This is a genomic window from Gardnerella sp. KA00718 (assembly GCF_049244285.1).
Classification (GTDB): Bacteria; Actinomycetota; Actinomycetes; order Actinomycetales; family Bifidobacteriaceae; genus Bifidobacterium; species Bifidobacterium vaginale.
This window is the reverse complement of the sequence record NZ_CP058370.1, coordinates 1,153,427-1,211,097: the sequence shown is the minus strand read 5'-3', so window position 1 is coordinate 1,211,097 and position 57,671 is coordinate 1,153,427. Positions and strand designations below refer to the sequence as shown.

The 57,671-nt window shown below is 39.1% G+C and carries 42 protein-coding genes, 1 tRNA gene, 2 pseudogenes and 1 riboswitch (2 of these 46 running past the window's edge); of the genes and pseudogenes, 25 read left to right on the top strand and 20 right to left on the bottom strand.

All coding sequences use genetic code 11. The features are described from left to right. The 7 genes and pseudogenes from HXT55_RS04890 to HXT55_RS04860 all read left to right on the top strand — a co-directional run. Positions 1-1,337, top strand: the 3' portion of a protein-coding gene (locus HXT55_RS04890; RefSeq protein ID WP_174142765.1) for a DNA gyrase subunit B. It extends 1,024 nt beyond the left edge of the window; the window shows 1,337 of its 2,361 coding nt (coding positions 1,025-2,361); the start codon falls outside the window, past its left edge; it ends in the stop codon at positions 1,335-1,337. A 218-nt stretch (positions 1,338-1,555) separates the two neighbouring features. Continuing rightward, positions 1,556-3,764: pseudogene (locus HXT55_RS04885) on the top strand (InlB B-repeat-containing protein). 245 nt (positions 3,765-4,009) lie between these two features. Further along, complete coding sequence (locus tag HXT55_RS04880) at positions 4,010-4,189, top strand: primosome assembly protein PriA (protein WP_415681341.1); 180 nt, start codon at positions 4,010-4,012, stop codon at positions 4,187-4,189. A 35-nt stretch (positions 4,190-4,224) separates the two neighbouring features. Then, positions 4,225-6,750 carry an InlB B-repeat-containing protein gene (locus HXT55_RS04875; protein ID WP_421792596.1) on the top strand — a complete coding sequence of 842 codons (2,526 nt, stop codon included), beginning with the start codon at positions 4,225-4,227 and terminating at the stop codon, positions 6,748-6,750. A gap of 208 nt (positions 6,751-6,958) precedes the next feature. Next, positions 6,959-7,258 carry a DUF3791 domain-containing protein gene (locus tag HXT55_RS04870; protein ID WP_004115481.1) on the top strand — a complete coding sequence of 100 codons (300 nt, stop codon included), beginning with the start codon at positions 6,959-6,961 and terminating at the stop codon, positions 7,256-7,258. Further along, complete coding sequence (locus HXT55_RS04865; protein WP_004111475.1) at positions 7,218-7,445, top strand: DUF3791 domain-containing protein; 228 nt, start codon at positions 7,218-7,220, stop codon at positions 7,443-7,445. The genes HXT55_RS04870 and HXT55_RS04865 overlap by 41 nt, the downstream gene beginning before the upstream one ends. 120 nt (positions 7,446-7,565) lie before the next feature. After that, a complete protein-coding gene (locus tag HXT55_RS04860) occupies positions 7,566-9,935 on the top strand; it encodes a cell surface protein (RefSeq protein WP_421792594.1) in 2,370 nt (789 codons plus the stop codon). Positions 9,936-10,079: 144 nt separating this feature from the next. Here the strand turns inward: HXT55_RS04860 and HXT55_RS04855 are convergent, their stop codons facing one another. Together HXT55_RS04855 and HXT55_RS04850 are read right to left on the bottom strand one after the other, a co-directional pair. Further along, positions 10,080-11,189: a type II TA system antitoxin MqsA family protein gene (locus HXT55_RS04855; protein WP_004138546.1), complete on the bottom strand. Its 1,110-nt coding sequence runs from the start codon at positions 11,187-11,189 to the stop codon at positions 10,080-10,082. Between the two features lie 57 nt (positions 11,190-11,246). Next, positions 11,247-11,654, bottom strand: a complete 408-nt coding sequence (locus HXT55_RS04850) for a hypothetical protein (RefSeq protein ID WP_004112566.1) — start codon at positions 11,652-11,654, stop codon at positions 11,247-11,249. A gap of 309 nt (positions 11,655-11,963) precedes the next feature. Between HXT55_RS04850 and HXT55_RS04845 the strand changes: the two genes are divergently transcribed. From HXT55_RS04845 to HXT55_RS04830, 4 genes and pseudogenes are all read left to right on the top strand, one after another. Beyond that, positions 11,964-12,140, top strand: a complete 177-nt coding sequence (locus HXT55_RS04845; RefSeq protein WP_004112568.1) for a hypothetical protein — start codon at positions 11,964-11,966, stop codon at positions 12,138-12,140. Then, complete coding sequence (locus tag HXT55_RS04840; protein ID WP_004138548.1) at positions 12,133-13,311, top strand: MFS transporter; 1,179 nt, start codon at positions 12,133-12,135, stop codon at positions 13,309-13,311. Before HXT55_RS04845 ends, HXT55_RS04840 begins: the two co-directional genes overlap by 8 nt. Positions 13,312-13,529: 218 nt before the next feature. Continuing rightward, the gene (locus HXT55_RS04835; RefSeq protein WP_421792592.1) at positions 13,530-15,527 is read left to right on the top strand and encodes an InlB B-repeat-containing protein; all 1,998 of its coding nucleotides are present in this window, start codon (positions 13,530-13,532) and stop codon (positions 15,525-15,527) included. A 243-nt stretch (positions 15,528-15,770) separates the two neighbouring features. Then, positions 15,771-18,441 (top strand): annotated as a pseudogene (locus tag HXT55_RS04830) (InlB B-repeat-containing protein). A 265-nt stretch (positions 18,442-18,706) separates the two neighbouring features. Here HXT55_RS04830 and HXT55_RS04825 read toward each other — a convergent pair. Next, on the bottom strand, positions 18,707-21,376 hold the full coding sequence (locus HXT55_RS04825) for a DNA gyrase/topoisomerase IV subunit A (RefSeq protein WP_064622937.1): 2,670 nt from the start codon (positions 21,374-21,376) through the stop codon (positions 18,707-18,709). 145 nt (positions 21,377-21,521) lie between these two features. On the opposite strand from HXT55_RS04825, the gene HXT55_RS04820 reads away from it, so the two are divergent. Next, positions 21,522-22,715 (top strand): alkaline phosphatase family protein, encoded by a 1,194-nt coding sequence (locus HXT55_RS04820; protein WP_064622936.1) that lies wholly within the window; start codon positions 21,522-21,524, stop codon positions 22,713-22,715. An 11-nt stretch (positions 22,716-22,726) separates the two neighbouring features. Here the strand turns inward: HXT55_RS04820 and sepH are convergent, their stop codons facing one another. Then, entirely contained in the window at positions 22,727-24,058 is a 1,332-nt protein-coding gene (gene sepH / locus HXT55_RS04815) for a septation protein SepH (RefSeq protein WP_064622934.1), read from the bottom strand. A gap of 205 nt (positions 24,059-24,263) precedes the next feature. On the opposite strand from sepH, the gene HXT55_RS04810 reads away from it, so the two are divergent. The 3 genes from HXT55_RS04810 (at position 24,264) to HXT55_RS04800 (ending at position 27,554) form a co-directional block, all read left to right on the top strand. Continuing rightward, the gene (locus HXT55_RS04810; protein ID WP_004112589.1) at positions 24,264-24,557 is read left to right on the top strand and encodes a DUF4193 domain-containing protein; all 294 of its coding nucleotides are present in this window, start codon (positions 24,264-24,266) and stop codon (positions 24,555-24,557) included. Beyond that, positions 24,557-25,054, top strand: a complete 498-nt coding sequence (dut, locus tag HXT55_RS04805) for a dUTP diphosphatase (protein WP_009993670.1) — start codon at positions 24,557-24,559, stop codon at positions 25,052-25,054. The genes HXT55_RS04810 and dut overlap by 1 nt, the downstream gene beginning before the upstream one ends. A gap of 160 nt (positions 25,055-25,214) precedes the next feature. Then, positions 25,215-27,554, top strand: a complete 2,340-nt coding sequence (locus HXT55_RS04800) for a RelA/SpoT family protein (protein WP_004138463.1) — start codon at positions 25,215-25,217, stop codon at positions 27,552-27,554. 103 nt (positions 27,555-27,657) lie between these two features. On the opposite strand, the gene HXT55_RS04795 is transcribed toward HXT55_RS04800, so the two are convergent. The 5 genes from HXT55_RS04795 to HXT55_RS04775 form a co-directional block, all read right to left on the bottom strand. Further along, positions 27,658-28,197: a peptidylprolyl isomerase gene (locus tag HXT55_RS04795; protein WP_004112594.1), complete on the bottom strand. Its 540-nt coding sequence runs from the start codon at positions 28,195-28,197 to the stop codon at positions 27,658-27,660. A gap of 147 nt (positions 28,198-28,344) precedes the next feature. Beyond that, positions 28,345-30,990, bottom strand: coding sequence for a phosphomethylpyrimidine synthase ThiC (gene thiC / locus HXT55_RS04790; protein WP_032836415.1), 2,646 nt, complete (start codon positions 30,988-30,990; stop codon positions 28,345-28,347). Next, positions 30,987-31,093, bottom strand: a riboswitch (TPP riboswitch). Its footprint overlaps the gene before it by 4 nt. 171 nt (positions 31,094-31,264) lie before the next feature. Next, positions 31,265-31,948, bottom strand: coding sequence for a methionine ABC transporter permease (locus HXT55_RS04785; RefSeq protein WP_004112597.1), 684 nt, complete (start codon positions 31,946-31,948; stop codon positions 31,265-31,267). 2 nt (positions 31,949-31,950) lie between these two features. Then, positions 31,951-32,775, bottom strand: a complete 825-nt coding sequence (locus HXT55_RS04780) for a methionine ABC transporter ATP-binding protein (protein ID WP_004115441.1) — start codon at positions 32,773-32,775, stop codon at positions 31,951-31,953. A gap of 104 nt (positions 32,776-32,879) precedes the next feature. Continuing rightward, positions 32,880-33,728, bottom strand: a complete 849-nt coding sequence (locus HXT55_RS04775) for a MetQ/NlpA family ABC transporter substrate-binding protein (protein WP_004112601.1) — start codon at positions 33,726-33,728, stop codon at positions 32,880-32,882. Between the two features lie 308 nt (positions 33,729-34,036). On the opposite strand from HXT55_RS04775, the gene HXT55_RS04770 reads away from it, so the two are divergent. The 10 genes from HXT55_RS04770 (at position 34,037) to HXT55_RS04725 (ending at position 45,923) form a co-directional block, all read left to right on the top strand. Continuing rightward, complete coding sequence (locus HXT55_RS04770; RefSeq protein ID WP_032836417.1) at positions 34,037-35,734, top strand: NAD+ synthase; 1,698 nt, start codon at positions 34,037-34,039, stop codon at positions 35,732-35,734. A gap of 241 nt (positions 35,735-35,975) precedes the next feature. Beyond that, entirely contained in the window at positions 35,976-38,351 is a 2,376-nt protein-coding gene (gene pflB, locus HXT55_RS04765) for a formate C-acetyltransferase (protein ID WP_004112605.1), read from the top strand. A gap of 121 nt (positions 38,352-38,472) precedes the next feature. Continuing rightward, positions 38,473-39,354 (top strand): pyruvate formate-lyase-activating protein, encoded by an 882-nt coding sequence (gene pflA / locus HXT55_RS04760; protein ID WP_004112608.1) that lies wholly within the window; start codon positions 38,473-38,475, stop codon positions 39,352-39,354. Between the two features lie 98 nt (positions 39,355-39,452). Next, positions 39,453-39,824: a hypothetical protein gene (locus HXT55_RS04755; RefSeq protein WP_004115434.1), complete on the top strand. Its 372-nt coding sequence runs from the start codon at positions 39,453-39,455 to the stop codon at positions 39,822-39,824. A 193-nt stretch (positions 39,825-40,017) separates the two neighbouring features. Then, positions 40,018-41,391, top strand: a complete 1,374-nt coding sequence (locus tag HXT55_RS04750) for an HRDC domain-containing protein (RefSeq protein ID WP_032836416.1) — start codon at positions 40,018-40,020, stop codon at positions 41,389-41,391. 52 nt (positions 41,392-41,443) lie between these two features. Beyond that, on the top strand, positions 41,444-42,802 hold the full coding sequence (tig, locus tag HXT55_RS04745) for a trigger factor (protein WP_004112612.1): 1,359 nt from the start codon (positions 41,444-41,446) through the stop codon (positions 42,800-42,802). Between the two features lie 122 nt (positions 42,803-42,924). Further along, the gene (locus HXT55_RS04740) at positions 42,925-44,388 is read left to right on the top strand and encodes a chloride channel protein (protein ID WP_004112613.1); all 1,464 of its coding nucleotides are present in this window, start codon (positions 42,925-42,927) and stop codon (positions 44,386-44,388) included. A 35-nt stretch (positions 44,389-44,423) separates the two neighbouring features. Next, positions 44,424-45,035: an ATP-dependent Clp protease proteolytic subunit gene (locus HXT55_RS04735; protein WP_004112615.1), complete on the top strand. Its 612-nt coding sequence runs from the start codon at positions 44,424-44,426 to the stop codon at positions 45,033-45,035. A 6-nt stretch (positions 45,036-45,041) separates the two neighbouring features. Next, complete coding sequence (locus HXT55_RS04730) at positions 45,042-45,710, top strand: ATP-dependent Clp protease proteolytic subunit (protein ID WP_004112616.1); 669 nt, start codon at positions 45,042-45,044, stop codon at positions 45,708-45,710. A 139-nt stretch (positions 45,711-45,849) separates the two neighbouring features. After that, a tRNA-Arg gene (locus tag HXT55_RS04725) sits at positions 45,850-45,923 on the top strand. Positions 45,924-46,075: 152 nt separating this feature from the next. Here HXT55_RS04725 and HXT55_RS04720 read toward each other — a convergent pair. From HXT55_RS04720 to HXT55_RS04670, 11 genes are all read right to left on the bottom strand, one after another. Further along, positions 46,076-46,357 carry an HU family DNA-binding protein gene (locus HXT55_RS04720; protein WP_004112617.1) on the bottom strand — a complete coding sequence of 94 codons (282 nt, stop codon included), beginning with the start codon at positions 46,355-46,357 and terminating at the stop codon, positions 46,076-46,078. Between the two features lie 289 nt (positions 46,358-46,646). Further along, on the bottom strand, positions 46,647-49,082 hold the full coding sequence (locus HXT55_RS04715; protein WP_014554652.1) for a lysylphosphatidylglycerol synthase transmembrane domain-containing protein: 2,436 nt from the start codon (positions 49,080-49,082) through the stop codon (positions 46,647-46,649). A 29-nt stretch (positions 49,083-49,111) separates the two neighbouring features. Continuing rightward, entirely contained in the window at positions 49,112-50,554 is a 1,443-nt protein-coding gene (purB, locus tag HXT55_RS04710) for an adenylosuccinate lyase (protein WP_064623607.1), read from the bottom strand. A gap of 69 nt (positions 50,555-50,623) precedes the next feature. Further along, positions 50,624-52,294, bottom strand: coding sequence for an alpha/beta hydrolase (locus tag HXT55_RS04705; RefSeq protein ID WP_180947408.1), 1,671 nt, complete (start codon positions 52,292-52,294; stop codon positions 50,624-50,626). A gap of 5 nt (positions 52,295-52,299) precedes the next feature. Continuing rightward, positions 52,300-52,500, bottom strand: a complete 201-nt coding sequence (locus tag HXT55_RS04700) for a hypothetical protein (protein WP_004118052.1) — start codon at positions 52,498-52,500, stop codon at positions 52,300-52,302. Positions 52,501-52,618: 118 nt separating this feature from the next. Next, entirely contained in the window at positions 52,619-53,233 is a 615-nt protein-coding gene (locus tag HXT55_RS04695; RefSeq protein WP_048730310.1) for a DUF6466 family protein, read from the bottom strand. Beyond that, a complete protein-coding gene (locus HXT55_RS04690; protein WP_004115395.1) occupies positions 53,230-54,267 on the bottom strand; it encodes a vWA domain-containing protein in 1,038 nt (345 codons plus the stop codon). Before HXT55_RS04690 ends, HXT55_RS04695 begins: the two co-directional genes overlap by 4 nt. Then, positions 54,264-55,454: a vWA domain-containing protein gene (locus HXT55_RS04685; protein ID WP_004115392.1), complete on the bottom strand. Its 1,191-nt coding sequence runs from the start codon at positions 55,452-55,454 to the stop codon at positions 54,264-54,266. Before HXT55_RS04685 ends, HXT55_RS04690 begins: the two co-directional genes overlap by 4 nt. Further along, positions 55,451-55,984 carry a hypothetical protein gene (locus HXT55_RS04680; RefSeq protein WP_004115388.1) on the bottom strand — a complete coding sequence of 178 codons (534 nt, stop codon included), beginning with the start codon at positions 55,982-55,984 and terminating at the stop codon, positions 55,451-55,453. The genes HXT55_RS04685 and HXT55_RS04680 overlap by 4 nt, the downstream gene beginning before the upstream one ends. Positions 55,985-55,996: 12 nt before the next feature. Beyond that, positions 55,997-57,031, bottom strand: coding sequence for a DUF58 domain-containing protein (locus HXT55_RS04675; RefSeq protein WP_009994213.1), 1,035 nt, complete (start codon positions 57,029-57,031; stop codon positions 55,997-55,999). Further along, positions 57,028-57,671 carry the 3' portion of an AAA family ATPase gene (locus tag HXT55_RS04670; RefSeq protein ID WP_032812301.1) on the bottom strand. It continues 511 nt past the right edge of the window, so 644 of the gene's 1,155 nt are visible here — the last part of the coding sequence; its start codon lies off the right edge, out of view — the gene reads right to left on this strand; the stop codon is at positions 57,028-57,030. Before HXT55_RS04670 ends, HXT55_RS04675 begins: the two co-directional genes overlap by 4 nt.

Sequence of the window (57,671 nt, the reverse complement as noted above, 5' to 3'; positions counted from 1 at the left end):
ATTTTCTTTCAAAGGGTCAAGCAGTCTCAGATATTTGGCGTATTTCTGGCGAAGATACGTATGTAGAGGAGACACAAGCTGTTGATTCTGCTGGAGATTTACATGCTCAGCAAGTGACGCGTAAATGTGGCGTTGACATTGCAATGCGCTGGGTAAATGGCTACGATTCAACGATTATTAGTTTCGTAAACGTTGTTGAAACTCCTGGCGGAGGCATGCACGTAGACGGATTCTTGCAAGGATTGACTAAGCAAATTCGTAAAGCTGTTGAAGATAATGCTCGCAAGCTAAAAGTAAATCTTAAAGATTCAAACACTAAGATTGAGCGAGACGATATTCTAGCTGGAATGGTGGCTGTTGTAACAGTTCGCATTGCTGAACCTCAATTCCAAGGTCAAACTAAAGATGTTCTTGGAACTGCTCAAGTTAAGCCAATCGTTACAAAAATGACTGACGCTCAATTTGGGGAAATGATTAGCGGATCCAAGCGAGGATTCAAAGAACAGTCTGCCAGAGTTTTAGAAAAAATTGTTTCCGAAATGCATGCGCGTATTCAAGCGCGTAAAACTAAGGAAGTTACTCGTAGAAAGAATGCACTTGAGTCTGCTTCAATGCCACCAAAACTTTCTGATTGCCAGCCTGGAAACGATGATGTTGCAGAACTTTTCATCGTCGAGGGTGATTCTGCTCTAGGCACTGCAAAGGCTGCTCGAAATTCTGCTTTCCAAGCGCTTTTGCCAATACGCGGTAAGATTTTGAACGTTCAAAAAGCAAGTCTTGCGCAAATGTTATCCAACAAGGAGTGCGCTGCAATTATTCAAGTTGTTGGAGCAGGGTCGGGCGCAAGTTTTGATATTTCGCAAGCGCGTTATAACAAGATTGTTATGATGACCGATGCAGATGTTGATGGCGCGCATATTCGTATTTTGTTGCTAACGCTGTTCTACCGCTATATGCGTCCGCTTATTGAGAACGGGCATGTTTATGCTGCTGTGCCGCCTCTTCACAGAATTGCTCTCGCTGGAAAGCACAAAGGCGAGTATATTTACACGTATTCCGATGACGAATTGGCTGGAAAACTTGATGATTTGCAAGCTAAGGGCATTGATTTTAACAGCGATATTCAGCGCTACAAGGGATTGGGTGAGATGGATGCGGATCAGCTTGCAGACACCACTATGGACCCTAGAACGCGAATGCTAAGAAGGATTCGTATGGAAGATGCTCAGCAGGCGAGCGAAGTATTCGATTTGCTTATGGGTGATGATGTTCCTCCGCGCAAGCAGTTTATTGTTGATAACGCTGACGACTTCGATCGTTCCAAAATCGATACCTGATTTTGTTTTACTTGTGCGTTAAGTTACTTAATTTGTAATTTTCTTCGCATTATATAATGTGTATTACAAATTTTGAATTGTAATTACATTATGACATTTAGTTAAGTTATAATGATTTTATGATATAATTGCGAATGCAGGTTTGCTTCAATAGTGGAAGTGAATCTGGGATTTTGCATTTATTGATTTTCTTAGAATTTGTTTTATAAGAGGGAAAAATGAACAAGAAAACTGTGATTTTATTATCGACTACGATGATGAGTATTGCTACTGCTGCTTGCGCTTTTTGCATGGCTCAAACTGCAAATGCTGCTGATACTTACGTGGATTCTGGCACTTCAACTGCAAAAGTTACTACCCCCCCCCCCAATTGAAAATAGCTCTTCTCAAAAAACTGGTACTTTTGATAAGAGTGTAATAAAGTCTTCTGATTCTTCTGAAAAAAGTAATGCAAAATCTGAAGAGAATGTGAAACCAAAGTCTGGTACAAATATTGATACGAAGTCTGATATAAAGACTGAATCCAAGCTTGAGACTAAGAGTAATGTAAAGTCTAGTATCAAGCTTTCTGCAAATACTAATGTAAATTCTGTAGTTGAGACTACTACTAAATATAATGCAGATTCTGTTGTAAATACTGATACAAAGACTGAATTAAATATTGATTCAAAGTCTAAAGTTAATGATGACTCAGTTTCTCCAACAATTTTTAATCAAGCGCTTTTCGCTAGTGGTAAGCCAGATCCCAATCAATCACAGAAACCTCAAACACAAACAACTGAACTTAAGGTGAGTTTATGCTGGGAAACTATGAATGAGGAATATGCAGGCGGCAAAAACGCATTTGTTAAAAGTGATAGCGATTTTGGCCAATTAAATTTTGGTAGTTGGGATTTTGGTTCTACACTAGACTCATCAAGACAAGATGTAAAAAATGCTTTTAAGAATATAGAGTTTCAGATAAAAGATACAACTGATAATAAAATAGTAGCAACAACCGCTGGCACCTATGATCCTAACACTGCTACGAGCGCAACAAAAAGCTTGGGTAGTTATGATTCAACTCATACATATGAAGTATCCGTAGTAAATAGCACAATTCCAAGCCCGTATTATGTGACGTATAATAATGTTTCAGCCAATGAGGGAAACGAATTTAAAGGCGAGATATACCACTTTAAGTGGAATCCGTCTAAAGGGTCTAATAAAACGTATCAAAACAAATATTTCCGCCTGAATGTCCTGGAAATCGTCTATGCCAAAGATGAGTCTGTGGCAGACAAGTGCTTCTCGTATGAGCAGCCAAAAAAGGGTGATGGAAGCTATCGATCAGATGGTAACTGGAATTTCACGTATAATGATGACAATATTTTTGCGCGTCTGCGTGTAAAAGATAATAAAATTCAGTTCCCTTCAACGAATCCTGTGAAAGCGGGCTATAAGTTTGATGGTTGGCAGTTCTATGTTGCTCAAAAATCAAACGGTGGGCCATATACGTCATTTGATCGTATGAGCGACGACGATAAAAAGGTAATAAACAGTACAACGGTTGCATATTCGCCCTTTGGAACGAAACCATATATTGACTATCCGTATTTGTTTGCCCTCATACGAGACAACAAGGGCGTTAATACGTTTGGCAGTAAACTAGGAACTCAATATTGCTCTACTAACCATACGTTTGTTGTATTTCCAAAGTGGGTGGAATCGGGTTATAAAGTTACATTTATGAATGGCGACACCCAGCTTGCAGAAGTAAAAGTGCAAGAGAACAAGTCGATCGATGGAGACGAATGGACAAGTGAGTCCATGCCGGCTGATCCGACGCAAGCTAATAAAGACTTTGCAGGTTGGAACACTCAGAAAGATGGTAAAGGCGACGCCTTCACTAAAGACACGGTTGTAAAGAGCAATATGACAGTGTACGCGCAATTTAAGGATAAGGTTAAGCCTGCGCCTGCACCTACGCCATCTCCGTCTCCGACTCCTGCACCGACTCCTATTCCAGAGCCTAAGCCATCTCCTGTTCCAACGCCGACTCCTGAGCCAGAGCCGGAATCGAAGCCTACGCCTAAGCCTGAGCCAGATGTGACTCCTGAGCCTGAGCCAACACCAGTTCCTGACGTTCCTTATGTGCCTGATGATTCGTGGATTCCTGTTCCTGAGATTGTTCCTGAGAATCCAGAGTATTCTGTTGTTGAGCAGCCTGTGTTGAATCCTGTTCGTCCTGTAGATAAGCCAGTGGAGCATTCTGTTGAGCAGCGTTTTAAGGCTGTTGATGCTGGTGAAGCTTATAATGCTAAGGCTCCTGCTAAGCATTTGCCTGATACTGGTGTTTCAGCAACTTCAACATTTGCAATTTCAATCGTATCCCTTTTCGCTGGTTTTTCTAGTTTGCTTGCTGGAATAACTAAACGCAAAAATTAGTATTGTATTTATGAATGTTTTGAGCGAATGCTGATAATTTCCCTCTGATGTTTTATATATCAGGGGGAAATTCGTTGCTATCGTCTTATCTGATTTCAAACAAATATTGTGTGCATCTACTTATATTTAATGTTTATCTTTATTGTATAATTAAAAGTGTTTATAAGTTTTGTGGATTTAAGCTTTGCTTAATGGTTGTTTGTACAATTTATGTAATTTTATGAGTTTTTAGTGAAGAGGCGAAAATGAATAAAAAAACTGCAATCGTGTTGTCAACGACGATGATGAGTATTGCTACAGCTGCTTGCGCTTTTTGCATTGCTCAAACTGCGAATGCAGCTGAAAATAATTCTGCATCAGATGTGAAGCAGAATGTCACTAGTGCTGATTTTTCTAATGGGGGGGGGCTTTCCTTGGTGATTTAGCAAAGTCACAAAAATCTGTAAAATCACAAGAAAATGTGCAGAATGATATATCTGCAAAGTCGCGCGATTTGGCGCAGTCACATGCTTCTAAACAGTCACAAGAAATTATTAGAAAACAGAAGTCTGATTCTGAAGGTCATGAATCTAACTTTGATAATGCGGATCCTTCTAGTGGTGAAACTAGGTTGACATCTTCCTCTGACTATAGTGGTTCTGTTGCCGATAACAAAGCTAATAAAAGAAGTGATCTTACTGATGCGGATAAACCAAAAAACGATGAAGTAAGTACACAAAGATCAGTTAAAGCAGCAAAATATGATAGGGCGGTAGTAGAGTCGCCTGCTAATGTCGATAAGCAAAGCGAAGTTAAGCCTGATGGAAGTGGCGTATATGATTTTAGTAATGATAAGGATATAAAAAATCCGTTCCCTAATGTAATTACACCGGCCGAGGTTAAAGAGTTGCAGGACAAAACGAAATCTGTTAGACCTCTGCCTTCTATTCAAAAGATTTTTTATACGCCTTATGGCAAGAAATTTTCTGTAGAGAATGGTCAAGCATCTGGCGATACTAGAAGTATTAATGAGACTATCAATACATATAATGGCAGGCTTGGAAGAGTTGATACATTCATATTTTTCCCGCGGGTTGATAAAGATAGTGTATATACTGCCGATGGTCAATTTTATCCATACAGATCATCCCGCGAGCTAAAAAATCCAGATGGATCAGCAGATTTTGACTTTAATAAAGCTCCCGACAATAAGATCTCATACAGGCTCGAGGTAAATGGGAAGCTTGTTGGATCCAATTTGGCTGAAAAGACTAATATCAAAGTTTATATGAGAAAGAACCAAACGTTTATTCATGTTGTTATGGAGGGTGACAACACTCATGAAGCTATTTTTGGCTATGAAGGATTTAATCATGAAGACTCATCTGGAATTTTTGGATATGTTGCCTTTTTACCCGAATGTGGCGCGCAATTTCATTTTGTTGATGACTTGCAATATCGCAAGGCAGCAAACATTAAAGGGAATGATGAGCTTCCACAACGTAGTTCTAGTGAAACTGATAGGTTCTCTACTAAACCGTTTACCAAGTTGGATTTATCCGATTTGTCTGACATGAAAAATATTTCCGAAGTTAGGTTTGGTAATAATCAGGTTGTCAGAAATATGTATACGCCTCTTCTAAGCTACGAAGGCGATCCCAAGAAAGATTCTATTAAGCGCCCAACTATGGAAGAGCTTAAAAACACTAACATCCCTGGTTATCTTTATTACAGTAACGATATTGATACTCCTAATGGAGGCAAATTTACCAAGGATAATACTGAAAATTTTGGCAACTACGATTACGGTATCGCTCGCGATAAGGATGATAACCAGTTAACAGTCAAGCATTATTATGTGACTTTTAGACCGATTCCTACTCAGCTTGTTGTGCAATACAAAGATTTGCAAAACAAGATTGAGAGTGGTAAACCATTTGAACTTTACGTTGGCGATAAGCAAATTGCGGGTGATTTCAAGTCATCTGACTCTAGCGCAGCTCCAGAGTTAAACGCATTACAATCAATGATAACAAATAAAAATACGGCTTTGCTTAGTGAAGCTGCTGGTTATCTTTCCAATGGTTTTGCTTATTTGTCTCCTGGAAACTACATCGTAAAGTCTGCTGCTGAAGCGCCTACAAACTATGAGTGGGTTGTTGATTCATCAGATATTAATAGTGCTCCAACTAGTGCGAATGTTAATATTGCAGTGCACAAAGATGATAATGTTTCTACTCAAAAAGTTGTTACTTTTGTGTTGAGAAGAAAGATTGCTACCGTCAAATTTATAAATGATGGTGACAAGAAACCGTATGCTACTGTGAAAGTTCAGCAAGGTCTATCTATTAGTGGAGATGAATTAACTGATCAGTCTATGCCAGATAATCCTACTAAAGATGGTTTTACTTTTAAGGAGTGGAATACCGCATCTGATGGCAAAAATGGATCAGTGTTTACTGCGTCCACAATCGTAAACGTTGATACTACTGTTTACGCCATTTATAAGCAAAGGACTCCTGCACCTACGCCATCTCCAACTCCTGAACCTACTCCGATTCCGGAGCCTAAACCTGAGCCGAAACCAGAGCCAACACCAACGCCGATTCCTGAGCCAGAGCCGGAATCGAAGCCTAAGCCTACGCCTAAGCCAGAGCCAGATGTGACTCCTGAACCTGAGCCAATACCAGTTCCTGACGTTCCTGATGTTCCTTATGTGCCTGATGATTCGTGGATTCCTGTTCCTGAGATTGTTCCTGAGAATCCAGAGTATTCTGTTGTTGAGCAGCCTGTGTTGAATCCTGTTCGTCCTGTAGATAAGCCAGTGGAGCATTCTGTTGAGCAGCGTTTTAAGGCTGTTGATGCTGGTGAGGCTTATAATGCTAAGGCTCCTGCTAAGCATTTGCCTGATACTGGTGTTTCACTGGTTATGTCTATAAGTGCTTTGTTTGTGTCTTTGTTTGCTGGTTTTGGTTTGTCTATGTTCAAGTCTCGCCGCAAGCATTAAACGCAAATATCGCATATAATCGCGTATAAACGCGTATAAGAATTAAAAAATATTGGAATAAGGCTTCTGAGTAAATGTTTTATAACATAAAGTCAGAAGCCTTATTTTATATGCGATTTTTGATGTAAACTGTATTAAAGGTTTGTTTTAAGAATTATTACTTTGTAAGTCAGTGTTCTATTGTGCTTTATCTTAAAAAGGAGGGTTTATGATTGGTAATAAGCAAGAAGTCTTTGACAAAGATAAGCTTGATTTTGCAATATTTTGTATTGAAAATGTTGCAAATAAGCTTAATCAAAACCCTCGAGATACGTATGATGCTTCGACTAAGAAAAGTAATATTCTTATGTCTTATATTGTTCCATCTTATGATGTTTTGCATACTCAAGGCAAAGAGTATATTACAAATGACATTATTTCCTTTATGCGTGAAAAAGGTGTGGCAAGTTTTAGGGGAGTGATGGATTTTGAAGGCGAATCCTATTTTGTTGCAAAAGAAGTATGCTAGGGTTGTAAGTTTGCTAGCTGAGCGTGCTGGGTTGAGTTATGAGCAGGCGCTTGACGTGTTTTACCATTCTGTTACTTATGATTTGATGCGTAATGGTATTTCGGATATGCATTGTATGAGCGATGGATATTTAGTCCAAGATCTGCTTGATGAGATGCATAATTCTAAAATGTGTGTTAATGCATGACTTTTATAATAAATTAAACGATTGCGTGATATATCATGCTTGCATTAGTATTTCGACTATAAAGCGTACAATGTGTATACGTTTTTACATTATCTCGTTATCTATTTTTTAAGAGGGTAAATGAATAAGAGAACTGGTCTTATGCTGACTACCACTATGATGGGTATTGCTACGGCTGCTTGTGCTTTTTGCGTATCACAGGCTGCGAATGCTTCTGAATCTTCTACTGTTGATTCTGCCAATGTTACACAAAATTTAGGTGCTGTAAGTTTTAATTCCGCCGATGGGGGGGGGTATCTAAATAGCGCTTCTGTAAAATCTATAGAATCTACAGAACTTGAGAATCCATCGAAAACTTCAAAACCGACAAAATTTGCGAAAAATAGTAAGTATTCTGAAACTACTAGTGAAAATATTCATAACACTGTACTTACTGCGTCTACTGGCAGTATTCTTAAAAACAATTCACTTGATGGCAATGCAAAGACGCAAAATGTTTCTCAATCTATTGGTGAAGATAGAAGCGTTCATGAGGGAACGCCTGTTTTTGATACTGCTGCTAATTACAAAAAGACTGGTGAAGATGATGACCAAATTAAGTATACTTATGTGAATAATACTAAAAAAATCACAAATCCATTTCCAGATGTAATTTCAGATGACGAGATTGAAAAAGCGTTTAAGAATAAAGAAACTTCTGTAGAAAAAATTTATTTTAAGCCTGCTGCCACTTCAGATAATCCTAATCCCAAAAGTGAGATTGTTAAAAATAGATTCTTAAAGAATGTTGATGGAGAATATATTGTTTACAAAGTATATAAAAATGATTATGTTTCTGGCAAAAATGAGTCACAGATTACTTCATCTCAGGGTGTGTCTGTAAATGGTTCTATATCAAAAGATGGTAGTATTTATGCAGGCTCTGAACAAACAATTACAGCTTCTGCTGAACCAGTTGATTTTGAATTAAATGGTTATACTGTTGCAAAGAATTGTAAAAAGTCTATTGATATTCGCTCTGAGTATGCTTTCAAAAATTACTTATACCTAAAACTCACGTATAAGTATAAGTTTAATTTTGAAAGATTTAAATTTGTGTATGTTTATTGTCATCATGCTGGGTGCAATACAAGTTATAATCGTTATTTTTCTGCAGCAGATGCGCAGTTCCATTTTGTGGATGATTTGCAATATAGATCTAAGAATCCAAATGGGGTAGATAAAGATGGTAAGTTAAAGCAGCGAGGAAATTCTGACACTCATCCATCTTTAACTGATGCAGACAAGAAGAAGGGTACTCTAATATCGTCGGTTCCATTTTACGAAATTGCGGGATTGGCGGATATTTCTGGTACTTCTGCTGTAATAACTGATAAAGCAGCCTTCTATCGAACAGATAGTGGTGACGGTAAGACATCTATTTTGTCTTTTGATAAAGATCCAGATATAAAATATGCGAAGCGTCCTATACTTACTGATCTTACTGGTAAGAATATTCCAGGATACGTGTATTGGGATAATGACATTGATAAGCCTCAGAACAAGAATCATGAGTTTGCGAACGATAAGGATACTAAGGAAGATCCTGGTAATCACTATCTTTCCTTTGCTTATGAAATGAAGGATGGCAAGCCTGTTAAGCGTCTTACACGTAAACATTATTATGTTACTTTTAGAGCAATTCCTACGCAGTTGGTCGTTAAGTATAAGAAGTCTGATGGAACATTTGAATCAAATGCAAAGTACGAGCTTTTAGATTCTGGTAATGCGAAAATTGGCAATGAATTTGCTGCTGCGAGTGGTGATATTGTTGCCAGCAGTATAAACGATCTAGTGACTATGATGAAGTCAACTGACACTACTCTTCTTAAAGGTTTTACTGGTTACTTATCTAACGGTGCTGTGTATTTGACTCCAGGAAACTATACTGTAAAACCTACAGCTCAAGCGCCTGAAGGGTACGATTGGGTTGTAGATTCAAATAAGCAGGATTCCAAAACTAGTGCAGATATTAATATCGGACTTCAAACTGGAAAGACTACTGCTATACAATTTATTACTTTTGTATTGAAGAAGAAGCCAACTCCTCCTATTCCTACGCCATCTCCAACTCCTGAAACTACACCAACTCCGACTCCAGCTCCTGAGACAGATGTGACTCCTGAACTTGAGCCAATACCAGTTCCTGACGTTCCTGACGTTCCTGATGATTCGTGGATTCCTCTTCCTGAGGTTGTTCCTGAGAATCCAGAGTATTCTGTTGTTGAGCAGCCTGTGTTGAATCCTGTTCATTCTTCGGATAAGCCAGTGGGGCATTCTGTTGAGCAGCGTTTTAAGGCTGTTGATGCTGGTGAAGCTTATAGTGCTAAGGTTCCTGCTAAGCATTTGCCTGATACTGGTGTTTCGCTGGTTATGTCTATAAGTGCTTTGTTTGTGTCTTTGTTTGCTGGCTTTGGTTTGTCTCTATTCAAGTCTCGCCGCAAGCATTAAATATGCATGTAGTAGGTTGATTTTATGTAAGAATCTAAGTTATGTTGTGTTGATATTGTGATTCAAGAATTCCCCCTGTTGTGTAACTCGTATGGTTGTTCGCAGGGGGAATTTGATTTTATTGTGTTTTGTTTCTGTTTCGCTTTATTTACTGGCAAACATATCTTTCGCATACTGGCGAATATCGTCTGGATTTATCATATTGTATTTTTCTTTTATTTTTGTGAAGTATTCGCCAATTATCTTTTTGCTGATTATTTTATTTGATGAATCATCAGTTTTTAGATTGCCGCGAGTAAGTATCCAAGGCTCCTCATGATGTGTGAATCGTTCAAGTTCTTTACCGCTGTAGCAGCAAAGATTGTCAATAACGCTATCGCATACTGCTTTTTCTGTAGATGATAGTGTAGTTGTTAGTTCTGCTGTAAATAATGTCACATCGCTTTTTTGAACATGTTTGTAATCCGCTAATTTTTCTGATGATTTAATTCCTGATATTTCTGTTGTCGGTGAATCTATTGGAGTAAAAGTGTAGTCTTTATAACGCAAATAGACGTCTTTATATACAGGTCCATGAATCCATGCTTGACAATCATCGGTAAATATGAATGATTTATAAAAAGCGAAATAAAAACCCTGAATGTAGTATAAGGATTTTTGCAAGGCTAGGGTAGTTATATCCTCACACTTTATAAGCAAGTATTGTATTACATTGTTTATTTTGTCACTCGACTTATTGCCATCAAAGTTATTGTTTGCAAAGTTATTTTGTAATTCGCGTATTAGTTTTTGTGTTGCTTTATAACTTTTTTCGTAACTAATTGCAGATTTCAGATTATCCTTATTGCTGATTAATAATTGCAAGTAATATTCCGGATCATTATAAATGCGTAGCAAAATATCAGAATATTGTTTTGAAGGAATGTCTCCGTCTGCAAATCTAGAAAACGTTTGTTCACCCCAACCGAGAAGCAGTGAAAGTGGACGCTTGCCTATTGAGTATTTAGCAGGTATTTCGTTGATTTTGTCAAGCGGAATAATATTGTTTTCTTTACGATACTCGTCATACAATGCTCGAAGATTCGCGTCAATAATTTCGGGTACATATACAGCAGAGCCGCATTCTTTGCAGTGTGCTTCTGTGCCAGTGTAGGAATATTGTTTTCCTTTGATAGATGCAGTCATTGGAACGGATTTTGTTGAGTACTCAACGTCATTCCTGCATTCTTCACAAAATGTCTTATTATCTTTCATTATGAGCCTTTTATTGAAAATTAGCAGATTTATTATCTTTTTGAGTTGTTTATTAGATTATTTAAATAAATAATCTATCTGTTTATTTGCTTTATGGAATGAAATAACAACTGTTCTATTTTGCTGAGAAATAGTAATGATATTAAACTTCGTGTAAATGTTTACCATCTCACATTTACCTACGTGTGATAGTTTTACGCGTGGTGCGAATACGTAAAGCGTTTCATATTCATAGCCTCTTTTTTTGTTTTTTAACGAATGACAAAAATCTTCCACTTCTATGTTGAGAAGTATATTTTTCTGAATATCTGATCGTATGTTGTATTCTCGAATGAAGTTTATGTTTTCTTGACGATTTTCGTTTAACGAGATGGTAAAACGGTCATTCCTTATGCAGTCTTTTATCTTTGCAAGTATTGCTGAAATTTCTTCTTTTGTGTAATTCTGATTATAGTTCTTGTTCATACATCACCTCTAGTCGTATGATACAAAAAATAGGTGCATTTATCAAGAAAAATGCATCTATTGATGCATAAATAATTTCTAAGCATTCTAGAATAAAATTTATTAGCCTTATTAATGTATTTGGCTTGTTTTTATCCTTTAAGATTATCTTCAATAAAATGTAAATTTGAAACTTTTATTTAGTTTAAATAAGACGTTGAACTCATTTGGTCACTTACAGTATTGCTTATGCTGTTGAATATTGTATCATTTTTATTGTTGCTAATTTTTGTCTTTCCTAGTAACACATATTTGCAGTAGGAGTGTTGCATGACTGATTTAGATGCTATTTTTGATCTCTCTACAACAGATTGTGCTCTTTGCAAGAAATATAATATTCCCAATTCTGATACGCTTGCTGCACTTGAAGAAGCTGAGCAAATGAAATATGATCCTAATACAAAAACTTATAACTCGTTTAATGAATTAATATGTGAATATGATTAATCTTCTTCTTGCAATTATTTATCTAGCATTTATCAGTTTGGGTTTGCCTGATGCTCTTTTAGGATCTGCTTGGCCGACTATGAGTCACGATATTGGCGCGCAAATTTCTTGGGCTGGCGGAATATCAATGGTTATTTCTGCAGGAACTATTGTTTCTGCTCTACTGAGTGACAGGATGACTAAGCGTTTTGGTGCAGGCAAAGTTACGTTTGTGTCTGTTGCTTTAACTGCATTGGCATTGTTGGGTTTTTCTTTTGCGCCGAATTATATTGTGCTTATTTTGTTAGCAATCCCGTACGGGCTAGGTGCTGGAGGGGTAGACGCTGCTCTTAATAATTATGTTGCTTTGCACTACGAAAGCCGTCATATGAGCTGGCTTCACTGCATGTGGGGTATTGGAGCTTCAGCTGGACCTTACGTTATGGGTTTTGCGCTTTCTCACGGATTGGGATGGTCCGCAGGATATCAGTATATTGCGATTGTTCAAGTGATATTAACTGTAATATTGTTTATAAGTTTGCCATTGTGGAATAATCGTAAAGCACATGAATTACAGAAATCTATTCAGATATCTAAAGAATATTATAAAACGCTATCTTTTGCGGAAGTTTTGCGCATTCCTGGAGCTAAAAATATTCTTATAATGTTCTTCTGCTACTGTGCTATTGAACAGACTGCAGGATTATGGGCTAGTAGTTACATGGTTTTGTATGGGTCCGTTAGCCGTGTTGTTGCAGCGGGATGGGCAAGTTTATTTTATGTTGGTATTACAGCAGGACGATTTATAAGCGGATTTTTGACAATGCGTTTTAATGACGAAACCATGATTCGTCTTGGACAACTAGTGATGATTCTAGGCATTCTTGTGTTGTTATTGCCATTGCCAAATCATATAGCATTAGTTGCAGGATTTGTGATTATTGGTTTAGGGTGTGCGCCTATTTATCCATGTGTTATTCACTCTACACCGCATTATTTTGGAGCTGATAAATCACAAGCGATTGTTGGCATGCAAATGGCTAGCGCGTATATTGGATCAATGTTGATGCCTGCAATCTTTGGGTTTATTGGTCAAAACGTGTCTATGTCTTTGCTTCCAGTATATTTGATTATTTTGCTATCTATAATGGCGTTTATGCATATGCAATTGCTTCGGACTTGCAAAAGTTGAGTATGAGAATGTTTTTGTGTGATTGTTGGCTTAATGGTTGTTTGTTTAAGATTTATTAAGCTTATTGTGAGTTTGGTTACATTTTGTTGAGATTGAAGTTGTAAGTTGTAGAATGTCTGAAGATTCAATGCTGTTAAATGCCTGTATTATACTTGTTTTGGTGTTGATTCCGTTATTTTGGTAATTATTCTAGAAAATTTGGTTTTGCGGGAGGAAAAATGAGTAAGAGAACTAACATAATTTTGACTAGCACTATGATGGGTATTGCTACTGCTGCGTGTGCTTTTTGTGTAGCGCAAAGTGCAAATGCTGCCGATACCTCAGTGAGTGATGGTATTAATACAACTGTAAATTCTTCTAACGCAAACTCTTATGCTGCAAATTCTAGTAAAAACCAGCATGGGGGGGGGGCTTTAGATAGCACTTCCGTAAAATCCTCTGAAAATATCAATTCCTCCAATTCTAATGAAGCTGCAAAAATTACCGAAACTGCAAAATCTACTAAATCTTCTAAAGCTTCTGAATCTGTAACTGATGCTGAAAATTCTGAAAATGCTATACTTACTCAAACTCTTATTGATGTAAGCAATACTAATCTTCAAACAAATAATCGTGAAGATAGAAGCGTAACTGCATCTGAAGAATCCAGAGCAGCTTCAACTGATTCGGGTACTATAGATGATGCATCTTTAACTTGGACTCGTGAGGATTTTAATATTACCAAAGATGGGAAGCAGATTGGATATAGACAAGACATTAGTACTCCTACTGGTACTGTTAATGAAGTTGTTCCAGGTCTTAACGAAAAAGGACTTGCCAAGCTTAAGAAAAATCCACATATTGTAATTCCAGAAGGTATAGAAGTAATTGGAGAAGTTGCTTTTACAGGTAAAGCGAAACAAGTTGGCAAAAATCATGAGCATATCGAGGGTGAACATTATATAGAAAGTGTCACTCTTCCGCAATCTCTTAAAATCATCGAATACGGTGCGTTCGGCTGGAACAAAATTAAGGGAACTGTTACTATTCCGAAAAGTGTAATTTCAATACATAATGGTGCTTTTGTAGCTAATGAAATTGAAAAAGTTGTGTTTGAAGGCGTAATTGATGACAAGGGCAAAGAGCACGATTCAGACTCTAAGCCGTATTATCTTTCTGGAATTGGTAGCGATGCTTTCCAAGGTAATAAAATTACTGAAATTGATGTAAAAGATAATTTGGCTAAGTATCAATTATTCCCATCTAATAATCCGCAGAAGGGCGATTCTGTGTTCGATAACCAGAATCCTGGAACTTTCACTATTGAAGTAGGAGACGAATATAAAAGTCCTATTAAAATTACGAAAGAAGGTGTCAATCAGAGTATTAATGTAGTGGAAGGATTCAAAGAAGATGGTACTCCAGTACAGATTGAAAATTCATCTTATTTTAAGAAGAATAAAGAAGGCAAATATATAGCAGTAAAATCTGGCAAGCTTGAAGGTCAGTGCCTGTTTTACGATATTATCAATGGACAATTTAGGATAATTGGTATTTCGCACTTTACCTACAACATTGTTCCTAAAACTAAGATCTACAAAGTCACTTTTGTGAATGATAGCAATGAAAATTATGCTTCTGTGCAAGTTAAGGAAAACAAAAGCATAAGTGAAAATAGTGTTGACAATCAGAAAATGCCTAAGAATCCTTCTAAGAAAGGTTACACTTTTAGAGAGTGGAATGCAGATTCTACAGGTAAGGATAAAAGCAAAATATTTACTGAAAAAACTACAGTAAAGGGTGACATAACAGTTTATGCTATTTATACACCAACGCCATCTCCTGTTCCAACACCAACTCCAGAGCCGGAATCGGAGCCTACGCCTAATCCTAAGCCAACACCGACTCCTGAGCCAGATGTGACTCCTGAACCTGAGCCAAGACCAGTTCCTGATGTTCCTGGTGGTTTGTGGATTCCTGTTCCTGAGAATCCAGAGTATTCTGTTGTTGAGCAGCCTGTGTTGAATCCTGTTCATTCTTTGGATAAGCCGGTGGAGTATTCTGTTGAGAAGCGTTTTAAGGCTGTTGATGCTGGTGAGGCTTATAGTGCTAAGGTTCCTGCTAAGCATTTGCCTGATACTGGTGTTTCAGCAACTTCAACATTTGTGATTTCAATCATATCCCTTTTCGCTGGTTTTTCTAGTTTGCTTGCTGGAATAGCTAAACGCAAAAATTAGTATTGCATTTATGAATGTTTTGAGCGAATGCTGATAATTTCCCTCTGATGTTTTATATATCAGGGGGAAATTCGTTACTATCGTATTGTCTACTTTCAAGCAAATATTGTGTGCATCTACTTATATTTAATGTTTATTTATTGTATAATCAAAAGTGTTTATAAGTTTTGTGGATTTAAGCTTTGCTTAATGGTTGTTTGTACAATTTATGTAATTTTATGAGTTTTTAGTGAAGAGGCTAAAATGAATAAAAAAACTGCAATCGTGTTGTCAACGACGATGATGAGTATTGCTACTGCGGCTTGCGCTTTTTGCATGGCTCAAACTGCGAATGCGTCTGAAAATAATTCTGCATCAGATGTGAAGCAGAATGTCACTAGTGTTGATTTTTCTAATGGGGGGGGGGGCTTTCCCTGGTGATTTAGCAAAGTCACAAAAATCTGTAAAATCACAAGAAAATGTGCAGAATGATATATCTGCAAAGTCGCGCGATTTGGCGCAGTCACATGCTTCTAAACAGTCACAAGAAATTATTAGAAAACAGAAGTCTGATTCTGAAGATCATGAATCTAACTTTGCTAATGCTGATCCTTCCAGTAGTGAAACTAGGTTGACATCTTCCTCCGACTATAGTGGTTCTGTTGCCGATAACAAAGCTGATAAAAGAAATGATCCTACTGATGCGGATAAACCAAAAAACGATGAAGTAAGTACACAAAAATCAGTTAAAGCAGCAAAAGATGATAGGGCGTCAACAGATTCTACAAATAATGGCGAGAAGAAAAGCGAAGTTAAGCCTAATAAAGATGGCATATATGATTTTAGTAATGACAAGAATGTAACCAATCCGTTCCCGAATGTTATTACACCTGCTGAAGTCAAAGAGCTGCAGGATAAAACAACATCTGTTAGACCTCTGCCTTCTATTCAAAAGATTTTTTATACGCCTTATGGCAAGAAATTTTCTGTAGAGAATGGTCAAGCATCTGGCGATACTAGAAGTATTAATGAGATTATCAATACATATAATGGCAGGCTTGGAAGAGTTGATACATTCATATTTTTCCCGCGGGTTGATAAAGAAAGTGTATATACTGCCGATGGTCAATTTTACCCATACAGATCATCCCGCGAACTAAAAAATCCAGATGGATCAGCAGATTTTGACTTTAATAAAGCTCCCGACAATAAGATCTCATACAGGCTCGAGGTAAATGGGAAGCTTATTGGATCCAATTTGGCTGATAAGACAAATATCACAGTATATATGAGAAAGAACCAAACGTTTATTCATGTTGTTATGGAGGGTGACAACACTCATGAAGCTATTTTTGGCTATGAAGGATTTAATCATGAAGACTCATCTGGAATTTTTGGATATGTCGCCTTTCTACCTGAATGTGGCGCGCAATTTCACTTTGTAGATGATTTGCAATATCGCAAGGCAGCAAACATTAAAGGGAATGATGATCTTCCACAACGTAGTTCTGGTGAAGCTGATAGGTTCTCTACTAAACCGTTTACCAAGTTGGATTTATCCGATTTGTCTGACGCGAAAAATATTTCCAAAGTTAGGTTTGGTAATAATCAGGTTGTCAGAAATATGTATACGCCTCTTCTAAGCTACGAAGGCGATCCCAAGAAAGATTCTATTAAGCGCCCAACTATGGAAGAGCTTAAAAACACGCAAATCACTGGTTATTTGTATTACAGTAATGATATAGACACGCCAAAAGACGGTACTTTTACTACTAAAAATGCTGACAAAAAACCTGGAAATTTCAATTACGGTATTGTTCGAGATAAAGATGACAATCAACTAAATACAAAGCATTATTATGTGACATTTAGACCAATTCCTACTCAGCTTGTTGTGCGATACAAAGATTTGCAAAACAAGATCGAGAGTGGTAAGAAATTTGGACTTTACGTTGGCGATAAGCAAATTGCTGGTGATTTCAAGTCATCTGAGTCTAGCGCAGCTCCAGAGTTAAACGCATTACAATCAATGATAACAAATAAAAATACGGCTTTGCTTAGTGAAGCTGCTGGTTATCTTTCCAATGGTTTTGCTTATTTGTCTCCTGGAAACTACATCGTAAAGTCTGCTGCTGAAGCGCCTACAAACTATGAGTGGGTTGTTGAACCAGAAAATTCAGCAGATATTAATAGCGCTACAATTGATGCAAAATTTAATATTGCGATTCATAAGGATAACTCAATTTCTACTCAAAAAGTTGTTACTTTTGTGTTGAGAAGAAAGATTGCTACCGTCAAATTTATAAATGATGATGACAAGAAACCGTATGCTACTGTGAAAGTTCAGCAAGGTCTCTCTATTAGTGGTGATGGTTTAACTGATCAGTCTATGCCAGCTAATCCTACTAAAGCTGGTTTTACTTTTAATGGTTGGTATAAGGATAAAAATGGAACTGGGGATGCGTTTACTGCGTCCACAATTGTAAGCGAGGATACTACTGTTTACGCTATTTATACGCAAATACCTCCTGCACCTACACCATCTCCAATTCCTACACCTGAACCAACTCCAACACCTGAACCAACTCCAACACCTACACCGACTCCTGAACCTGAGCCGAAGCTTGTTCCTGATGTTCCTAATGTGCCTGACGATTCGTGGATTCCTCTTCCTGAGATTGTTCCTGAGAATCCAGAGTATTCTGTTGTTGAGCAGCCTGTGTTGAATCCTGTTCATTCTTCGGATAAGCCAGTGGAGCATTCTGTTGAGCAGCGTTTTAAGGCTGTTGATGCTGGTGAGGCTTATAGTGCTAAGGCTCCTGCTAAGCATTTGCCTGATACTGGTGTTTCACTGGTTATGTCTATAAGTACTTTGTTTGTGTCTTTGTTTGCTGGTTTTGGTTTGTCTATGTTCAAGTCTCGACGCAAGCATTAAATATGCATGTAGTAGGTTGATTTTATGTAAGAATCTAGTTATGTTGTGTTGATATTGTGATTCAAGAATTCCCCCTGTTGTGTAACTCGTATGGTTGTTCGCAGGGGGAATTTGATTTTATTGTGTTTTTGCTGATTATTTTATTTGATGAATCATTAGTTTTTAGATTGCCGCGAGTAAGTATCCAAGGCTCCTCATGATGCGTAAATCGTTCAAGTTCTTTACCACTGTAGTAACAAAATCGCAACTATAGCAGTAAAGATGATTACCCAATATGCGCAATAGGGGAAACCAGCTCGGTTCCAGAAGCGTCTCTTCGCATATCTGGCTTAGGCAGCTCTACGTTTGCTCCACGTTGTGTAGTTGCGTAAAGCGGATAGTTTCCAATGTATGCTGCCAAAATCGTGTTTTGCCCCTTAAGGAATCGCTGTGATCGCACGCCTCCGGTGCCGCGACCCTTTGTAGGGTACATTTCTAGCGGCGTAATCTTTGCAGCTCCGTTTTCTGTTCCAGCAAGCGCGTCGCTATCTCCAGCAAGAGTGAATACTACGCTTCCAGAAGCAGAAAATAGACCATTTTCGCCCTCTTCGTAATTCCATTCAACATCATTTTTAGCAACTACAGCAAAAGCAGAAACAGTGCATCCTTCATTAAGCCTAATTCCTGCCATTCCTGCAGAGCTTCGCCCCTGCGCACGTACTTGCTTTGCATCGAATGTAAGTAGGGAAGAATCGCTGCTTATAAACACAAGCCTATCTTCATCATTAGCAAGTGCTGCATTAATTACTGAATCGTTGTCTTTTAAGTCAATAATGCTCCAAGAATCCATTGTTGTTGGTGATTCAAAATTCCATCGTTTTACAACGCCATTCTTTGTTCCGATTGCGAGAGGAGTTTTAGAATCAGATTCGCTCAACGCAATAGCAGCTACGACTTTTTCTCCTCTAATTGGGTCTGTGCTTTGAGTAGAAGTTAATAATTCGCTTGCTTTAACACCATTGGAAAGAGATTCCGAAACGTTTTCATCTCCTTGATTTAAATGTGGCAAGTCTGCAACATGCGCTATTACTAATCGCCCTGCGGATGTTATTAAAGCGTATGTTGCTCGCGTGGTAGTAGTAAACACGTTTAAGCATGGAGTGTCAAAGATATTTGAAGAATGTGCTTGCCATCTATTAAATGTTTCAACACTAGTTCTTGCTATAAGACCAGATGTGCTTAAAGCTACGGCGCACGGTTCGTCGCTTAATTGCAAAGCCGCTGAGGTTGCGTCAGCGTCTCCAGACTTACGAGCGGCGCTTGCGGCTGCTGCAACATCTGCCTGGGCATTTGTCAATTGATTTGCTGCAATAACTGCGTCCATGGCTGAATCAGAATTAACTTCTTTACTGTTCTTAGTGCAAACAGGCGTAAAGCTGCCATCTTCTTGCTCGTCTAAAAGAATCGTTCTGCGAGGAGTATCCCACTGCTTTACAGCGTAATCCATTTCTGCAATCACAACTTTATCTAGCTGATTCGCTGAGCTTAGAATCTCGTTAAGTTCATCTATTTTTTGCAATAAATCGTTTTTTTCGCCTTCTAGCTCTATTCGACTCATTTTTGTAAGTCTTCTAAGTCTTAAGTCAAGAATGTATTGCGCTTGAATCTCGTCTAAATCAAATACGCTAATAAGCTTTGATTTTGCGGTTTCTGCATCTTCGGAAGACCTAATTACTTGAATTACTTCGTCAATGTCTAGCATTGCAAGAAGCAATCCTTCTACAAGGTGCAGTCTCTCTTTGGCTTTGTTTAGTCTAAATTCGCTGCGCCTTCTAATAACGGTTCTTCTGTGCAAAATCCACACATCTAGAAGCTCTCGAAGACCCATTGTGTGAGGTCTTCCATCAACTAGTGCAACGTTGTTAATCGTAAAGCTTTCTTGCAGCGGAGTGTGCTTAAAAAGCTGTGCAAGAACCGCGTTTGGGTCGAATCCTGTTTTTATTTCGATTACGATTCGCGTTCCGTTATGTCTATCTGTTAAGTCGATTGCTCCAGATATTCCGTCTAGTTTGCGTGCTTTTATACCTTGAGATATGCGTTCGAGCACGCGCTCTGGTCCAACCATAAATGGTAATTCGGTAACAATAATCGCCTTTTTGCGTGCTGTAACGTTTTCAATATGCGTTTTCGATCTAGTTGTAAAAGCGCCTCTTCCAGTTTCATACGCTTCGCGGATTCCGCTGCGACCGATAATTATGCCGCCGCCAGGCCAGTCTGGTCCTGGAACTATTTGCATTAAATCGTCTAGGGTAGCATTTGGATGCTTCATAACGTATTTTGCTGCAGCTACAACTTCTCCAAGATTGTGAGTGGCCATGTTTGTAGCCATTCCAACTGCGATTCCAGAAGCTCCGTTTACAAGCAAGTTTGGTATAGCAGAAGGCAGAACAGTTGGCTCTTTTAGCTTATTATCGTAGTTTGGAGCAAAGTCAACAGTATCTTCGTTTATGTCTGCATTCATTCCAAGCGCTGCTGGAGCTAGTCGTGCTTCCGTGTACCTGGATGCTGCAGGACCGTCATCTAAGGAACCAAAGTTTCCATGACCGTCAACCAAGGGGAGTCTAAGAGAAAATGGCTGAGCCAAACGCACCATTGCTTCGTAAATCGCGGAATCTCCATGTGGATGTAGCTTTCCCATCACTTCGCCTACAACGCGAGCAGACTTCATGTATGCGTGTTCTGGGGTAAGGTTCATGTTTCCCATTTGATACACGATTCGGCGCTGTACAGGCTTCATTCCGTCTCTTGCATCTGGCAGTGCGCGTGCATAAATCACCGAGTATGCGTATTCCAAGAAAGATTTGCTCATCTCTTCGTTAAGCGGCGTTTCAACAATGTTTTCCTTAACCTTTCTAGGGTCGAAGGTTTGTTTTGCTGATTTGCTGCGTGAAGGCATGGTTTTGAACTCCTTGAAGTGATTTACAAGCCTTTATAATACCAATTTATGTGCACAAAACTTTATTAAATGCTTATTTTACTCATAGTCTGTTATGCATTATTCATGATTTTGTATAGTTTGTGTTTTGACTACAATGTTGCTTATGAGTATTGAGATTCCGTCTGTGGATGATTTGCTGAATTTTGTTGATGATTCGTGTAACTCCGATCTTCGTTTGTCTGCGATTCTTCCAGCAGTAAGCTCTTCGATTGATGCTTCGATTAGTACAGATGTTTATAATGATCCTGATACTGCGCGCATTAGTCTTGGATTTCCGAAGTCACAGAGTGCTGTTGTTGTGCTTGTAGACGGACTTGGCTATTGGAATCTTGCTATTAGAAAAGGTCATGCTCCTTATTTGCGCTATCTTCTTAACGATTGCGCAAATCAGCGTCCAATAAAGACTTGTATTCCGAGTACTACGGTTGCAGCAATGGCAACTTTTGGCACTGGAACATGCCCTGGTCTTACTGCAATGACGGGATACACTCAAAAAAATCCTAAAACGGGTGCATTATCTCAATTAATCCAATTTAGGGATGCTCCAGATCCATTAGATTTGCAACGCCAGCCTACAATATTTGAGTCGCTTTCTAATTTAGGTGTTAGAGCGAATCATGTAAGTCTTTCAAAATTTGAGGATTCTCCTCTAACTCAAGCAGCTTTTAGGGGAGCTAAATTCATAAGTGGATCAACTCCTAGAGCAAGAATTATGAATGCTGCAAATAGTACTAAAACGCCTGGTTTAACGTATTTGTACCTTAGAGATATTGATAAAGTTGGTCACAATTATGGTTGGAAATCTGAGAATTGGGTTTCAGCTTTTGAGCAGATAGACGCGCAACTGAGTCTTTTAAAAAAGAATTGTCAAAAAGGCACTTTGATTGTTATTACTGCAGACCATGGAATGATTGAATCAAATCCAGATTTGAAAATAGATATTGCAAAAGATAGTCGTCTTACTAAAGGAGTTAAGCTTGTTGGGGGAGAGCCTAGGTCTGTTATGCTTTACGCGGAAGATGGCGAAAATCCAGATGACATTGCGTTAAGATGGTCTAACGTTTTGCAAGATAAAGCGCGTGTCAGAACTAAAGAGCAAGCTGTTAAAGATGGTGTTTTTGGGAAAGTCAGCCCGTTAGCATTAAGCGTCATAGGTGATGTTCTTGTTCAAGCAAAGTCTTCCGTAACCATAGTGGATTCTAGGATAGAAACAGAAAAAGCCATGAGCTTACCAAGCGTTCATGGCTCTATGAGTCACATGGAAATGGATATTCCATGTTTAGTTGATATAGCTTGATTTACGATAAATTAAGCCTCTCCAAAAAGAATCTCATCCCAACTAGGAACAGCAGCTCTCGTGCTCTTCTTAGCCCTAGTATGCTCGTTCATATGCTGTTTTGGTTCAGTTTTTGGAGTTTCTATAGCAACTGTTTTATCTGCTTGAACATGCGCATCTTCAGAATCTGATCCAAAAGTGTTTGATTTAGAATTTGCATATTTGCTTTTTGCAGAAGCAGATTTGGAAGAATCGACTACCGCATTTTCACTAGAATTATCTTGTGAAATGTTTGCGCTCGCATTTTCGCTACTATCTTCATTTTCTGAATTTTCTTTAGACTTATAGATTCCAGAATTAGAAGAAGAGTTTGCAATATTTGCAGCAGTTTCTGCGGCTTCTATGTTTTTTACGTTTGCAGAAGACTGTTCTGTATTATCTGGATTGTTAGATGGAGTAGAGTTTGATACCAAATCGCTTAGAATTGGATTTTCTGTATAACCATCTAAAGAATTATTAGTATTGTTGCTGTTTTGTTCTTTTTGTGCAGCCTCTGTTTGAATAGCAACATTTGCAAGATTAACGCTATTCCTTGATTCCCACTGACTCACAGCACGTTCTATTCTTGCAGAACGAATCGAATTTCCTGGAAGCTCATCATTTGCGAATGGGAAGTTTATGCTTACTGTGTCTCTATAAGCTCCTCCAAACTGTGATTTTTTAGAAGAAGAATCATTGTTCATGACTTCTTCGCCAAGCAACAATCTAGATGAAGGGTTTGCGCATGTAATAGAGTTGTCGTGCATATTCCAAGTCCACTCTGCTTTTATTGTTCGAGTAGCAGTGTTGAACTCTGCTGTTATAAGCCATGGTTCAAGTCCGCGTCTTGTGGCACGCCATTTTACAGTTTCCATTCCAATGTGTGCTTTTGCGAGAGTTCGTTCAATCAAATCTGAAATAGTTCTCATATTGCTTTGTTTTGGAGCTGGAACTGTTAAGAATTGCTCAATAGCATACTGTTTTTCTGTTTCAACGCCACTAGAGAATCTTTTAACTTGAGATTCGCTTACGTTATATCGCTTTGCAACATGCTCTGGATCGACACCAGCACGTATCAGTGCTTGTATCTGAGATATAGGTAGTGTTGCCGTGGTAGCAGCTGGCGAATCATCAGATTTACCAATAGAATTAACTGTGTTTTGATTATCGCCACCAACATTTGTTAGTTTTTTTGATTCGGCAATCGCGCGCTCCAGCGTGTCGTCAACATGAATTTTTAACGGCGTGTTTTCAAAAATAAAAATTAAATCGCCATTATTATCCACATGATCGAAACTCGCCTCTTTTGGCGGATTTTCAAGCATTGTGCACCACTTTCCTCGCTTTTAACGCTACTTATAACATACTTTAGTCCATAGTCTGCCTTCTTTGCCATTTTCTATGAATAAAAAAGCGAGTATTCTATGCGGGGTAGCTTTCATGTATGCTATGCGCGTAGGTAGCTTTTATTAGATAGCTAAAAGTATAAAAGTAGATTTAGTAAGTAGTTTTAAAAACGAAAGGACCATAATGGCACAGGATTATGATTCTCCTCGTAGTAAAGACGAAGACGAGGAGTCATTGGAAGCGTTGAGTAAGGGTTCACAAAGCTCTGCTAACGATATAGACGATGATGAGAATGCTATTGCAGAAGATTACGAGTTGCCAGGTGCAGATTTAAGCAATGAAGATGCGTCTGTTACAGTAATACCAATGCAGGGTGATGAATTTATTTGCTCAGAGTGTTTCCTCGTAAAGCATCGTAGTCAGCTTGCACAAATGTCTCAAGATGGTCAGCCAGTTTGTAAGGAGTGCGCAGCCTAATGTCTTATGACGAGACCTACACTGGTCCAGAACAGGTAGAAGTTCTTATCAAGTATTTGGATAATTTGAATGATACTGATAGTAATCAGCCTGCTATGGAACATATTTCTTACGCTCATGCTGGAGATGCTGGGGCGGATTTACGAACTACGCAAGATGTGACTTTGCGCCCATTTGAACGTGCTCTGGTTCCAACTGGTGTTGCTATAGCTTTGCCAGCTGGATACGTTGCTCTAGTTCATCCGCGTTCTGGTCTCGCTGTAAAACAAGGTGTTACAGTTCTTAACGCGCCAGGAACCGTTGATGCTGGGTATCGCGGTGAAATTAAGGTTCCGTTGATAAATATGGATCCGAACAATACTGTGCAGTTCCATCGTGGAGATCGTATAGCTCAACTAGTTATCCAGCGTTATGTTGAAGCTAATTTTATTGAAGCAAATAAGCTTCCAGGATCAGATAGATCTACAAAAGGATTTGGATCTACTGGAGTGCAATAAATTACATAAATCCGGCCAGAGCTAAGTTTATTAGACTGAGTCGGATTTATTGTATTTAATATTAAGTTTATTGTGTTTAATATTAGACATGTAGATTATTGTATGATTTAGCTTGTTTTACAATGTAGGATAGTAACTATAAATCGGGAGGTGATATTCGATGGGTGAAAATCAAGACGACATTAAGGGCGCTAACATGCTCGGATGTGAAATTAGCGAAGATATGCGAGACCCATTGTGCCCAATATTGCGAATGTGTAAGTGGCATCATCCCGATGAGAATATGGAGATTTTGCACAAAGCTTATGCTAGAGCCGTAAAACAGCATACTGGTCAAAGGCGTAAATCAGGCGAACCATATATTATTCATCCTCTTGCTGTTGCTCAGATTTTAGCTGACCTAGGAATGGGTCCTATAGTTGTTGCTGCAGGATTATTACACGATACTGTTGAAGATACGGATTACACGCTAGAAGAGTGTAGGGCTGATTTTGGTGATACTGTTGCAGGATTAGTCGACGGTGTTACAAAAATATCAAACATGGAATATGGAGAAAGCGCTCAGGCAGAAACAATCAGAAAAATGGTTGTTGCAATGAGCCGAGATGTGCGAGTGTTGGTAGTAAAACTTGCAGATCGTTTGCATAACGCTCGTACATGGAGATACGTTAAGCCATCTAGCTCGCATAAAAAGGCTCGTGAAACTCTAGATGTTTACGCTCCTCTTGCAAATCGACTCGGTATGAACGCAATTAAGACAGAGCTTGAAGAGCTAAGCTTTAAAGTTTTATATCCAAAAATTTATAACGAAATAGTAGTTTTAGTTGCTCGTAGAGCTGGTCAACGTGAAGTTTATTTGCGTCAAATTCTAGAAGAAATCAATGAAGATTTAAACCAGCAACATGTAAAAGCTTCTGTTAAGGGGCGTCCAAAAGATTATTTTTCAATCTATCAAAAGATGATTGTTCGCGGTCATGATTTTGAAAATATTTACGATCTTGTAGGTGTGCGAATAATCGTTGATTCTATTCGGGACTGTTATGCTGCATTAGGTGCAGTTCATGCGCGCTGGAGTCCTGTTCCTGGACGTTTTAAGGACTATATAGCAACGCCTAAGCTAAATATGTATCAAAGCTTGCACACTACTGTTGTAGGTCCTGGTGGAAAGCCTGTGGAGATTCAGATTCGCACATGGGACATGCATAGGCGTGCTGAATTTGGTATTGCTGCTCACTGGAAGTATAAGGCAAACGGACAAGCTGGTCGCGCTTTAAGTAAGCCAGATAAAGGTGATGTTAAGCGTGAACAAGAAGAAAACAAAGAGCTTAGCGAATTAGATAATTTAAAGTGGATTCAGCAGCTTGCAGATTGGACCAGTGAAACGCCAGATTCTGACGAATTCTTGGGTTCCTTAAAGCAAGATCTTGGAGCTTCGGAAGTCTACGTGTTTACTCCAAAGGGAAGTATTGTTGCTCTTCCGCAAGATGCAACTCCAGTTGACTTTGCTTATTCTGTGCATACTGAGGTTGGTCACAGAATGATGGGCGCTCGCGTAAATGGAAAGCTTGTGCCACTTGACACTAAGCTTAACAATGGCGATACTGTAGAAGTTCTTACATCAAAGTCTGATACTGCTGGTCCTTCAAGAGATTGGCTCAGCTTTGTAAAAAGCCCTAGAGCTAGAAATAAGATTCGTCAATGGTTTAGCAAGGAACGCCGTTCGGAGGCGATTGAAGAGGGTAAAGACGAGCTTACGCGAGCTATGCGTAAACGTAATTTGCCTTTATCTACTTTACTTACTCCACAAGCGTTAATAGGTGTTGCAGAAGAGCTTAATATAACTGCTAATGTAGAAGCTGTTTACGCTGCAATTGGCGAAGGTCAAGTTTCCACTCAAAACGTTATTTCTCGTCTTGTTAAAGATGCTGGTAGTGAAGAAGTAGCTGAAGAAGCTCAGGAAGAAGCACTTCCGCTTAGGAGAGTTGAGCGTAATCGCAAATCTAATGGTGTTCTTGGTGTTTCCGTAAAGGGCGTTGGAGATGTGTGGGTTAAACTTGCTCGCTGTTGCATGCCTGTTCCTGGAGATGACATTGTTGGTTTTATAACTAGAAATCAGGGTGTTTCTGTTCATAGAACGGATTGCCAGAATATGATTGATTTGCAAAAGTCACAGTCGGAGCGTGTTATTCCTGTTCAATGGACTAGCGATAAAGGCTTGTTCCTTGTTAAAGTTCAAGTAGAAGCTTTGGATCGTCAGCATTTGCTTTCGGATGTTACGCGAGTTCTTTCGGATCATGGTGTAAACATTCTTTCGGGAACGATTGCTACTGGAGATGACCGCGTTGCTACAAGTCAATTTACGTTTGAAATGGCAGATCCTCAGCATTTGAACACTCTTCTTGCTGCAATTCGTAAGATTGATGGCGTTTTTGACGTTTATAGAATTACGGGCGCAAAAGATAGTGCGGAACCGCGACTCAGAAAAATGGAACGCGACTAAACAAGAAAACCTAAACAATAAAACTTCCAGTCAAATAATGTTTTGGCTGGAAGTTTTATTATTGCAATTTTATATTATTTATGCTTTATTTTAATTAATGTTATTACTTAATAACCTCAATAGATATAATTCCAACTGGCTCTAGTGGGGCATCAGACCTATCTGTTGGAACAGATTCGAGCTTATCTACAACAGCTTTAGATTCATCATCCACGACTTCTCCAAAAATGGTGTGATGACCATCAAGCCAAGGAGTTGGCACGGTAGTTATAAAGAACTGAGATCCATTCGTGCCGTGTAAGCGTCCGTCTCGTCCGCGCTGTTTTCCAGCATTTGCCATTGCAAGAAGATACGGTTTATCAAACTTTAAGGATGGGTCAATCTCATCGTCAAATTCGTAGCCAGGACCACCCATTCCGTTTCCAAGAGGGCATCCGCCTTGAATCATAAAGTCTTTGATAATACGATGGAATGTCAAACCGTCATAGAATGGTTCGTTGGATTTTTCTCCCGTAAAAGGATTCATCCACTCTTTTGAACCAGTCGCCAAGTCAACGAAATTTTTTACTGTAATAGGCGCTTTATCGTCAAAAAGATTAATCTTTATATCGCCTTCGGACGTATGCATATTGATAAGTGTCATAATGCGATTTTCCCATATGTTAAAGACTGTTCAAAACTGTTGCAAATAAAACTGTTGCAAATAAAAATAAGGCGAGCTTGAGCAGGATTAATCTTGCATTAACTCGCCTTATTTTCGTAATATCAAAACTTTAGAAACATAGATACTCTACGCTTTGGCGCTTTGATACAACGTTGAACCAGCTTCCTGGAACTTTTTACTCATCTCTTTCATACCCTCGGCAATAGCCTGACTGCGGGCTTCTTCAACAAGTTGTTCTTGTTGATCTGCGCCACCGAAACGCTTGCGAATATTCTGAGAAATAGCCATTGAGCAGAATTTTGGTCCACACATGGAACAGAAGTGAGCCATTTTTGCTGGCTCTGCTGGAAGCGTTTCGTCATGGAAAGCGATAGCGGTATCTGGATCGTAGCTTAAATTAAACTGATCCAGCCAGCGAAACTCGAAACGAGCCTTGCTTATAGCGTTATCTCTATCCATGGCATGCGGATGATGCTTAGCAAGATCCGCAGCGTGACAAGCAATCTTATAAGCAATAACACCTTGTTTAACGTCATCCTTATTAGGAAGTCCTAAATGCTCTTTAGGAGTGACGTAGCAAAGCATTGCCGTACCATAACGAGCGATTTCAACGCCGCCGATAGCGGAAGTAATGTGATCATATCCTGGTGCAGTATCGGTTGTTAAAGGACCAAGAGTATAGAATGGAGCATTTTGGCAAATTGCTTTCTCCATTTCAATATTCATGCGTACCGTATCAAATGGTACGTGTCCTGGTCCTTCAATCATAACCTGAACATCGTGTTGCCAAGCAATCTTAGTAAGTTCACCAAGCGTCATAAGCTCAGAAAGCTGAGCAGCATCGTTAGCATCAGCCAAGCTTCCTGGTCGTAAACCATCTCCCAAAGAGAATGCAACATCGTACTTGGCGAAAATCTCACATAATTCTTCGAAGTGAGTGTATAAGAAGCTTTCTTGATGGTGTTGCAAGCACCATTCAGCCATAATGGATCCGCCTCGAGAAACAATACCAGTTACGCGGTTTGCAGTAAGAGGCACGTAGCGAAGAAGTACGCCTGCGTGAATAGTCATGTAGTCAACGCCTTGCTCGCACTGTTCAATAACAGTGTCGCGGAAAAGCTCCCAGCTGAGCTTAGAAGCATCATCCTCAACTTTTTCCAAAGCTTGATACATTGGCACGGTACCAATCGGAACAGGGGAGTTACGCAAAATCCACTCGCGAGTTGTGTGAATATCGTTACCTGTGGAAAGATCCATAACGGTATCTGCACCCCACTTAGTAGCCCACGTAAGTTTTTCTACTTCTTCGTCAATAGAAGATGTTACAGCAGAATTACCCATGTTGGCATTGAGCTTAGTTAAGAAGCGAGAACCAATAATCATAGGTTCTGCTTCAGGGTGGTTGATATTGCAAGGAATCACAGCGCGACCAGATGCAACTTCAGAGCGAACAAGTTCCACATCGCAATTTTCGCGAGTAGCAACATACTGCATTTCTGGAGTGATAATTCCATGACGCGCGTACCACATTTGGGTAATAGGATGATCTGCAGCCTTCATTGGCTTATGAGTGCGACCACGCCACTCTTTTGAAGCTTTACCGCGCTTAATAGCTCGCTTGCCGTCATCTTGAAGATTTCGACTACGACCTTCATATTCAACAATATCGCCACGATCTCTAATCCAATCAAGACGAAGTGGAGCCAAGCCTTCCTTAGGATCGCACTTAGGACCTTCTGTGTTGTAATCCTTAAATGGTGGGTTAGGACCAACGCCTGGAGTATCAGAAAGCTTAATTTCTGTATAAGGAACTTCCAAATCGTAAGAACCATATTCATATTCAAAGTGAACTGGCGTAGTTTTACGAATATGAGCTTTGTCCCTCTGAGTACATCCGCGAGAAGCAATATCAACGCGCTGTTGCTTTGCTAATTTTGCAGCATCTTTTGCTTCTTTAGCATTAATGAACTTTGGCGTATTGTTAGCTTTATCATCAGCTTTTTCCTGAATTATAACGCGTTTTGCATAACCGTGCTTTTGATTGCCGCGAATTTGCGTAAAGCGTTCCACGAATTCACTCATTGTGGATTCTGGTGTTTCGCTTGCGTACAATGCTTCAGATACAAACAATCCTGCAGCCTTACTGCGAGCAATCATTTCAACATCTTCTAAAGATGTTCTTCCTCCAACAAGTACTGGAAAATTGCTTGCTGAGCAAATAGTATTAATCTTTGCTTCATCTAAAATAGTGTGATTTGGTTCTAATTCGTAAGTTGGAGTAGTGTTTTCGCAACCATCTTCTGGATTATGCATTGCTGTTACACAAATATAATCAATGCAGCCATCAGGAAGTTCATTAATAATCTTAACAAGACTTTCTGTTTCAACAGATAAGCCGATTATTGTGTCTTCTCCTAAAAGTGCTCGTGCTTCTTTTGGTTCCATGTCGCTTTGTGCAAGATGAACTCCATCGACTTTAATTCCTTGATTTCTTGCTTGCCAGACAACGTCAACTCTTCCGTCTATTACGAAAGTTACTGAATCACATTTATCGTTATCTTCTATGATTTGTGCAATATCTCGTGCGATTGATGTGATTTCTTTTGCGCTTTCATCCGCACAATTAAGCCTTATAAATGTTGATCCTGCGCGTAAAGAGTCGTCAACTATATCCGTGAGTGCGCGACTTTTGCATAGTTTAGGATTTGCAATAAAACATGTGTTTAGGTTGAACTGGTCACGCATTGATGCGTATGGATAGTTTGAGGTCATACTTAATCGTTGCTCCCTACGTTGTATTAACTAACAGGTTCGAAGGGTCAGGTTTTCGCCTATCTCAGCCTTCTTTAAAAAGAAAGCACCCCTGCAAAATGTTGTGACTCAGACATTCTACATTATTTGGTATCTTTTTAATAAATCGTAGGCATGTTGAATGGTTGATCATTTGATAAATAGAAAATCCTAGAAGCGATTAATAGATTTTACTGTATCTTACGCTACTAGGATTTTATTTGTGACTTTTTTATTTGTGACTTTTTATTGGATATTATCGACGTTCATGATGGTTGATTTTATTGGATATTAAATCTCCAACAGTTTGTACTACTTGCACAAGAAGAATACAGAAAATAACAGCAACACTCATAACATCGTATTGGTAACGCTGATATCCGTAGCGAATTGCAATATCTCCTAGACCGCCTGCGCCAACAGTTCCAGCCATTGCAGAGAATCCAAAAAGTGTAATGAAAGTCAATGCCGCTCCACGAATTAATGAAGGCAAGCTTTCAAAAAGCAATACTTTGAATACTATTTGCGTATTGCTTGCGCCAAAACTTTGTGCAGCTTCTATAAGACTTCCATCAACTTCTGCAAGAGATTGCTCAACAATTCGCGCTACGAATGGTGCAGCTGTTAAAACAAGAGGAACAATAGCGCCAGAAACTCCCAAAGACGTTCCAACAATAAGTCTAGTAAGTGGAATTATTGCAACAAGTAGGATTATAAACGGTATTGAGCGAACAATATTTACAATCCAACCTAAAACCGCATTCAAATATGAGTTAGGACGTATTCCTTGTTTTGCGCTTGTTATAAGAAGAACTCCTATTGGTAATCCTATTACGTATGCGAATAGTGTAGATATTGAAGTCATAGATATTGTATCTTTTGTGCCTTCAATAAGTAGTTCTCCATATTCGTCTATAAATTGTGAAATATTTTCTGGCATTTTTATTTCACCCCATTGTTTGTTGCGCTATTAGTGGTTATTCCATTTTCGGAATTACTATTATTGGATTTAGTTCCCCTATGGTTTTCAACATGTTCGTCTGCAATAAGCGTTTTTAAAATATTGCTTTGAGGATTTTTGAAAAGTGTTGAAGTGTCACCGATCTCTACGATTTTTCCGCCGTCAATCATAGCAACCCTATCGCAAATATTTCTTGCTACTGCTAACGAGTGAGTAATAATAACCAGTGTTACGTTAAGATCTCGGTTGATTCTTCTAAGCAAGTCAAGTATTTGTGCTGTAGTTGTTGAATCCAAGGCGCTTGTTGCTTCGTCACAAAGCATTATAGAAGGATTATTAGCAAGTGCTCTCGCTATTGCAACTCTTTGCTGTTGTCCGCCAGAAAGCTGAACAGGGTAGCGGTTTGCTAAATCTTTTAATCCAACTAAATCGAGTAAATACTTTGCTCGTTCTTCTCTTTTTTCTTTAGGAGTGTTGTTTAGTTCCAAAGGAAAAGTCACATTTTGTAACACAGTTCGCTGTTGAAAAAGACTAAAGTTTTGGAAAATCATTCCAATATTCGATCTTATTTTAGATAAATCTCTATTTTTGGCGTCCGTAATATCTTTTCCGTCTATTAGCACTCTTCCAGATGTTGGACGTTCTAACAAGTTCATGCATCTGACTAATGATGATTTTCCAGCTCCAGAAGATCCCAAAATACCAAATACTTCGCCTGATTCAATAGTTAAATTAATATCGTTAAGTGCTTCGTGCGATTGCTTACCACTTGAGTAAGTTTTATAAAGATGCTCAATTTGAATCATATTATCTCTCACTGATTTTGAAAAGCAAATATGAGGCACGTGCCTCTATGCTTTTGTGAGGCACATGTCTCATATTTGCTTAAGGTTAGAACAATGCAATCATCTTAGAAAACTGGCAAAACAGCGCCGTTGTAGTTTTTCTTTATAAAATCACGAACTGCATCTGTTTTTAACGCTTTTACAAGAGCCTTGATTTTAGCAAGCTTTTCGGATCCTTTCTTAACAGCAATAATGTTTTCGTATGTCTTAGCAGCTACGCCTCCAACTTTTTCGCTTGTAAGAGGATCTTTAGTTGGGTTAAATCCAGCTTGAATAGCGTAGTTTCCGTTTAGAGCAGCTAAATCAACGTCCTTAACAACTGTTGGAACCAAAGCAGCGTCTATTTCCTTAAACTTTAGATTCTTTGGATTAGAAACAATATCTTTCTTTGTTGCGTTAACATCCTTTGGATTCTTTAGCTTAAGAAGACCTGCATCTTGCAAAAGAAGAAGTGCGCGAGCTTCGTTGGTTGGGTCGCTAGGAACCGCAACTGTTGCGCCATCTTTTAAGTCCTTAATTGTTTTAGTCTTTCCTGGGTAAAGTCCAAATGGTTCAAAGTGGATTCCAGCAATAGAAATAATATGCGTTCCTCTTTCTTTATTAAAGTTATCTAAGTATGGCAAATGCTGATGGTAGTTTGCGTCTGCTTCGCCTTCTTCTACAGCAGTATTTGGTTGCACGTAGTCAGTAAATTCCTTAACAACCAACTTATAGCCTTGTTTTTGCAAAATTGGCTTAACTACTTTGTTCAAAATATCGCTGTGAGGAGTTGGGGAAGCTGCAACCTTAATCACCTTATCGTCTTTAGTTGCTCCATTTGCAGAAGATCCGCATGCGCTTAGTGAAAGCCCCAAAATCGCAGTTAGTGCTGTAAAAGCTGCAATAATCTTTGTGTTCTTCTTTGTGATTTTCATATTTTTCCCCTTGTCCTTTAATGTTTTTTGTTCGTTGATGTTTTGTTTCTTAGCAACGGAATATCAATATATGCGATTTTGTATCTTCTTCGCTACCTATTTTCTATTTGTATAATTTATGACGAGTTAGCAATACTAATGAAATCAGGCAGATATGTGACAATTAATTTTTTATACTTGCGATTGATTTTTTGTTTTTCGCTTGTTTTTTATGATTGGCGTTTTGCGATTTTTCTGTTTAGTGGATGCTTTTATTGCAATATGACTTTATACAATGCGGCTTATGCAACATGGATTATAATAAAAACATGACTTCTTTGCGTTTAGCTTTAGCTCAAATTGACACTTGCGTTGGAAACATAAGCAAAAATACGGATGAAATATTGCGATTTTGCAAAGATGCAAGTAGTGGAAACGCTGATATTGTTGTGTTTCCAGAAATGACACTAACAGGGTATCCAATCGAAGACCTTGCTTTGCGTGCAACATTTAGAAAAGCAGCTAGCGACGCTGCTTACAGTCTTGCAAAAATCTTAAAAGATAGCGGATTAGCTGACTTATACGTTGTTGTTGGAACAGTTGGTGTAGACGATGAATTAGGTAAGCCAAGAAATCGTTTACTTGTTATTCATGATGGAAAAGTGGAGCTTGTTTATGACAAGCATTTCTTACCAAATTATGGCGTTTTTGACGAATTTAGAATTTTCTCTTCTGGAGATGATTGCGGAATTCTAAACGTTAAAGGCGCAAAATTAGGATTTGCGATTTGCGAAGACATTTGGCAAGATGGCGGCCCAGTTGCGCGTCTTTCTAAAGAGGGGATTGATGTTTTAGTAACAATCAACGGTTCTCCGTACGAAGAAGGCAAAACGGATATTCGCTTAAAGCTGGCGCAAAAGCGTGCAAAAGAGCTTAATGCTCCTCTTGTTTACGTAAATCAAGTTGGTGCTCAAGATGATCTTGTTTTTGATGGCGGCAGTTTTGTAGTAAACGCAGATGGATCCCTGATCGAGCGTTCTAAAATGTTTGATCAAGACTTAAGTTTTGTTGATTTTAATACAGATTTAGATGCACAAAAATGCTCAACGATTGCTCAAAAATTAGACCCAGACGAAGAAGTTTATTGCGCATGTGTATTGGGACTTAGAGATTACATGCGCAAAAACGGATTTAAGGGCGTTTGCTTAGGACTTTCTGGCGGAATTGACTCTGCGCTAGTTGCAACTATGGCGGCAGATGCTTGCGGAGGGCAAAACGTTTGGGGAATCTCAATGCCAAGCATGTATTCTTCGCTTGGTTCTAAAGACGACGCTTGCGATTTAGCTAAGCGACTTGGAGCACATTACGATATTCAGCCCATTGAGCCACTTTTTAAGTCATTCCAAAATCAGCTTGATTTACAAGGTGTTGCTGCAGAAAATTTGCAAGCGCGAGTTAGAGGCGTGATTGTTATGGCGTACTCTAATTCAAAAGGATTGCTGGCACTAGCTACTGGCAATAAGTCGGAGCTTGCATGCGGTTATTCTACGATTTATGGAGATGCAGTAGGAGGGTATGCTCCTATTAAAGATTTGTTTAAGACTCGCGTTTGGGCGCTTTCTAGATGGCGAAATCGTGCTGCTCAAAATGGAGTAGGTCTTGGAATGTTACCTATTGCTGGAAGAGAAGATTTTCCTAAAGACAATGCTCCAAAAGATAGCATTCTTATACCTGTAAACTCGATTATTAAGCCTCCAAGCGCAGAGCTAAGACCAGGGCAAAAGGATTCTGATTCTTTGCCAGAATACGATTTGCTAGATAAAGTGTTGGAAGCTCATATTGAGCTTGCTCACGGTCGCGCAGATTTGCTTGCAGACGGTTTTGATGAGCGCACAGTTGATACAGTTATTAGGCTTGTAGACCGCGCAGAATGGAAGCGTAGGCAGTATCCGTTAGGGCCAAAAGTTAGTGCGATTGCGTTTGGAAGAGATAGGCGAATTCCAGTAACAACCGCGTTTAGAGAGTAGACGAAATCTTGGATACGTCTTGGGAAAAGTCGCAAGCATCCGTTGATTAACTACATATTGCATATGCGCTAGTTTGAGTATTCAAACTAGCGTTTTTTACTAAATTGAATACATAAAAGCATAAAATGTGAGGTAACTCACTTTAAAATAGTAAAAAATCGACGTGTACTGTTTAAACATTGCTTTAACATAGTAGAGAAGACGGCGTGAAGAAGCGTCGTGGATACGAAAGGAGTCAAATATGGCATCAGTGGATGCATCCGTTCTCACCGAAGAGGATCTTCGTGCAAAAGCGTGGGATGGATTTACAAGCGGCAATTGGGAAAAAGATATTGACGTACGCGACTTTATTTTAAAGAACTACACCCCATACGAAGGCGACGAATCCTTCTTGGCGAATGCTACCGAGAAAACGAAGCATATGTGGAAGTATCTCGATGACAATTACTTGGCAGTTGAGCGTGAGCGCCGCGTATACGACGTTGAAACTCATATTCCAGCAGGCATTGACGCAATGCCAGCAGGCTACATTGAAAGCCCAGAAGTAGATAACGTAATCGTCGGTTTGCAAACTGACGAACCTTGCAAGCGCGCTATGATGCCAAACGGTGGTTGGCGAATGGTTGAGCAGGCTATTAAGGAAGCCGGCAAGGAAGTAGATCCAGAAATTAAGAAGATTTTCACCGTTTATCGCAAGACTCATAACGATGGCGTGTTTGGTGTTTACACCAAGAATATTAAGATTGCTCGCCACAATAAGATTTTGACTGGTTTGCCAGACGCTTATGGTCGTGGTCGTATTATCGGTGATTATCGTCGCGTGGCTCTTTACGGCGTAAATATGCTTATTGAGTTCAAGAAGCGCGATAAGGATTCGATTCCATACCGCAACGACTTTACTGAGACCGAGATTGAGCATTGGATTCGCTTCCGCGAAGAGCACGATGAGCAAATCAAGGCTTTGAAGCAGCTTATCAACTTGGGTAACGAGTACGGCTTGGATTTGAGCCGCCCAGCTCAAACCGCTAAGGAAGCTGTTCAGTGGACTTACATGGGCTATCTTGCTTCTGTTAAGAGTCAGGATGGCGCTGCAATGAGCTTCGGACGTGTTTCCGCATTCTTCGATTGCTACTTTGAGCGTGATTTGAAGGCTGGATTAATCAACGAAACCGATGCTCAGGAAATCATTGATGCTTTGGTTATGAAGCTTCGTATTGTTCGCTTCTTGCGTACTAAGGATTACGACGCAATCTTCTCTGGAGATCCATATTGGGCAACTTGGTCCGATGCTGGCTTCAGCGATGATGGTCGCACATTTGTTACTAAGACTTCGTTCCGTTTGCTCAACACTTTGACTCTTGAGCATCTTGGGCCAGGTCCTGAGCCAAACATCACTATTTTCTGGGATCCAAAGCTTCCAGAAGCCTACAAGCGTTTCTGCGCACAAATCTCTATCGACACTTCTGCAATTCAGTACGAGTCCGATAAAGATATTCGTGAGCACTGGGGCGATGACGCTGCTATTGCTTGCTGCGTTTCCCCAATGCGCGTTGGTAAGCAAATGCAGTTCTTCGCTGCTCGCGTTAACTCCGCAAAGGCTTTGCTCTACGCGATTAACGGTGGTCGCGATGAAATGACTGGCATGCAGGTTATTGATAAGGGTGTTATTGACCCAATCAAGCCAGAAGCCGACGGAACTCTTGACTACGAGAAGGTTAAGGCCAATTACGAGAAGGCTTTGGAATGGCTTTCCGAAACCTACATTGAGGCTTTGAACATCATCCACTACATGCATGATAAGTACGCGTACGAGTCCATTGAGATGGCTTTGCACGATAGGGAAGTCTATCGTACACTCGGCTGCGGTATGTCTGGCTTGTCTATTGCTGCAGATTCCTTGGCTGCTTTGAAGTATGCAAAGGTTTACCCAATTTACAACAAGGATGCTAAGACCACTGAAGGTCATGAGTATGAGTACATCGAAGGCGCAGAAGACGACTTAATCGTTGGCTACAAGACGGTTGGAGAGTTCCCAATCTACGGTAACGATGACGATCGTGCTGATGACTTGGCAAAGTGGGTTGTAAGCACTGTTATGGGTCAGGTAAAGCGTTTGCCTGTGTACCGTAATGCTGTTCCAACTCAGTCTATCTTGACTATTACTTCTAACGTTGAATACGGCAAGAACACTGGTTCCTTCCCATCTGGTCACAAGAAGGGTACTCCTTACGCTCCAGGCGCAAACCCAGAAAATGGTATGGATTCTCACGGTATGCTTCCATCCATGTTCTCCGTTGGCAAGATTGACTATGATGATGCTCTCGATGGTATTTCTTTGACCAACACCATTACGCCAGATGGTTTGGGAAGAGATGAAGACGAGCGTATAACGAATTTGGTTGGTATTTTGGACGCTGGCAACGGTCACGGCTTGTACCACGCAAACATCAACGTTTTGCGCAAGGAACAGCTTGAAGACGCTGTTGAGCACCCAGAAAAGTATCCACACCTTACGGTTCGCGTTTCTGGCTACGCAGTGAACTTCGTAAAGCTCACTAAGGAGCAGCAGCTCGACGTTATTTCTCGTACATTCCACCAGGGTTCAGTTACTGACTGATTCTGATTGATTGCGAATGCCGCCGGGAGTGAGTAGGTTTTGCTCCTGGCGGCTTTTAAAATAAACGTAGTTTTTAAAATCGAATAAATTAAACCAAAGACGGTTATAGGAGGGCATATAGATGGTTGAAAACACAGCATTTCGTACCACGACTCAGCACATGTTAAAGGAGTCAAAAGAGTATGCCCGACAAACTTTAATGGGTGGTCTTTCTGGTTTTGAATCTCCAATTGGATTAGACAGAAAAGACCGCTTAGTTGCTCTTAAAACTGGCGATATTGGATTTGTGCATTCTTGGGATATTAATACTTCTGTTGATGGCCCTGGCACTCGTATGACTGTTTTTATGAGCGGCTGCCCACTTCGCTGCCAATATTGCCAAAATCCAGATACTTGGAAAATGCGCGATGGCAAGCCAGTCTACTTAGATGCAATGATTAAAAAAGTAGACCGTTATCAAAGTCTTTTTAAGGCAACTGGTGGCGGAATCACATTTTCTGGCGGCGAATCCATGATGCAACCAGCTTTTGTATCTAGAGTATTTCGTGCAGCAAAAGAAATGGGCGTGCATACTTGCTTAGATACTTCGGGCTTTTTGAATCGCAATTATACAGACGAAATGATTGACGACATTGATCTTTGCTTGCTAGATGTTAAATCTGGTATTGAAGAAACGTATAAAAAAGTAACTGGCGGCTTGCTTCAGCCAACTATTGACTTTGGTCAGCGCTTAGCGAAGGCTGGTAAGAAGATTTGGGTGCGTTTTGTGCTCGTTCCAGGTCTTACAGACAGTGAAGAAAATGTTGAAAAAGTTGCTGAGATTTGCGATTCGTTTGGAGATGCTGTTGAGCATATTGACGTGCTTGGATTCCATCAACTAGGCCGTCCAAAGTGGCATGAGCTTAGGATTCCGTACCCACTTGAGAATCAAAAAGGACCTTCTAGAGCATTAAAAGAGCGAGTTGTAAATCAGTTCAAAGACCACGGTTTTGTAGTGTATTAGACTGAACCTCGATGCGTTTTAGGCAATCTTTGTGTATTGTATTTTTTGAAGGATTTTGTATAATTATACAAATACCCTTTTTAGAGAAAGGATACGCAATGAAGCGCAGAATAGGTTGTTGGATTGCATTAGCTTTTGCATTAGCGTTAGCTATTTTTGCACGGTGTAACGATCAGTTTGGCTTTGGCACAGCGCTTATTATTTTAATTGTTTTGCCGATAATTTTGTTGCCGATAAATATCGTTGCGGCTTTCGATAAGAAACCTCTTATCGAAGTGCCGATAATATCTATTGCTATAACTATTGCTACAGAACTTGCCACTTTCCCAATAAGAGATTTAGGTTTACATGCTCTCTACGTTATCCCAACAGTTTTAGTTTCGGCAGTCGCATTTACTCTTACTAGATTCCTTAAAACTAAACTTGTTAAGCGCATAAATGGAGAAATAGTAAATAATAAAACAGATTGATTATCTAAATGATTATTTAATTGATTATTTATTTTGATTAGTCGTAGTTGTGTGCGAAAGTTGAAGCCGTGTTAAAAGATGCACAATCTATAACACGGCTTAAATATTTTTTACGGATATTTTGCAAAAAATTGCAAGGCAAGATGCAAAAAGCGTAAGACTTTGGCTAGAGCATGCAAATCGGGAGGCGTTCTTGAATAAGGAACCAAAGCTCTTAAAAGAGCCTAGAGAAGGAGTTCCAGAAGTCATTGATACGCTTGAAGCATATAAAGAATATTGTAATTTGTTAGCATCAGGGTCGGGGTCTTTGGCTGCAGACGCAGAGCGCGCATCTGGTTTTAGATATGGTCACGAAGATTGGCTGATTCAGTTCAAACGCAAAGGTGCAGGAATTGGATTGCTGGACCCAATAGCGTTAGGAAAACTTGGCGTTGATTGGCATGAATTTAACAAGGCAGTAGGAGACGCGCCTTGGATTATTCACGATTCTATGCAAGATTTGCCAGGATTTTTCGATATTGGTTTGCGCCCGCGCGCCTTATTTGATACCGAGATTGCAGCTAAATTGCTTGGTAGAAAGCGATTTGGATTAAGCTCTGTAACTGAATATTATTTGGGGCTTACTCTTGCAAAAGAACATTCTGCAGCGGATTGGTCATATAGACCTCTTCCTAGAGATTGGCGAAATTACGCGGCTTTAGACGTTGAATTGCTAATCGAATTAGAAGAAGTAATGAGTGGCGAGTTAAAAAAGCAAGGCAAGCTTTTATGGGCAAATCAAGAGTTTGCACACTTATTAAGTAAAGGTGCGCAAAAGAAGGCTCCTCACCCAAATCCTTGGCTTAGAATATCTCATATAAGCGTTCTTATGCACGATAAAATCGGCTTAATGATTGCAAAAGAGCTTTGGCAAAAGCGAGATGAGCTTGCTTGTCAATACGATATTGCGCCAACTCTATTGCTTTCGGATGCTGCGATTATTGAAGCAGGAAAGCGAAAACCAAGTAATTCTAGGGAGTTTCGCTCAATTCGCATTCTTAACGAACGCGTTAGGATTCACACGGGCAGCGAGCAAGACAAGATGTTTGAACGTTATGCTCCGATTCAGCGCAAAATCAAGCCAAATGTGTGGAAAGTTGTTATAGAAGACGCGATTAGTCGCGCTAAAAGTGGGGAAGTTGCTATTGTTTCTAAGCTTGATGATTCAAGTAGTAAATATGGCAATTACAACGATTCTGGCGATTCTGACAATTCTGCGGATGCTGGCGATTCTGCGGATTCTAGCGACGCACAAGAATCGCAAGCAGCTCCACGATCTATGAAGTATTGGCGTGATCATCATCCCAAAAGATATGAGCGCTTACAAAATGTAAAGCAGTCTTTAATCAAGATTGCAGAAGATACGCATACTCCTACAGAAATCATTATTAAACCGCAAATTATTCGCAATCTTTGTTGGCAAGATAATATTGAGCATATTAACGTTAAGGAGTTTCTTGTAGAGCAGGGCGCAAGAACGTGGCAAAGCGATTTAATTGCAGAGTCCGTAACTCGCGCTATTATGTAACGGTTGTGCCATATGGCAGAAGCTAGAAAACGTAATTTCAGGAGCATGAAGCGTGAAAATCAGCGTCAGGAATCTTGAGCCAACTAAGGTTAAGCTCACCATTACCGCAGATCTCGAAGATTTTGAGCCATTTATGGATCAGGCTCGTAAAGAGATCGCAAAGCAAATCAACGTGCCAGGTTTCCGTAAGGGACACGTACCAGGCAAGATTGTAGATCAGCGAGTTGGCTTCGGAGCTGTTGCCGGTGAAGCTGTAAATTCTGCTGTTCCAGAGCTTTATTCTAAGGCTTTGGAAGAAAAGAAGATTCGCCCAATGGATCAGCCAGAATTTGATGTTCAGGAAGTCCCAGAATCTGCTAAAGACGAACTTAAGCTTAAGTTTGTTGCAACTGTTGAGCGTCGTCCAGAGTTCAAGCTTAACAAGTTCAAGGGTGTAGAAATCGAAGTAGAAAAGCCAGAAGTTACAGACGAAGATGTTAATGCTCGTCTTGAGGCTTTGCGTCAGCGCTTCGGTACTCTTGTTGGTGTTGATCGCCCAGCTAAGAAGGGTGATTTTGCTAACATTGATTTGGAAGCTCGAATCGACGATGAGGTTGCTGATTCTCAGAATGGCGTGAGCTATGAGCTTGGTTCCAACACCATGCTTGATGGTTTGGATGAAGCTTTGGAAGGTCTTTCCGCTGGCGAAGAGACCACTTTTGAAGGCACTCTTGAGGCTGGAAAGAACCAGGGTAAAAAAGCTCAGGTTAAGGTGAAGGTTAACTCTGTTAAGACTCAGGAATTGCCAGAGCTTAATGATGACTTCGCTCAGGAAGCTTCTGAGTTTGATACTTTCGAAGAGCTTAAAGCTGATGTTCGTAAGTCTTGCGAGCAGGCAAATGAAGGCCGTCAGGCTACTATGGCTCGCGATGCCTTTATTGCTAAGATTCAGGAAGAGGTTGAGATTCCTGTACCAAAGGGTGTTAAAGAAAAGGCTGTTGCTGAACATCTTAAGGGTATGACTCCAGATCCTGAAAAGGCTACTAAAGAGCAGAAGGAAGAAGCTGAGAAGGCTGCAGAAAAGGAGCTTCGTGACCAAATGGTTCTCGACGCTTTGGCAGAAAGCCTCGATGTTTCTGTATCTCAGGCAGATGTCACTAACTTCTTGGTTTCTGTTGCTCAGCAGTATGGTATGGATCCAAGCCAGTTTATTAACGCTATTGTTCGTAATGGTCAGCTTGGTTCCGCTGTTCAGGAAGTTGCTCGTTCTAAGGGCTTGCTTGCTGGTATGCGTGCTGTGAAATTCGTTGCTGGTGGAGAGGCTATAGACTTGAGTGCTTTCTTAACGGAAGAAGAGGAGCCAGAAGACGAAAGCGTTAAAGCTGCTTCCGCTGCTGCTGCAGTAGCTGATGAGCTTACCTCTGAAAAGTAAGTTAGTATCTTCTATTAGATTTTAATCTAAGACCTAGTGGAGTTTAGCTCCGCTGGGTCTTACTTATATCTAATTAAATAATTACGATTATTATAGGAAAATCTTAAGAATTGCGAGACATTATGGATAATAGTGCTAAAACTAAGCATGAAGCTTGTTGCAGATTTGGCAGATTCGGTAAATCTTGCAAGTTATTTAGTTTTGCAATTCGTCTAGCGTGTTTTATTGCAGTCTCTGTTGCCCTTGGCGTTCTTATTGGCCTAGGAGCTACAGTTCTTACGCTTATTTTTTATGCTGTACAATACCTTGCTTTTGGCTCAATTGAATCTGCTAAAAACACTGTATTTTCAGCTCTTCCTTGGTATCGATACGTGCTACCTGGCACAATTGCTATGACTATTGCTGCACTGGCTTGGTATTTTTTGCGAAAAAGAGAAAATCCTCCTCGAATCGTTACTATTCCACAAGCCGTTAGTGGCAGTAGAATGCCAATTTTTTCTACTATTGCACATGTTTTATTGCAAATCGGCATTGTTGGCTCTGGAATTTCAATCGGAAGGGAAGTAGCTCCTAGAGAATTAGCTGCAATGATTGCTCAGCGTTGCAGCAGTATTTTTCATATGTCTGTTAAAACTCAGCGTATACTAGTTGCGTCTGCTGCAGGTGCTGGCTTGGCTGCAGTGTACCACGCGCCTTTAGCTGGCACCGTGCTTTCTTTAGGTTTGCTTAGTAAAACCCAAGGTTTTGGTTTTTATGCGTGGCTAAATCGCGAGAATGGCTCGCTAATAGATAATGCAGCTAAAAATATTGCGCGCTCGGAGCGTTTGCATTGCTTGCCTTTTGCTCTTGTTATGAATTATGTTGCTGCGTTTGTTGTTGAATTTTTATTGCATCATTCTAGATACTACAATATTTCGCAATTTTCTTGCGTGATTTCTTGGCAAATTTGCGTTTTAACTGTTGTTGTTGGTGCAGCGTGCGGCTTAGTTGGTTACGTTTTTCGCTTGGGTATTATTTGGTGTAGAACTCATGCTTTGCGTGGCATACAAATGCTGTGTTTTATGCCTGTAGCTGGCTTAGTTATTGGTGTTGCGGCTTGTTGGTTTCCGCATATTATGGGGAATGGTAGGTCGCTTTCTCAGCTTGCTTTTTCTGTAGCTAGTTTTCCGTATTTGGCAGAAAGTTCACATATTGTGACTATTTTATTGCTTCTTGCAATGATGAAAATGCTTGCGACTTTGTTGGTTTTGCGTTACGGTGCCTCTGGAGGCGTTTTGCAGCCGAGTATTTCGACTGGCGCTTGCTTTGGTGTGATTTTATACGCTATTTTTTCAACGTCTGCGCTTTCGCAAGTTTTTGACATTTCGCAAGTTTCTGCAATTTCTGTATCTATTATTGGCGCTGTTTCTTTACTTGCATCTTCCAGAAAAGCTCCAATTATGGCTTGGCTTTTAGTTGCTGAATTAGTAAATGCGCCGTTTGCATTACTTTTTCTTATGCTATTTGCTGCAATTGTGTCCAATTGCGTAGCTAATTGTGTTGAGCGATTTATTTCGCATTTTTTTGCGGTCACGCGCACACGATAGTCTAGATATATTCAAAATGTTTGTAAGGAGATAAGGTGACTGAGCTGTTTACGGCTTCTCCCATTATGCAAGAAGGGGAGCCACAAAATCCAATGGATTCGATTTTTAATCAACTTTTAAAGGATCGTATTATTTGGCTTGGTTCTGAAGTCAAGGATGAAAATGCTAATATCATCTGTGCACAGATGCTTATGCTAGCTGCGCAAGATCCTAAAAAAGATATTTGGCTTTATATAAATTCGCCTGGAGGGTCTATTACGGCAGGAATGGCGATTTATGATACTATGCAGCTTATTGAGCCAGATGTGGCTACTATTGCTGTGGGAATGGCTGCTTCTATGGGTCAGTTCTTACTGAGTTCTGGTACTCCTGGTAAGCGTTTTATTACATCTCATGCACGTGTTCTTATGCACCAGCCTTCTGGTGGCGTTGGCGGTACTGCAACTGATGTGCGTATTAATGCTGAGTTAATTATGGATATGAAGAAGACTCTTTCTGAGCTTACTGCGCAGCAGACTGGTCATACAGTTGAAGAAATTTACCGTGACAATGAGTATGATCATTGGTTTACTGCGCAGCAGGCTTTGGAGTATGGTTTTGTGGATAAGATTGTCACCACTCCAGCTTCTATGCGTGGGGAGGAGTGATTTTATATGGCAAGTGAAGAAGCAAAGTTTGTTGCACGCGCCCAGCGCTTGGGTGGATTTGGTCAAACCAGTGGTGTGTTTACGAATCGTTATGTTTTGCCTCAATTTGGCGAGCAGACTCCTTATGGTATGAAAACTCAAGATCCGTACACTAAGCTTTTTGAAGATCGTATTATTTTCATGGGTGTACAAGTTGATGACACTTCTGCTGATGACATTATGGCTCAGCTCTTGGTTCTAGAAAGCATGGATCCAAATAGGGATGTAATGATGTACATTAACTCTCCAGGCGGTTCTATGACAGCTATGACGGCAATTTACGACACTATGCAGTATATTAAGCCAGATGTTCAAACGGTGTGTTTAGGGCAAGCTGCTTCGGCTGCTGCGATTTTGCTTGCAGCTGGTTCTGCTGGTAAGCGTATGATTCTGCCAAATGCTCGTGTTCTTATTCATCAGCCTGCTATGGGTCAGGATTTTGGTAAGGCTACTGAGATAGAGCTTCAGGCTAAGGAAATGTTGCGTTTGCGCGAATGGTTGGAATCCACTCTTGCAAAGCATACTGGTCAGGATATTGAGCGTATTCGTAAAGATATTGAGGTGGATACGATTCTTACAGCTCCTCAGGCTAAAGAATACGGTATGGTAGATGAAGTTCTTGAACATAGGTCTTAAGTAGTTTTTACTTTTTAGATTTTTATGTTTTAGCTGCAACCCTTGGCGACACGCCAAGGGTTGTGTTTTTGTGAATATGGTTGTATATTAGTCAAGTTGCCGAAAACAAGGGAACGATTTCCTAAGGCTTCGGAAACATGCGCCAGTAGCCCAACGGATTAGAGCATCTGACTACGGATCAGAAGGTTGCAGGTTCGAATCCTGTCTGGCGCACAGGTGGCGCGGTGATTTTCACCGCGTTTTTTTTTTATTCTGTTTTCCGCTTAACGCATACAAAATCATATTAGGTATAAAAAAACGAGGAACAAATCCAAAATTGGGAGCGTTCCTCGTTTGCTTGTAAGTCTTACGCTTATCGTTTAAACCTACTCAGTAACTGCCTTCTTGAGCAAAGAACCAGCGGAGATTCTAACACCGTAAGATGCAGGAATCTTAATGGTTTCGCCAGTGCGTGGGTTGCGGCCAGTGCGCTCAGCGCGCTTTACACGCTCAGCGGAGAACAGGCCAGTGAGCTTCAATCCTTCACCAGACTGCAAAGCCTCAACGAACACATCCTGGAATGCGTTGACAGCGGCCTCGGCCTGTGCCTTGGTAAGGTTGGACTTCTGAGCGATCTTCGAAACGAGATCAGACTTGTTGTATGCCATACAAGCATCCTTTGTGTTAGGGGCCTTCTCTTCCAAAGACCACTTTCACTCATAGATATTAATACATTTTCCCTACAAATGCGCGGTTTTTCGCCGTTTTTCCGAGATTTTTTTACGATTTTTTAGATTTTTTGCTTGATAAAATACTTTAAAATCGTAGAAATGCCTTATATAGGTTTATTTATACTATTATCAACTAAATAATCTTATATAATAAGAAAGTTGGTTTTTCAAGATTTTAAGCAGACCATACTAAGCTGTCTAGCTTTTTAAGCATATGTTACATGGTCTAAACTAATCCGCGGTTACTAAGACTTTTCATAGCAAAAGCGCCTATTGGTATTCTTAGCCAGTAGAACATGAGTCTGTAAAGTAGGGTAGCAGATAATGCGATAGTTGGATGAATTCCAACTGAGGTAAAAGCAAAAGTAAGTGAAGCTTCAACAGCTCCCAATCCACCTGGTGTAGGAACAGCGGAACCAGCAGTATTGGCAACTAGGAACAGTAGCACTGTTTCCCAAGGGTTTGCATAGTAGCCGAAAGCAAGAAGAGCTACCCAATATCCCAGTCCTGTTGCAAAAACAAGAATAAGACCGCCTACAGTGCCTTTAATGAGCTGTTTAGGGCTACTTATTAGCTCTTTAATCTGTTTACCATAATCTGAAAGAATAGGAAGATATCTTTTACGTATAAATTTTCGAATAGGTGTAATAATCATAAAAGTGCATATGATTAGCGTTACTATTCCTATTACTGTTATGAGCATGTGTGTAGGAATCATTCCAGAAAGCACATTTTTACCAGTAAAAATGCCTACGCAGAACATAACTAAAGCTGTAACAAGTGCTTGTAAAAGCCAAACTGCACTTGTAATGGCTGTGGCTTGAGCAGCCGAATACCCATTCTTTTTTATAATTTGCATGTTCACAAAGGCTGGTCCTACGCCAGCTGGCATGGAAACAGCTGTAAACCCAGAAGCAGCTTGTGATGTAAACAGAACGCCAGCAGAAGGGCGTGAATCGTCCATAAAAGATCCAACTGTAATCGCAGAACCTACCCAAGCTAGCAAGCTGAACGCAAAGCATAATAGAACCATTAATGTATCCGCGCGTTTAAGAGCAGATACAATTTCTTGAGGATGCCATTGTGTTGCAATAGCAGCCAGAGCTGCAACAATAAGAATCAGCGTAACGAAGAATCTAATATTAAAACGGGCTAATCGCACTGTATCATAATCTTCGTCATCTGTGTGCTCGCATACCTTTTCACCCAGCTTAGTTTTAAGTTCTTCAAACAATTTCTTATTCCAAGACGTTAATGCTCTAGTTGATGAAGGAATAGCAGCTTTTTGCATAAAAGGCATTATTTGAGCTAGCTTATCTGCGCCCCAAGTATTCATAGCAGCTTCTATAGCGCTACTTGTATCAATGCATGTTGCGATTATTGATAAAAGTTGTACTTTGTCTAAAGCAATATTGATGTCGTCGCTAGCCACATCGCCATTTTGCCATCCTGCAATAACCGGAGTTCCATCTTCTAGCCTTGCAAGTGTTTCTGGGCTTATTCTTCTATGTGTTATTCCTCGATTGTTTGCAATATCGAGGTAGCGCATAAGTCTTTCCGCATCTTTAATTGTAAGCGTGTTTAAATTGCATGGCACAAGTACATTATCGGTGTGGAATACCATTATTGAAGATTTTCCACAATCTGTTACTCCATAAACGTTTGCTGTAGCTAAGTGCAAGCTCCTAAGAACAAGAAGCATTGAAAGATGATGATGTATGGAGTGTCTTGCAGAACGATCTCGTCTAACTGGTATATCTATTAGCTTAATCCATTGCCATAGCTGATTTAGATATCCTGGCAAGTGAACCTGATTATCTAGAACCGAAATCACGTATCTTGTTCCATGAATATCAATCGCATCGTATAGCCTTGAATTTTCAATCAGATCGTCATCAAGGCTAGATTTCAGAACACCATTATGGTCTGTAGTTAGTGTACGTCTGTTTAATTGAACAAGATGAGTAATTCCAATATTTTCTAATGCGTCAACTATATCTTTTCCCCAAGCACCTTTGCTGCGAGTGCCTTTAATAAATCTGATTATTGTACCTATAGCGCGACCAATACACCAAGATGTTAAAACACCTGTTAGTGAATGCCATGATGTGACTATTAGTATAGGTGAAGCAATTATTAATGCTTGCCAAGATATTCTTACGACTTTACTATCTCGTCTAGGTCCACTAACGGTTAAAAAAGCAACTATTACCGCGTATATGTCTGGCAATAATTCAGTACCGTGACTGCTGGAAATCGAATTGAATGATGTAAATAGTGGAGCATTATTTAAAGCAGTGAGAAGATAAGAAATATACCATACTAGAGGATATGTTAATAGCAAGGTTAGTGTAGATATCGTTGTATCAATCCAACGTCTTGCGTTAATCATAGAAATTACTACGCTAGCTACTATGGCGATTGTAATTGCTTGCTGGAAAAGAGAAGATGGTAATCCAGTTACAATCCACACAATAATTTTTCCAGCATTTTTTGCATCGTGCTCTACGCCTGCGGTTGTGCCAGAAAAACACATTGTAAACAGTACAACCGCAGTTCCTAGTGCAATAGATATAATCGCGTAAATCAAGTCAGCCCAATTACGAACTAATTTAGGCCTCGTGTCATTAATAACCAAATTTTCTTCTACTTGCGATTGCATAACCACACCGTTTATTTATTAAATAAAATTTATCGAATAAAATCAACCAGCCTAGATGCAATACCAGTATAAGATTCTGGTGTAAGAGCTTTTAACCTATTTGCTGTTTCTGTATCAAAGTTTCTAGAAGATATAAACTTTTCAACATCTTGCCTAGAAATACTATGACCGCGCATTAATTCTTTAACCTGCTCATATGGGCGTTCCATTCCTTCTACGCCAGCAATTTCTTGAGCTCTCATAGCAGTTTGGATTGGTTCTCCAAGAACTTCCCAGTTGCTGTTAAGCTCTTCACTCATCATTTGCGTGTTTGGATGAATCGACTTTAAGCCTCCAAGAAGATTGTTTAAAGCAAGAAGAGCATAGCCGAATGCGGATCCAACGTTTCGTTGAGTAGTTGAATCTGTTAAGTCTCGCTGCCAACGGCTTTCGGTAAGAGTTGCGCAAAGAGTGTCGAAAAGTGCGCAAGAAATCTCAAGATTTGCTTCCGCGTTTTCAAATCGAATAGGATTCACTTTGTGAGGCATTGTGGAAGATCCTGTAGCTCCTTTAACTGGAACTTGTACAAAAACGCCGCGAGAAATGTACATCCACACGTCTACAGCAAGATTGTGAAGAATATGGTTAATATGACTTACTGTGCTGTAAAGCTCTGCTTGCCAATCGTGACTTTCGATTTGCGTTGTAAGAGGATTGAAACAAAGACCCATTCTATTTTCTACAAATTCTTTAGAAACGCTAAGCCAGTCGATATTAGGGAAAGCTGCAAGGTGAGCGCCAAAAGTTCCAGTAGCACCGTTTATTTTTCCAAGATATTCTTGGCAGCTAAGGTGTTTTAGCTGTCTATTTAGCCTGTAAACAAACACGGCAAGCTCTTTACCTAAAGTTGTAGGAGTGGCAGGCTGACCATGAGTGAGAGATAGCATTGGCATATCTCTATACTCTTGTGCTTTTTGGGTTAGGTAATCAACAATAGCTTTCAAATTTGGCGTGTATACGTTTTCAACCGCGTTTTTTACGCACCTCGCTATAGAAAGATTGTTTATATCTTCACTCGTGCATGCAAAATGAACTAATGTTTTAAGATTGCTAAGCTGGGTTTTATGCCCTAATACTTGCTCTGCTTTGTCTAACTCGTCGTCAATGTAGTATTCAACAGCTTTAACGTCGTGATGTGTTATAGCTTCGTGAGCTGCATGGCGTTTTATTCCTTCTGCTCCAAAATTTTCTGGAATTGCACGCAAATAATCGCATTCTTCATCTATTAAAGGATTTACGCCGTCTACAATGGTTTTGAATCCGTTTCCCTTGTATCCGTTTGCTAAAAGGATCATCCATTCAACCTCTACGCGCATGCGCTCGCGGTTTAAGGCTGGTTCGCTTAGAAATTCTACAAGATCAACAGTTTGATTGTGGTATCTTCCGTCTAGCGGAGTCAAAGCAATAGCAGGGCAAATATCAGTAAGCTTCATACTTTAAAGGTTACAGCATGGCATGAAACTACTAGGTGTTTTGAGCGGTTATTAGTTAATGGCGCATAGTTAATGGCTCATAATTCCTTGCCATAGTGTTGTTTCTTCTAATTCGTCACCTAGTGTTTTTCTAAAATGCTCTTCTTGCATTCGTATCTCTTTAGATCCAAGTTGATGAGCGTCTTCATAAGCTGCTTTATGATAATTCAAATCATGTGTGAGCGTTCCTTCTTCTGGTACATTTTTTACTAAGATTCCATCTTTTTCAAAAAGTTTTTCATTTTTATAACTTTTAGTTCTGTATTGTTTATTGTTTTTCTTATTATTTTCTTTATTTTTGTTTTGCGATTTTATTACATTTACAACAAGTGAATTGTATATTGCATTATGAGCTGTTTTAGGGGCGATTGTGCCATTGTGAGCAGTAGCGCTTTTCTTTGCAGTTCCATGTATTGTAACCCAATTATTTCTATTTGGATTAGATGCGCCATCTAAGGTAGGAACTAGTTCGTCTTCCATTTCTATGCTTGTGACCCAAGTTTTATTTGGTATTGGATGGTTTGCTATTGGAGATCCAGCAGTTACTATGTGTTTTATGTTGTATTGTTTTGAGTAATCGCTAGCTATGCTTGCAGCTACAATTCCTCCTTGTGAATGTCCAACAAGAATAACTGAGTCTTTTGCTTTAATTCCACTTTTTCTCATGGCTTCTATAACCATTTTTGTGCTGTCTGCATTTTGTCTTACGTTTTTAGAACTACTCATAACTTCTGCGTTTTGTGGCCATCCAAAAGGAGATTTTGGTTTGCCATCTGTTCCAGGTATTGTAACAAGCCAAGATATACTACCGTCTTTTTTCTTAAATCGTTGTATTGCTATTGTTGCTCCATCTGCGTTTATTTTAGGCGGTTTTACGCCAAGATTTCCATTTGAAAGATCTGTTAGATTTGCAAGAGCTTGACTAATATTGCTTCCTCTGTAATGCAATATTTTCGAATATTCTCTGTGAGGTAATCTAATTTTTGTTACTTTAAGACTATTCCCTTGGTTTGCATCGTTGATTTTTGCGCTAAACAAGCTTAATGCGCTTGCAAAAGTGGAAACTGGTGCTTTTGAATGTTTTACATCGTTCTTTTCTTGAATACTAGAAAAAAGACGAATAGGGATTCCTGTTACGGGGTTTATTAAAAAATGCTTAGAAAAGCCTCTAATAAAGCCTTGTTGAATTGGTGCAGTTTCATGACTCCATTTAGAAAAGTTTTTCATACCGCTTTTTTGAGTCATATCTAAAAGTATGCTAAATCCTACGCTTGCAAAGAATGGTACTGCTGTAATAGGAAATATACTTGTACCAATCGATACAAGATTATCTAAGTTTTCTCTATTTTTGTATTCTGCGTTAGCATATAGATTATTTGCTCTGATTATTAGAGAAGATAATTCATCAAGTTTATTTGATAACGATTCACATTGGCTTGATTTTATTCTGCATTCTGCAGGATCCAATAGCGGTTGTAAAGAATCGTCATTAAAATAACCATTAAAATTTTTGTTATTTTCAGAGAAAACAGACGATTTTTGACTTTCAATCTGCATCGCAGCTTGCATCCAGCTTGTGCTTAACGAGTGGAAATCGTTGGATAGTTCTTGTAATTTTGCGGATTTTGTTTTGTATTCGCTAGCATCAGCTACGCTAATAGTTTTCCCACCTGTTATTGTTGATTTAACTCTCCAAGGCATTAAATTCACCTCCATAAGTTGATTTTTGAGTTAATAGAGCTAATTTCGCATGCTTTTTTGGCAACATTAAACATTTCTTCATTGAACGCGTTTGCGGCTTTTCCATGCCAATCTTTAAGAGTATTTGAATGTGCTTCGCCAAGCACGCTGTTAGAACATTGTTCTGTTCTTGCTATCAGCCAGTAATAATTATTAAATGTATGCATACAAAGTATTACACACAATGTTTTTTAAATAGTCACGAAAAATCTTTTAATGTGGTTAAAGGTTCCAAAATATTGAAATATAAGGGTTTATATTCTATTAGATATTTTTTTATTACCTTTACCACGGCTTGTTACTTGAATCTTCTTGTTTAGAAGACTTTGTTTTTCCAGACTTACTATTTGAATCATTATTGCTGTAATCTTTTTCGGATTGGTTTATTTGATTCTGGTCTTGATCTTTTTGATTGTTTTGTTTTAATAAGTCTTCGACCTTCTTTTTTTGAGAATCGCTTAAACTAGAATTCCCAGATTTGTCCTGCAAATTATTTTTTTGGTTTCGGTCATTATAGTTGGATTGTGTACTAGAATCAGTATTCTTTTTATCTTCATCAATTTGTTTTTGTAAGAATCTAGTAAGTCTTTTAGATATTAGTGCGTTGTGCTCAATACTATTTTTTATGTGAGGTAAAAGAATAGTGTATGGCGATTTTGCTTCGCTAAATTGATCATCAACCTGTTTTTGAGATACGAGCAATATTTCTATATCTGCATCAACTTTTTTTGACGCTTTTATGTTATTTATTAGTGATTTTGTGGCAGAATTATACTTTGATTCTGCTTTAAGATTAGTAATAGACAAATAAGCTGATATAGCGCATAAGGCTATAACAATAGAAGATAAAGTAACAAGAGAAAATCTTAGGAGTGACTTAGGTGTGATTCTGCTAATCATATAAGCTTCCTTGATTTTGTAATCCAGCATGATAATTCCCAAAGAATCAATATGCTTGCAAGAATAGCAAAAGGCCAAACGATTGGCTCAGGTCTAAGTCTTGGCTTAACAGTATTGTTCTGTTTCCATTGTTTAGAAAGAATATTTTTTGCTTCTAATCCAATAGAGTGATTTTTGCTAGAGTCAGCATATTTTCCACTAATCTCATCAGCTATATTCTTAAGATTCTGCGGATCCATCTTAGATATTCCAGGTTTTCCAGTAGATGGGTCAATAATCCATTTACCAGATTGTTTTGTAGAAGAATCTGTAGAATTTATATCATCTAAATCATTTAGCTTAGTGGTGGTATTTGGGATTTTCCCGCCATTTTTAGAACCTACGCCAATAACATAAGCATGATTCACGTATCCGCGTAGAGATGAGAATGTTCTACGCTTTCTAGAAGTTGTTTCTTCTCCATCGCTTATTAAATATAAAACTGTAACGTCTTGCGGATGAGCGTCATGAATTGCCTTAGCTTCAAGAAGAGTTTTATCTAGGGGAGCATCCAAACTAGTTCCATTTGAAACTCCAACAGGTTCAGTGTTGATAGTATCAACCCAATTTTCAATTGCATTAGAATCTGGCGTAAGTGGAACATCAACACTAGAAGACGCTCCAAACCTAATAGCAGTAAAACTTGCGTTTATGTAATTATTTGTAATTTGTTTTATTATTTGTTTTGCAGAATTAAACCTAGTGGTTGTGTTGTTGTTTAAATCCTTAGAATCATTAACATTCATAGAGCCAGTAACATCTAAAACAAATATAACATTTGTAGCATTAAGAGAGCGTTGCAAGGTGCTTTTCATAACACAAGGGCATAATGCACAAATAGCTAGAAGAACGCATATCAACACTCTTCGAACCCTCATATAAATTGTTTCGTCCGAACTAAGGTTTTTGCGATTAATTGGGAAAATTTCATATAATGCCAAAATGCCAAGAATCGCAATAGCAACTAGCGAAATCCAACTAAAAGATATTTTCATCGTTTTATCCTTCTCGCTGAAATAAGCCAGAGAGTTACAAAAATAACCGCAAATATTGTTGCAATACTAGGATCATCGCTTAACGCTGATTGTGTAGAGTCCTTTTGCATAATTGTGTGCTGCTGTTCAATTTTACGTACCAAAGCTAAAACAGAATCAGAATTATGCTGAGTTAAGAAAATGCCACCATTTTTTTCAATAAGTTCACGCATCTGATTAGTAGTGTTCTCATTTTCGCTTTGAGTAGATCCAGAATACAATCCATCGACTTGAATATTAGCTCGTTTTGTTAGATCTAAAGCTTGCTTAAGAGAGTAAACTGGTTTCCCAGAAACAACATTATCTGTAGCTAAAACAATAGATGCACTACGATTAAGACGATTATGAGGTTTTTGGGAGTTGCTAGAAGAACCATATACAACTCCAGGAATCATTGCAGCGCAACTAACAAGACCATCGCCAATTAACGATGTTGCTTCTTTTCGGTTTTGCGTACCATCAAGCCACGTGGAAATCTGCTGATACTGCTTTTGTTGCATATTGTCGATTTTGTCTTGTGTTTGAACTCCATCCAACAGCTTAGAAGCGTACTGCAACTGTTTTTTAACAAGTGAATAATCGTCTGTAAGAGGAAAAACAGTTCTAGAAGTTGAATTAAAAATACTCAAACCAATGCGCTCGCCTTGAAAATGCTCAACAAATTTCAAATAAGCGTTAATAACTTCCAAATCATACGGCAGAGTAGATCCAGAAACATCTAAGCATAAAACAATATCTCTAGAGCTTGATTGTTCGTTTGCGTTTAAAACTCTTGAAGGTCTAGAGCTGAGAATTGTAGTGCATATAAGAGCTAGGATAAGCATTATAAAAGAGAATTTGCGAAGAATATTCCATAGTCTCCATTTTCTAGCACATAAACTTCCTTGCAAATCCTCGTCTAAAGTAAATGTTCTCAAAAAGCTTGATTCTAAAATGTTTTTTGAATTGTACGAATGATTCTTTAAGTTGTGTCGTTTAACCTCGCTAATCACTAATACAGTTATAAGAATTATTACGCTTGCTAAAACACCAAAAAACAGGACTATTGGCCATTTAAGTCGCATAGAGAAAATAGATGAAACGAGTGTTGAATAATTATATATTTGGCAGTTACATAATGTTGAGAATGATAATGTGGAGAATGTCATCTTTTATTCTCCTTTGTTTTCCAACTTTCTAGCAGAATAAGAACCCATCTTGCACCCTGATCCACATCTGTATTTTTAGCTTGATTATTATATGTGCTATCTGCAAATTCAGGAGGATATAATGCTGCGATTGTTTGTCTTAAAAGATCTGCTCCATGAGTGTTTTTCCAAGATTTTCTAAGTGAACTGATTTCTCCAAGTGTATGCGATTTAATGTTTTCGCCACTCATTATGGAAACATATTGTCTAGCTATTTGCGCTAATTTTGCAAAAGCCTGATCTTTCTCAATTTTATTTTCATGATATTGGCTTACCACTAAATCAATCTTTTTACGCCATTCTTGCTTATTTGCATTCAATGTATGAGCAGCATTTTTAACTTTTTGCTTAGAATCCCCTTTAGTGTTTATTTTATAAATTGCAGCATATAGAACTACGAAAGCAGCGCATGCGATTATTAGACTTAAGCCAATAAATGCAAATAGCATTGAATCATCGTTTAGAATTTTATTAACATCAAGAATACTCATCGACTTACCACACTAACTCAAGCGTAAATCTTTATTGCTTTTAGCGCCAGAAAACATACTCTGTAAGGTAGCTTTCGATATAAATTTCGTCGAAGAATGGAATATTTGTTCACTAGAAGAACCGCGTATAAGCGATGATCCTGTGTTATTTAGAATTTCGTGCAATGCGTTATTGACAAAAGCTCTATGTGTATTAACTTCTTTAGCGCAAGAATCATCTTTTAAGAATGCTGGAATTTCTCGCATTGTTGTACCGTCAATTATTGGCGTAACTTTATATGAATTAAATGGATTAATTGGACATATTGTTACCACGATCAATGAGTGTAGTCTTGAAATTTTTTGCAAATCATCAAAATGTTTTGACGAAATTGCATATTCATCCGTGATAATTACTATTAATCCGCGTGATTGATTAATTGAATTAGCAAAATTTATGATCGTATTTGTATCTCTAAGTTTTTTACGTGTTTTATATATATTTTTATCCAAATTACGTTCAAAATCAGGAAGATTCCTAGATGAAGGAATCTTTATAATATCGTTACCGTCAAATAAAACGCAGTTTAATGAATCGTTACGTTTTATACTTAAAGACGCAAAGAAACACGCTGAATTAGAAGCTGCCTCGTACAAATACTCGTTAAGTCCATTACAAGAACATGAAGCATTCATGTTCGCGCTAGAATCTACAAGAATCCAAGTCTTAGAAGAACAGTTTCTTTCTCTAGAAGAGACCATTGGCTCGCCAAGTCTAGCGCTAGCTTTCCAGTTCATCATTCTAGCTTCATCACCAGGCTGCCATGAGTGAATGTCAACTAAATCACCATTTCCAAAGTTATGATTGGACGGATGCTCTCCTTCAAAAACACCCAACGATTTTTTGGCTACAGGTAAATTCAGACGATTATCTAATTCTTCAATCTTTCGCCTAATCTTTTTAGCAGAATTTGAAACTAATAAGCTTCTTTTAGTATCTTGTACCACAAAATCAGATTTTGTAAAAGATTTTAACATTCTTGTAAAAAACGGATTTGCAAAGATCATGGTGCAGGAACCGTTTTCACTATTGCGTCAATAATCTGATCACTTGTAATAGAATCGGCTAAAGCTTCAAAAGTAAGAAGAATCCTGTGTCTAAGAACATCATGAGCAAACTTTTTAACGTCTTCCGGTATTACGTAATCTCTTCCAGAAAGCAAAGCTTGAGCTTGACCAATGCGGATCAAAGCAATAGAAGCTCTAGGGCTTGCGCCCATTCTAACTAGAGAAGAAATAGTTTTAAGAGGGTGACTACCTTCTCCTCTAGAAGTTGCAACAATATCTACTGCATACTTCATAACTGCTTCCGAAACATGTACTCTGCGAGTTGCCGATCTTAAGAAAGTGACATCCTGAAGGCTAATCTTTTGATTATTTAAAGATTCTGGATTGAAAACGTCGCTGCCTCTATTGGTTAAAAGCTTAAGCATACTAACTTCTTCGTTGAAGGAAGGATACGACATAATTGCTTTAATCATAAAGCGATCCATTTGTGCTTCTGGAAGATTAAAAGTTCCTTCTTCTTCAATAGGGTTTTGTGTAGCGATAACCATAAAAGGCTGAGGAAGATTAATGCGTTCTCCACCAATAGTTGTGGCGCCTTCTGCCATTGCTTCAAGCATAGCGGATTGTGTTTTTGCGTTAG

What these genes read in the sequence shown, in the direction of transcription:
- HXT55_RS04880 (WP_415681341.1), top strand. Translation starts at nt 4,010, where the DNA reads ATGAATAAAAAAACTGCAATCGTGTTGTCAACGACGATGATGAGTATT.
- HXT55_RS04870 (WP_004115481.1), top strand. Translation starts at nt 6,959, where the DNA reads ATGATTGGTAATAAGCAAGAAGTCTTTGACAAAGATAAGCTTGATTTT.
- HXT55_RS04860 (WP_421792594.1), top strand. Translation starts at nt 7,566, where the DNA reads ATGAATAAGAGAACTGGTCTTATGCTGACTACCACTATGATGGGTATT.
- HXT55_RS04855 (WP_004138546.1), bottom strand. Translation starts at nt 11,189, where the DNA reads ATGAAAGATAATAAGACATTTTGTGAAGAATGCAGGAATGACGTTGAG.
- HXT55_RS04850 (WP_004112566.1), bottom strand. Translation starts at nt 11,654, where the DNA reads ATGAACAAGAACTATAATCAGAATTACACAAAAGAAGAAATTTCAGCA.
- HXT55_RS04845 (WP_004112568.1), top strand. Translation starts at nt 11,964, where the DNA reads ATGACTGATTTAGATGCTATTTTTGATCTCTCTACAACAGATTGTGCT.
- HXT55_RS04840 (WP_004138548.1), top strand. Translation starts at nt 12,133, where the DNA reads ATGATTAATCTTCTTCTTGCAATTATTTATCTAGCATTTATCAGTTTG.
- HXT55_RS04835 (WP_421792592.1), top strand. Translation starts at nt 13,530, where the DNA reads ATGAGTAAGAGAACTAACATAATTTTGACTAGCACTATGATGGGTATT.
- HXT55_RS04825 (WP_064622937.1), bottom strand. Translation starts at nt 21,376, where the DNA reads ATGCCTTCACGCAGCAAATCAGCAAAACAAACCTTCGACCCTAGAAAG.
- HXT55_RS04820 (WP_064622936.1), top strand. Translation starts at nt 21,522, where the DNA reads ATGAGTATTGAGATTCCGTCTGTGGATGATTTGCTGAATTTTGTTGAT.
- sepH (WP_064622934.1), bottom strand. Translation starts at nt 24,058, where the DNA reads ATGCTTGAAAATCCGCCAAAAGAGGCGAGTTTCGATCATGTGGATAAT.
- HXT55_RS04810 (WP_004112589.1), top strand. Translation starts at nt 24,264, where the DNA reads ATGGCACAGGATTATGATTCTCCTCGTAGTAAAGACGAAGACGAGGAG.
- dut (WP_009993670.1), top strand. Translation starts at nt 24,557, where the DNA reads ATGTCTTATGACGAGACCTACACTGGTCCAGAACAGGTAGAAGTTCTT.
- HXT55_RS04800 (WP_004138463.1), top strand. Translation starts at nt 25,215, where the DNA reads ATGGGTGAAAATCAAGACGACATTAAGGGCGCTAACATGCTCGGATGT.
- HXT55_RS04795 (WP_004112594.1), bottom strand. Translation starts at nt 28,197, where the DNA reads ATGACACTTATCAATATGCATACGTCCGAAGGCGATATAAAGATTAAT.
- thiC (WP_032836415.1), bottom strand. Translation starts at nt 30,990, where the DNA reads ATGACCTCAAACTATCCATACGCATCAATGCGTGACCAGTTCAACCTA.
- HXT55_RS04785 (WP_004112597.1), bottom strand. Translation starts at nt 31,948, where the DNA reads ATGCCAGAAAATATTTCACAATTTATAGACGAATATGGAGAACTACTT.
- HXT55_RS04780 (WP_004115441.1), bottom strand. Translation starts at nt 32,775, where the DNA reads ATGATTCAAATTGAGCATCTTTATAAAACTTACTCAAGTGGTAAGCAA.
- HXT55_RS04775 (WP_004112601.1), bottom strand. Translation starts at nt 33,728, where the DNA reads ATGAAAATCACAAAGAAGAACACAAAGATTATTGCAGCTTTTACAGCA.
- HXT55_RS04770 (WP_032836417.1), top strand. Translation starts at nt 34,037, where the DNA reads ATGACTTCTTTGCGTTTAGCTTTAGCTCAAATTGACACTTGCGTTGGA.
- pflB (WP_004112605.1), top strand. Translation starts at nt 35,976, where the DNA reads ATGGCATCAGTGGATGCATCCGTTCTCACCGAAGAGGATCTTCGTGCA.
- pflA (WP_004112608.1), top strand. Translation starts at nt 38,473, where the DNA reads ATGGTTGAAAACACAGCATTTCGTACCACGACTCAGCACATGTTAAAG.
- HXT55_RS04755 (WP_004115434.1), top strand. Translation starts at nt 39,453, where the DNA reads ATGAAGCGCAGAATAGGTTGTTGGATTGCATTAGCTTTTGCATTAGCG.
- HXT55_RS04740 (WP_004112613.1), top strand. Translation starts at nt 42,925, where the DNA reads ATGGATAATAGTGCTAAAACTAAGCATGAAGCTTGTTGCAGATTTGGC.
- HXT55_RS04730 (WP_004112616.1), top strand. Translation starts at nt 45,042, where the DNA reads ATGGCAAGTGAAGAAGCAAAGTTTGTTGCACGCGCCCAGCGCTTGGGT.
- HXT55_RS04720 (WP_004112617.1), bottom strand. Translation starts at nt 46,357, where the DNA reads ATGGCATACAACAAGTCTGATCTCGTTTCGAAGATCGCTCAGAAGTCC.
- HXT55_RS04715 (WP_014554652.1), bottom strand. Translation starts at nt 49,082, where the DNA reads ATGCAATCGCAAGTAGAAGAAAATTTGGTTATTAATGACACGAGGCCT.
- purB (WP_064623607.1), bottom strand. Translation starts at nt 50,554, where the DNA reads ATGAAGCTTACTGATATTTGCCCTGCTATTGCTTTGACTCCGCTAGAC.
- HXT55_RS04705 (WP_180947408.1), bottom strand. Translation starts at nt 52,294, where the DNA reads ATGCCTTGGAGAGTTAAATCAACAATAACAGGTGGGAAAACTATTAGC.
- HXT55_RS04700 (WP_004118052.1), bottom strand. Translation starts at nt 52,500, where the DNA reads ATGCATACATTTAATAATTATTACTGGCTGATAGCAAGAACAGAACAA.
- HXT55_RS04695 (WP_048730310.1), bottom strand. Translation starts at nt 53,233, where the DNA reads ATGATTAGCAGAATCACACCTAAGTCACTCCTAAGATTTTCTCTTGTT.
- HXT55_RS04690 (WP_004115395.1), bottom strand. Translation starts at nt 54,267, where the DNA reads ATGAAAATATCTTTTAGTTGGATTTCGCTAGTTGCTATTGCGATTCTT.
- HXT55_RS04685 (WP_004115392.1), bottom strand. Translation starts at nt 55,454, where the DNA reads ATGACATTCTCCACATTATCATTCTCAACATTATGTAACTGCCAAATA.
- HXT55_RS04680 (WP_004115388.1), bottom strand. Translation starts at nt 55,984, where the DNA reads ATGAGTATTCTTGATGTTAATAAAATTCTAAACGATGATTCAATGCTA.
- HXT55_RS04675 (WP_009994213.1), bottom strand. Translation starts at nt 57,031, where the DNA reads ATGATCTTTGCAAATCCGTTTTTTACAAGAATGTTAAAATCTTTTACA.